This is a genomic window from Limosilactobacillus panis (assembly GCF_019797825.1).
GTDB classification, from domain to species: Bacteria; Bacillota; Bacilli; order Lactobacillales; family Lactobacillaceae; genus Limosilactobacillus; species Limosilactobacillus panis_A.
Genome location: NZ_CP081855.1, coordinates 229,520 through 287,190, shown reverse-complemented (window position 1 = coordinate 287,190; position 57,671 = coordinate 229,520). Strand labels below are relative to the sequence as shown.

The window sequence follows — 57,671 nt, the reverse complement described above, 5'->3', positions numbered from 1 at the left end:
GTAACCAAAAGAACATCAGCCGGAATGACGTTGCCAACGTCTACTCCTGGATTGCCAATGCTAACCAATCTGGTTTCAGCGTTGATATTCCGGTTCAAGCTAACATGCAACATAAGGAAATCCGGATCCTGCACCGTTACTCCAGTTCTGCTGACGGAAATAGCCAATACGTTGACTTCACTTCTGGTAACTACTCCATCAACAGTGGTTGGCAAGGCGACTACTACTACGACCCCGTTACCGGCCAAAAGGCAACTGGTCAGAAGGTAATCAATGGTGTTACTTACCAATTTGACGCTAATGGTAAGCTGCAAAGTAAGCAGCAAAACGCCGTTAACCGAGCTCTATCCATGCGAGGCGTCCCTTACGTTTGGGGTGGTAATACACCAGCCGGTTTCGACTGCTCTGGTTTAGTCCAATGGGCATACGGCCTTGGTGCCCGGACTACTTACCAACAACAAGCCTTGGGTGCCCACCACTACGACGTTGCCAACGCCCCACTTGGTGCCCTTCTCTTCTTCGGTTCTGACACCACCCCTGGTCACGTGGCCATCTCATTAGGAAATGGGACTTACGTTCACGCTCCGCAACCAGGTCAAACCGTTACCGTTGCTAGTCAACGTTGGTACGCACCAAGCTTCTACGTTGTTCTGTAATTAAAAAATTTAAGAAAAAGCTGGGAGAAAACGATGTTTTTCTCGCCAGCTTTTTTACTTTCTGAATGTTACAACGATTGCCCTATTGTTTTCCCCAGTTTCGCTTTTATTTATCTTCCATTGATAGCGGTTACAGTACACGCTATGTTAGAATTTAAACGTAGTGCTTTTCATTTTGGAGGTTTTATTGTGGAAGATAAACGACGTTATAAACTTTACAAGCATGGCAAGCTATGGTGCTGTACAGCAGTTACCATTGCCTCTCTAACAATTGGAATGGCAGCCTTGCATGCGGATGCTTATGCAGATAACAATCAAATTACAACTAGCCTGGTTACCGATTCCAGTACTTCAAGGCCTGCACCAGCCCAGGCGGTTGCCACTACTACGGAAAATGAGGTTCCAGTCGACCAGGCAACTTTCAACAACCCATCTGCCAACAATGGCTGGCTTGACCATTACCAGGTCACTACTGATGAAAATGGTCAAAATATTTTCCGGGCGAGCGGCTGGCATGCCTGCGGTCAAAGCAATGGTGAACGTTACCGTTACGCCATCCTGTATGACAATACCGCCAAAGGAGAAATCTCACGACAAAGGGTGGCACCGGTAGACCGGCCAGATGTCCAGGCTACCTATCCCAACACTGCCAATAGCCGTTTTAGTGGGTTCAACGTTAGCTTTGTCCTCCCAAGTAACATTAACGGGCATTCCATCAGCCTAGTTGCCCGGTACAGTAATGACGCAATTAATGGTGAAGGTCAACGAACCGATTTCTGGTTTGCTCCCGTCATTATTGATAACACGAACCGCGCCAACCTCGACCAAATAGCATCTGACCAAAGTGCTGTCCTTCATTTGCGTGGCTGGCACGCCAGCAACCAGGCATCCGGCAAAAAATACCATTACATTATCATTTATGATCAGACAAGTAACCAGGAAATCGCTCGTCAGTTAGTAACACCCATTCAACGTCCTGATGTTGCCCAGACATTTCCGACAATCGGTAATGCGGCCGGATCAGGCTTTGACGTTACGTTCAAATTAACACCCCAATATAGCCAGGGCGCCGTCACAGTTGTTAGCAGGTGGACCAATGACCCAGTTGGCAACGGAACTGATACAACCGACTTTTGGTTTACTCCGGTTCGAAAAATTAACCGGGGCTGGCTGGGCCCTTACAAACTAAGCACGGGACGATTAACAGTTAGTGGTTGGCACGCCAATGATGCAGCAATTTATCAACCATATCATTTTCTTATTCTCTTTGATAATACCGCTAAAATGCAAGTAGCCAGTGCCCTTGTCCCTACTAACCCATCCCTTGACGTTGCTAAAGCTTATCCAGACACATGTTCAGCTGGTAATGCCCGTTTTAACTACGACTTCGCACGAATTCGCTTAACACCAGGGCATGACTACTCTTTGGTAAGTCGTTATTCAGTTATTGACCAGGGTAACGGTGATGATGGTGTTGCCGCTAACCATACTGGCTTTTGGTTCCCTATAAAAACTCTTAACCAGCAGGCATTCTCCATTGATAGCTACCAGATTGATGCTCAAAATAAACTGACCGTCAGTGGTTGGTTTGCCAACGACAATGCCATTGGTAAGAAATACGCATATGTGATTGTCCTGCAAGATGGTCAAGAAATTGGTCGCCAACGGGTCACCATGACACCTCGTGAAGATGTCGCTTCAGTTTACCCAATAATCTATAACAGTGAAATGAGTGGCTTTAACGCCGCTATCCAACTACCAACAACGGTCAACGGGAACTTAAATTTTGTCCTCCGCTTCAGCAACCAGGCTGATGGAGAAGGCAACTATGCCGATATTTATACCCAGCCAATTCAAAACGGTTTTTTGCGTAACCGGGTAATCTTCACTAAAGATAACCGCGCCTTTTACTACAATGACCGGGGGCAGGCGGTTAAAAACTTTGTTGCCAATGGTATCCTTTACCGAACCGATACTAACGGCAATATTCTTAATACCATCACAAAGAATACTGATACTCAAATCGGCCGAATTAACTTTACTGGCAACTTATCGGGAATAAAATAACCAAGGATAACCGTAAGCCGGTTCAAATTAGCATTAAATTAACCAATGGCGTCATTATTGATGGTTGGGCCACAATCAAATGGCAAGGAAACAGTAGCCTGGCTTGGCCAAAGAAGGGCTACCGCCTTAAGCTTTTTAAAGATCAAGCAATGACTAAAAAACTTAAGGTCGAGCTTCAAAATAGCGGCTTCAAAACTAACTCTTTCAACCTTAAAGCTTGCTATACCGACCCGACCGCGGGACTCAATATCGTCAATGCTGAGTTATTCAAGCAGATTACGGCTTCCCGACCCAATTTAGCTAATTCGATCGTTAACGATATGCCGAACTATGGTCAGGTTGCCGGCATCCCATTAGAACTGGGTATCAATAATCTTGACCAGGGTCTATACGTTTTAGAAACCTACCAGGAAGACAAGCTATATAACCTTGATGATAAGTTGTCAGACAACATTGCCTTAAGTGATAACCAATCTGACTTGTCAACATTCACCCAACCATTTACCACTGACGACCTTGTTGACACTGCATTTAACAACCGCTCACCAAAGAAGGTTGATCAATCGGTTGTCGACCGGTTTAATGAGCTCTACCAGCTAGCGAATGCGAGCGATGCCGACTATTACAAGCTAGAAGAGCAGTACCTCGACGTTTTCGCCGCAATTGACTACCTCACCTTCATTTCAGCAATTAATGACGTCGACGGAATCACGAAAAACATTACTTACATTAGCAAGGCGGGCAGCAAGTGGGTACTAATGCCTTACGACTTGGACATGACTTGGAATACCCTTTATAATGGCGCGATTATGTCGATAGATACCAATATAGAAGACCTGCTTAACAGCTACCAGCAGCGACTCGCCAATGTCGACCATTTTCTTGGCTTAATTTAATAACACAAAGCCCTAGTCGCGGACAAATCCGTACGCTAGGGCTTTTTAAACGAAAAAATCTTCCCAAATTAGTAGCTTGGGAAGATTTCGAAATTTAGCATATATGGTAATGAATGATTAAACATCTAAGGTCTTGCCATACTCATTGTTGATAGTGTCAACAACATCCTTGGCCTTCATGTTGTCTTCAACAATGGCTTTGCCATCACGAAGTGTGTAGGTGGTGTCATCACTCAAATTGTTAAAGTCAACATCGTTACCTTTAGCATCAACAAAATCAAACTTCGAGTTTTGGAAGTTCTTAAGAGCATCTTCATTAATTTCCATGATTATGCTTCCTTTCTTATTACATTATAATGCTTTTTCGTAAAATGTGTTAATTTTTCTGGTAAATTTAGCATTTCTTAAGTGCCCCGAAAACTTACCCTTGTCTTGACCGGTTTAATCGCCGTTCTCCATAATTAAGTAACCGGGTTAAGGAGAAGGTCAGAATAAAGTAAATCATCATCGCAATAAACAACGGAAAGGCACCCTTGTAAGTAGCGGACTGGACAAGCTGGGTTTGGTACATCAGTTCCGTGACCCCGATAACGGAAACAATCGAACTGTCCTTTAATAGGGTGATGAATTCATTACCTAGTGCGGGCCAAATGTTACGCAGCGCCTGGGGCATAATCACATACCGCATTGCCAATTTCTTGCTCATTCCTAAGCTTCGGGATGCTTCGACTTGTCCGTAATCAATGGCCTGAATTCCAGACCGGATAATTTCGGCCACGTAAGCCCCAGAATTAATGGAAACGGCAATAATTCCGGCAACTAGGGCGGGGATGTTTTGAATAATTTCACCGATTCCGAAGTAGACAAACATTACCTGGACCATCATTGGGGTCCCCCGGATAAATTCAATGTAGGCAATCGCTAAGCTATGCAAGATCCTATTCTTGGACCGCCGGAACATTGCAAAGATAAAGCCCAGGATGAAACCAAAGAAGACGGAGAAAACCGTAATGACCAGGGTGTAAACAATCCCCCGTACAAAGTAATTCCAGTAATTCAAAACGGTATTTTGCTTGGTCCCCTGACTCATGTACTTACCAGCCCGGGGAACGTATACTTTGTCAAAAGTATTGTGCTTTTGCAACTTGGTAATCGTCTTATTGGTAGCTGCAACAAGTCCTGGCGAGTCCTTAGCAACTGCCACAGCTGTCCCCTATTGTCCACTTACTTTGAAGTGGGGGTTAATGGCTTTCAACTTATCATTATTAGCAACGAAGGCCTTTGCCCGGGTCGAGTCCATTACAACCCCATCGACTTTGTGTGACTGGAGGGCAATGATTAAGTTGTTTACCCGGTCAAGGCCTTTAAGCTTGGCCCCCTTCATCTGTTGCTTGGCTAGGTCGTATTGCTCAGAGCCGTTCTGGGCCCCAATTACTTTCCCGTTAAAGTCTTTCAAGTTCTTGTACTTGGACTCTTCGGCCTTGTTGATGACGATATCTTGGTTGTCACCATAATAAACCTTGGAAAAGTCCACACTCTTGGCCCGTTCAGGAGTCGGACTCATGGCCGCAATCACAACATCAACCTTGTGCGTCTCTAAGGCCACTAATAGGGAATCAAAATTCATTACCTTAAACTCGGCTTTGACGCCCAAGTCCTTTGCTAGTTGTTTACCAAGATCAATGTCGATCCCGACCCGCTTGCTAACCCCGTTTTCCTTAACGGAGAATTCATACGGTGGATAATCGGCTGCCGTCCCAATTACAATCTTTCCCCGCTTTTTAATTGCCGCAACACTACTTTGCTTATCAGCAGCCTGATTCGATGAACTGCTGGCAGAGTTGGTATCCGCAAGTACCCCTGCTGGTGCAAACAGGAAAGGAAGGAGGATTGCAATCAGCAGTAATAATTGCTTGATTTTCTTCATATCAACACCTTCTTCAAAATTAATTGGTTTAAATATACATCTTCAGTAGTCATTATTCAGTATATTTTGTAAGAATAGTATTTTTATTCATTAGTTAGGTGAATCAATGTATAAAAAAGACCGGTACTCGTGTACCAGTCTCAGTAATTACTAAATCATATCAAATGACTACTTACCTGCTTGCCCTTGGGCTACTAAATAATGACGAATATTCCGCAGGCACTTATTAAATTCGACCCACTCATCAAAGGTCATATCGACTGCTGAAACCTGATAACGGTCTGGTGGCGTTACTTTAGCCATTTCCTTTGTTCCTCGTTTTAAAACTAATTTTTGACCATCAAGTTCGACGTCATAATGACGGCCACGCAGCCAATCTTGCAGGCTTTGAAACGTATCCGGATTCATTTTTCCACCTCCATTTGGGAATTGATTTAACTTAATTACAAATTAACTCTACAATAAAGGTAAGTATTATGAAAGGGGAATCACTTTAATGAAAACAATGACGAATGAAGATCTGTTATCAGTAATGAAAAATAATGATGTTGAGATCGACCCGGTAAGTAAGGGTGAAGATGTCTATTCATTTAAAATCGACCATCATCAGTTTGGCCACCTCGACAAGTACGGTAACCTGTATATGGATACTTTTGAAGAAGTAATTTCCCGTCCCCTCAGACTCGGCAAGAAAACCATTACCCGGTGGATCAAGTGGGCTGTTAAAGGGTTCAGAATCAACCGGCGAAGAATCGAAAAGTGGCAGTAAACTCTAAATTTTAAACAGTAAAAAATTGGTAATTTTTCCTGGGCCAACCTCTTTTTAACCCCCAGTTATTGAAATGTTTTTATAAAAGTAAGTATAATAGAAAAAGGAGGGGATTAGAATGTCATTAATGCAAAACGCTTCGGAAATCACCAAGACTGATAAACAGGTTTACCTAATCACATTTGTTCGACAGAGTACTGATCGGCCAATGTATCTAGACAATATGATCTACGAAACACCAGCAGCCGGGCACAAGTTTATGGCCAAGTTAGTTGACGCTTTCACCCAAGCTGGCTATCGGGAAAAGCAAGTCAATGATGACCACTATGAGCTTAATAATGGTCTGGATAAAATCTCATTAACTGGTAAAACACAAGACGTATACAAAGATTAATAAAACAAGTGCCAGTCTAAAAATATAAGTTCCGTTCGCAAACTAGATGGATTTGCGAACGGAACTTATATTTTTCTACGAATAGTCAAGTATATTAGGGTGTTTCTTTGAATTTAATTTAAGGCAGATTGCAAGAAATAACTTGAACGAATTTAGTGACGTAGATTAAGCAGGAAGATCTCGATTGGTGTATGCCAATTAAGACATTTAAGTGGCCGGGAATTCAAATACCAATTAATTTGAATCAGCTTGTGATCGCTTAACTCTTCAATGGCTTGGCCTTTGGGAATAAAGCGTCGTAAAACTCGGTTACGGTTTTCATTACTGCCTTGTTCATGTGGTGAATAAGCATGAGCAAAATAAACCGGAGTACCAGTTCGCTGCTCAATTGCCTGGTAGTTAGCGAACTCTTTACCATGATCTACGGTAAGCGTCTTGAGCTTGTCTTGAAGTTGACTAGCTAGTTCAAGTACGGCTTGAGTCATGGACTGACTGTCGCGACCATGGAGCCGTTTAACAATTGTCAGGCGACTCTTACGCTCCACAAAAGTAGCCACAGCTTGGCCTTTACGTTTGCCAGAAAGTACGGTATCAGCTTCAAAGTGGCCGAATTCCTGGCGAGTTTCGACTTTATGAGGCCGCTCCTCAATGGAGCGGCCGTGACTGAACGTACCACGCTTTTCTTTAGCACGATGACGACGCATTCCATGATCAGGCAAATCGGGCAACTGTACATCAAGCCATCCTTAATCAATCCAGTTATAGACCGTCTTGTAGGCAATTCCAACTACATGGGCAACTTGTTCAGGGGACCACTTCTGGACTTGAATCTTTTCCTCGATCAAGTGTTTAAGGTTTTTAGTGAGCGAAGACTTCCGCCCCCGTTGACTAACCTTGCGTTCAAAGTCAGTTTGCGCTAGCTCAGCCCGGTACTCACTATTTAGCCGGTGAAGTTCGTTAAAGATGGTGGTCTTACTAAAGCCTAAGTAGTTAGCGATGTATCGCAAGGAACGTCCTTCATTATGAAGCGTTTCAATGACAACACGGTTCTGGAATGATAAAATAGTGGTGCTCATCAAGGTCCTTCTTTCTAATGGATTGTGTGGTAACACCATTAAAGACCTTGATGGTTTTTTCTGTCCACTTAAATGTTCAACTTAAATTTTACAATCTACCATACATTAAAGTATACTATTTTAATCCAGCATCAACAATTTGCTAAAGTGTCATTAATAACATTTTAAATTCGCCGCACACAAAAAAATGGGCACAAAGCCGATTAAATCAGTGTATACAGCCTTTTTCCGCTGCAAGATCATGCACACAGCTTTTCTGTGTGCACAGCCGTGTGCATTACATTCTTAAATAAACAAAAACAATCTTTGATATACCTTTGCAAAACGTTGATATATCAAGGATTGATAAACTTTGTAAGTTTTATTTATGCTGACTAGAGGATTCGAACCTCCGACCTCATCATTACTAATGACGTGCTCTGCCAACTGAGCTAAGTCAGCATTTAACCAACGAATAATAGTATAACAGATATTAGCAAAGATGCAAAGGAAATTTTCAAATTACCAAATTATCACCATTTTTCCATAAAAAAAGGGGCTGTGACATAAGTCCCAAATAATTAATGGAGTTAGATGAAATTTTCGGATTTCATTTAACTCCATTTTCCTTTAAAATATTAGTAAAAGAAAAGACATCGACCTGACCGTCGATGCCTCCAAAATACCCTCGAAAGGATACAAAAACATTGGAACCTGATTATAACATGAATCAACTTAGTTTGAACATACCTACTGCTTATGAACCTGAGTTAAATCATCCAGCACGTTATATTAATCGGCTGGTTGAAAGCTTAGCGCTGCGGCGACCCAATATTATGGGTCGACCAAGAGAGTATGATCCACGAATGCTGTTAAAGTTAGTTTTACTGGCTTACAGCTATGGTATCATTTTCTCTAGGAAAATTGAACGCTTTGCTCGTGAAAACATTGTTGCGATGTGGTTGACTCAAGAACAGCGCCCAACCTACCGCACCATTGCTCGCTTCATTGTCTCCCAAGAATTGGAAGATATGATTCAGAGTAGTTTCAAGGAATTTCATGACTATTTAAAGGCTCAGGGAATGATCGATGAGGCTTCATTCATTGATGGCACTAAGATTTTAGCTAACGCAAATAAGTATTCCTTTGTTTGGAAGAAACGCACCATTAAGTATCGCGAATTAAACGTTGAAAAGGCTCAAAAACTAATTCGTGAAATTAAGCAAGCAGAAGTTAAGATTGATGTTGATGAAGATAGCTTTGACATTGATCAACTTGATACGATTATTGCCTTACTTGAACAACGGATTGAAGAGTTAAACCAACGGGTGGCCGAAACCGCAAAGGTTTCGCCCAATCCGGTCAAGCAGGAACGACGTCATGCCAAAAAGTATCTCCATGCTTTAGACCATTGTCGTCAAAAGCATCTTGAATACCAAGCCCAATCGCAGATTGCTGGCCAACGTAATAGCTATTCCAAAACCGATCATGACGCTACTTTTATGCGTTTAAAGGAAGATCCGATGCGTAATGGTCAAACAAAGCCAGCGTATAATCTTCAAATTATGACTAGCTCACAGTACGTGCTGGGTTATGAACTCATGCAGAACCCAACCGATACTAGAACATTAATCCCATTCTTATCTCATCTCGCCCAGAACGAAGTTTTGGGGCGAGAAATTGTTGCCGATGCTGGTTACGGATCAGAACGCAATTATAAGTATATCGAAGATGAGCTATCTGATTGTACAGCTTTAATTCCTTACAGCACCATGATTAAAGAGAATAGCCGTAAGTGGCGTTCTGATGATCGAAAAGTAATGAACTGGGAATATCATGAGGCTGATGACTTTTATGTAAACCCACAGGGCGTCCGATTCAACTTTAAACGATACGCATACCGAAATGATAAATACAAATTCCGTCGTGATTTCAAAGTATATCAAGCAGAGAAGTATGATGAGAATCATCAAATTATTTCTCAGGCATTAACACCACATGGGAACACTAAGTACCTTATGGTGAACCCACAGTGGGAATATTTTAAGTCGAAAGCTCGCGAGTCGCTTTCAAATTCCAACACTTACTCCCGTCGTAAGTACGATGTAGAGACTGTTTTTGGTAACTTGAAGGCTTATTTGGGTTTTAAAAGATTCACAGTACGTGGTCTTAAGAAAGCCAAAAGACAAATTGGGATTGCTTTAATGGCATTAAACATGAAGAAAATGGCCGGGAGGCCGCTCATTTTCTCAAAATATTCAGATAATCAAAAAGCTCCATTCAGAATTTTTGTTAAATTCCGAATGGAGCTTCTGATTCAGAGGCTTTTGTCACAACCCCCTGACAAGAAAATGCCATTACCGTTACTGTCCGCACCTCCTTTTGGCAATGCGAACAGCACTAAATTATCCGCACCACCTATTCAATGATCCGAATAATAATAATTTTAACTTGTGCATTGGCAGTTAAAAGCATTCTCTTGTCCTCTCTTTCGTTAATTGATGTTTTATATATTATCATGGCTAAAATTAAAATACAATAATTTTTCACATTTATTTTTAATTTTGGTGTCAACCATGGTCAAAACCTAGGCACGAATGCCCTCAAGTCCCTCTTTTACAATCAAGATAACTAATAGGAGGGAGAAGATACTGTCTGACCACCACCAGCCCTGCCAGATGGTTAGCAGGTTGCCAACCAAGACTGCTCCAGCGGTATAGGCACAGGTTAAATTACACATGGCATCCTCTTTGAGAGCTGCTGAGTCAATCTGCTCAGCGATCCGGAGCTTGATAACCATCAAGATTGGCATGCAAATCAGCGATGCCAAGGCCATTAGGGTACCTAATAAACTTCTTTCAGCACCTTGGTGAGTCAACAGGTTATATCCAGACGTTACGATAATGTAAACAGCCAGGGCCATCAAACACCAACCAACGATCCGACTGGCCTGCCTTTCCACTTTTGCAATTGCACCAGCTGACAGGCGGGTACTAACCAGTAACCGCCATAATAGTGCACCTCCGGAGATAATTTCCAGTAAACTGTCAAGGCCAAAGGCAATTAGCAAAAGAGAATGGGCCTGAATTCCTGACCAGCAGCCAATTAAAAATTCAAGCACCATCCAGGCCAGGGAAAAGATTTCCACCATAATACCTTGAAAATAAGGCTTTGGAGTTACCATCTCATTTCACCTCCCATTTCTTTATTCAATATACCAGGTCAATTATAACGAGGTTGGTAGAAATGTTAAATTACCACTCAGATTTTCCCAATCATTGTCTGGATGAAAGAGTTATTTGACAAAGCGTCCCTATTGATACGGGTTAAAGTGATCAAAGTGACTTAGCCTTGAATCGGGCTTAAATGGTCGTTGGTAAATGTACTCAAACAACTTCTGGTATTGGTAGTACAACCGTTGCTCGTTCTCATTTGGCGCCGGCTCATAGTAGTGGCGGCCGATTAAATCAGCTGGTAGATATGGTTGCTTAGCGACTTTCTTCGGTTCTTCAAACATGTTTTTCATTAATCCGGCACCACGCAACTTGTCCGCTCCCTTATAATGAACATCCAGCAGGTACGGTGGCATCGGGTGCTGACTAGCATTTTGGGCGTCCTTTGCTGCCCGCCGGTAAGCTTGCATTGCCGAGTCGGACCGCGGACTGATTGCCAACAACATTGTCGCCATGGCCACGTGGGTACTAGCTCGTGGCAAGCCAATCTCTAAGGCCGTATTGGCAAGCGTGATTACCTGGACGGCCCGCGCCGGGTCAGCCATGCCCATATCAAGAGCACTCATGTCTTTCAAACTGCGCACGACCGATTCAAGATCCCCAGCCTCCAGTAAAACCGCTAAATAGTAAAGGGCGGCATCGGCATCAGAACCCTCAACAGAGTCACGCCATGCTGAAAGGTAGTCATAATGCTGGGTGGCATCCTTATCGTATGTCAGGTGCTGCTGGCGGCTAAAATTTCTTACCTGGCTAACCGTCAGTTTTTCCTGGTACATGGCGTAAAGGGTATCAAGAACATTCAATGCCGTCCGCACATCACCATTGCCGGTGTTGGCAATCATGTGAGCAATTTCGGCAGGAATTTGGTAATCAAAAACCCGGTGGGCGGCCCGGACGACCATTTGTTGGATATCCGCCGTCTTTAAAGGATGAAACTCAAAGATCTGACAGCGGGACCGAATTGCGGGAACAAGTGATAAAATCGGGTTCTCCGTGGTCGCTCCGACCAAAAGAACATGACCATTTTCCAGGTAGGGTAATAGGTAGTCCTGGATTGGTTTAGTCAAGCGGTGAATTTCATCCAGGAGCAAGACGAATGACTCAGTCGGGTGGCGATTAATCAACTTAGTTAACTGACCCTTGTTTTCAATGCTGGCGTTGAACTGTTCAAAGGGGTAGTGGAGTTCGTTAGCAACCACGTGGGCAAGGGTCGTCTTCCCCGTTCCTGGTGGCCCCCACAAAATCAAGGGGATGGGGATGTGTTGATCAATGATTTGACGAAGTGGCTTCCCGGCCGCCAACAAGTGCTCCTGACCCACCATCTCAGTTAGTTTATGCGGGCGCATCCGGTTAGCCAGTGGCTGCTTAAAGTGTCCACCCGCCGGACTGCCAAATAATGATATATCTTCAGCCATTACCAGTTCTCCTTTCATCTAACAATCAGTTCTTCTACGAGAATAAGACACCATCAAGGACAAAGCTACTAAAGTAACTTGACTGTAACGTTGCGTCCTAGTTTATGCTGAACAACAAAACAGAAGGGAGTTTTTCTAATGATCAAACTATTTGTATCACCGCAAAGTAGTTCATCGCGCAAGGCCCGGGCGTAGTTAGAAGATCACCACCTCGCCTTTAGTGAACGCAACGTCGCAAATAGTCGCCTCACCTTTACGGAGTTTAAACAAATCCTTTACCTAACCGAAAATGGTACAAAAGATATTATCTGTACCCGCTCTAAGGCTTACAAGCGGTTAAAGGTACGGGTGCTTAATGACGACCTATCGCTAAAAGAGCTGCTAGGGCTGATCAACCAGAATCCGTCTCTTCTACGATACCCGCTAATCGTTGATGAGCAACGGCTCCAGATTGGTTATAATGCCGACGATATCCGCCAGTTTATTCCCCGCGAAGTCCGCATTCTTGAATTGCAGGCTGCTCAATGCCGGGCGAACGTTGCCTAGTTAAAAACGTTAAGCGTTTACACTAGTATTTCCTGTTGAGCTAGTTTAAAATTTATTTACGAAGACGCACTCTGGCTTTGTAAAGGTAGGCTAGTTTAATGATCCATAACATCCAAACCGTTTCTAACTATATCCAAGAAATTGAAAAGTTGATTAACAATAAGGAACATAATTATTACTTCCGTGGGCAAGATGATGCCTTTTCTAATACCTTGCCAGCAATTTTTCGGAGTCGGAAACTGCTCGATAACGAAGACAACCTGTTTAATGACTTCCTCATGACGGACCCCCAGCTCTTCGAAAAGTGTCGGACAAACTTTGAACGGATGGCACTTATGGAACACTACCACCTGCCGACCCGGCTACTGGATGTTAGTTCTAACCCCCTGATTGCCCTCTTCTTCGCGGTCAAGGGCGGTCAGGGAAATGGTGAAGTTTATGTTTATAAGGACCAACCGAATCCCGATAAACTAGCGAAAATGTTGAACCAGCGCGGTTGGCACAACCTAATCAACGAATATAATTTTAAAAGCGGCCTTACCAACCATAACTACTTCAAAAAGAATGCTTTCAGCAATGAGATGCAACTAGAGTCATCGCTTGCCCGCCAATCAATGGCGGACAAAAGCTCGTTTTTCCAGACTGTCAAAAACTTCTATCAATTAGATAATAGCTACATTGCTCAGCAGCATCGCCTATGGAGTGATGACTACTTGAACTATTTCGAAGATGAAGATTCAAATTACTTTGCCGAGTTCAAGCACGACCTTCAAACCCTGCCTTTCCTCCGGCTGTTTGAAGAGGCCAAGCGCGATATCCCAAGTTTCGCCAATAAGCTAAACCCGCTTGAACTAATCGTGCCCAAGATCGTCACAAGTAAGCGGATGAGCCGACGGATGGAAAACCAGCAGGGGCTTTTCCTTTTTGTGCCCTTCATTGGTGACGAATATGACCAATCATTGGAAATCGATTATGAAGAGGTTGAAAAGCGGGCCCAGCTGGCAATCGATATTCTCAGTCTCTATAATTCGGAAAACCCAGATGAAAAGGAAAAGTACATCATCCCCGCCCAGTACAAGCGACCGATCCTGGACGAACTGGCCAAGCTTGGGATTGATTACAGTTTCATCTATCCTGAAGATCACGCCAAAAAGGCGGAGATGATCAAGGACAAGTACCTAGGTCTTTAACTAAAGCTAGTAAAGCCTTGCACGGTAAATTGGCGTGCAAGGCTTTTGTTTGTCTTATGCGGTGACGGTTCCCTTCTGGTCTTGCGAAAGGTCACGAGCATATGGGGTGATGGTATCCCAAGTCGAATGAACCACCTTCCATTCACCGGTGGTGTTCTTCTGGAAAACCTCGACCACATTGTATTTCATATTAATAAAATTCGTATCAGCAAACAGCTGGTAGGTCAAGATGGCAGTGTCGCCATGCAGCTGAACCCGGGGTGCCACAAACTGGTAAGTGTCGGCGTGCATCTTTCCCGCCAGGTTCTTATCCATAAAATCCTTAATCGCAGCAAAGCTATCCACCCGTTTGGCATGGTCAAGTATCAAAGTAAGAAAAATCATCGTGCGACCAAATATCATAGTAACCGGTCATGTCACCAGCATAGTACTTATCAAGGGCTCCTTCTTCCATTTCAATAACGTGTTTAGCAACTGTCTTCGCACTTTTCATTTTCGTTCTCCTTTTTCTTTTAACGGTATTATTCACCGTAACGTTGGGAAACAGTCAAATTCCTTTGCTAAATAATTTGGTAAGCAAGAATACTATTTTCCGTCAGGCCGAGGCGTTTGATGTCCACCCCGAGATTAAATTGCCAGAGGTCATTACCAATTTTGAGACCTTCTTGGGCCACAAAGTCACTAAGTGCAGCAAGGCCCTTCTCAATCCCTGCACCGTCATTTTTGACCTTAACCACCACGTACTCACCATTGGCCTGGTTCATCACTGGCATGTTTACCTGGCTGGCAAAGGACTTTTCCTTAATAATTCGGAAGCCGGCATCGGCATAACGATTTGCTTGGGCCTGAGGTAAGTCGGTCAAGAAACCAGATAGCATGTTATTGGCCATAATTCCCGCGCCAAGCCGCTGGTAGAAATTGCTGTATGCCTGGGCGATTTCTTTTTCTGAGCAGTCCACTTTAAAGTCCGAGCACCAAAACTCACGAAGCGGGAAGAAAATTTTCTTGACGACATAAAAGCCAACATTCGTCAGTTGGGTGTTATCTTCTTCCTTCTGGTCTAGGATTGCTAGTACCTGCTGGAGATTCTTAATTCGTGTCTGAACCTTTTCTTTCAGTTCGCCAAGTTTCCTGTTAAGCGTCTCTGAACTATTATCGTTGAGGTAATCTTTAATATTTCCCACTGAGAGTCCGAGGTCGCGGAGCCCCAGAATAAAATTCATCTTGTAGATCTGCTCATAGCCGTAGTAACGGTAGCCATTAGCCATGGCCTTTTTGGGCTTGAAGATTCCCTTTTGGTCATAAAAAAGAAGCGTTCGCCGGGTTGTGCCGACTGCCTTAGCAAATTGTGAAATGGTCATTAGCTGCTTATCATCCATTTTTTCATTCCTCTTTTAGGATAGGTTTCTTTTAAAGGACTACTACGTGCTTACCGCTAAACTTGCCCGACTCCAAGTTAGCTTGCGCCTCACCGACCTCACTCAGGCCGTGGTAAACTTTGGCAAGCGGTACGGTAAGTTGACGGTCTTCAATCAATTTGAGGATGTGGTTAAAGTACTTTGCCGGCAAGTCCTTAGCCTCGCCAGCGTAGCTCGTCAGGAAAACACCGGTTGGAATCATGAATGGCGAAAAGTTGTTCAGTGTCCACTTCCCACCGAGGGCCCCGGTAAAGCAAGTATAACCATCTTCCTTAACTAAGCCCATATCCTGGAAGAGAGTTGAAAAGCCAACTAGTTCCAGTACCTTGTCGACCTTGTCTGGTGCAATCTTCTTGACCCGGTCAGCAAAGTCCCGGTCATCCAAAACTGGGTAATCATTTCCCAACTTCGCCATTGTAGCCAGCTTGTTTTCGTTTCGCGTGCTAGCAATCACTTTGGCACCCATGTGATACGCCAGGACAGCCGCCATCAGGCCAACCGTCGAGCTGCCACCCCAAACTAAGAGAAGGTCACCCGTTTGCACGCGAAGGCCCTGGGTAATTGAACCATAGGCGGTCTGGAGCATTTCTGGTAAAGCACCGATGATTGACCAGTCAAGGCCACTTTCAAATGGAATCAGGTTCTTCTCCTTAATCAACATGTATTCAGCATAGGAACCATCAATGGCGCGACCCATGCCGCCCATCATTGTGACCACCTTTTGGCCCGGCTTAAAATTGGAGCCCGCGTTGACCCGGTCAATGATTCCTACCCCTTCGATACCAAGGATCCGGGGAAATTTAAAGTCTGGTGAAGATTTACCCTTCCGGCTCGTTACCTCGGATTCGTTAACGCCAAAGGCCTTGACCTTGACCAAGGCGTAACCAGGCTTTAGCTGGGGAACCGGCACCGTCGTCGGGTGTAATTCATCAGCAGCACATGGCTGGGTGAGTTGAATAGCTTGCATTGTATCCTTTGACATAATTAAAGCCTCTTTTTGTTTCTTTATCATTAAATGTATCCTGTAACGTTGCGTAACAGTCAATTGGTATTTCGAATAATGTTAAAAAAGGCGCTAGTATCCGAAAAAACCGAATACTAGCGTCCTCTTAGTACTTTCCTAAAGACCAGCTTCACGTGAAGACAAGCCATCAATCGTCAATCACCGTAATCCGTTGCTGGTGGTGAGGGGCGCAAACCTCGTTGATAACCAACTTGGCCATCGTCCCCGCGGTGACTTGTGATTGACCATCCCCGTTAACCAGTAAGTCGTCACCCCCGATAACGTATTTACTAGCCGGGCCCGGCACAAACATGGCCGACGGCGAAATACCCAGCCAATCAACGTCGTTAACCGTCATCAGGTATTGATACTCCTTAAGCTGTTGACGAGGCGTATTGATCCATTTATCCGCCCCAGGGGTTTTGGCGATGTCTTCCACGAAGTAATGGCGGTTACTGCCCGTCCGCAGGCTGCCGGCACCCAGAATAAAGATCAGTCGTGCCGGGTGCTGCTGGGCGACCTGGACCAGTTTCTTCGCCAGGTCAAGCTGCTGGTCAGCGTGGGCCGGGCCCGGATTAAAGGCGTCCACAATAATGTCAAATTCCCCCAGCGTAGCGGAACTCAACGTCAAGACATCCCCCATCAGCAGGTTGGCGTTAGCGCCCAGAACCTGGCGGGCCTTGGCTTCATCACGGATAATTCCCGTCACTGCTAATCTATCCTTCCCTACTGCCTGCTGGTAAATCGCACTACCGGCCATCCCGGAAGCACCAATGACCGCCACTTTTGTCATAGTCGTCACTCCTTACTATTTTATAGTTACCTTACCATAAAACAGTACTCGCCAGTAAACATTACGACTCCCACTCGCCATCATTTTTAGTTCGGCTTTGAAATATATAATATAGCTTCTCTTTCGTACCAAGATATTTCGGCACTAGAATGTCTTCAATAAGAAGCGCTGTGGAGTGCCCAGTAATCTTATCTCGTCAACGCCTATAGCCAACGAACAGGTCTAGCGAATCCTTAACTTGTACTGATTCGAATCATTAGCCCGGCCAACAAGAACCGGATTATAATAAAAAAGTTAGGAGGCCCACCATGACAATCGAAGAAGAGACTTTCCAAAAGCAGCGCCCGGATTTCACTAAATTCCTCGCTGCCGGTTTTACTAAGCGCAAACATTACTACTAGTTCAAGCAAGACTTTATGGATGGACAGTTCCGGGCAATCATCCGGGTCAGTCGTGATGGTCAAATCAGTGGTAACGTCATCGACAACGGTACCGGCGAAGAATATCTCCCCCTGCGAGCAATTCACTGTGGTCCCTTTGCCGCCCAAGTTCGTACCTCCTACATTGACCTCCTCCACGAAATTGCCCGGAAATGTTTTATTACTGAACCTTTCCATAGTGACCAGGCCAACCGGCTCGCCGCCTGGATTAACCAGGAATTTCACGATCAGCCAGAATTTGTCTTCAAAAAACTACCCGACTATGCGGCCTTTCGTGAACCCCAGTCGCAAAAGTGGTACGGGTTAGTAATGAACATCCCCCGGGCCCGATTAACTGATAAAGGGGCACCCGACCAAGCCAAGATCGAAGTTATCGATCTCCGCTGTACCACTCAACAACGTTCTGCGCTCCTCAAACGAAAGGGAATTTATCCCGGTTACCACCTCAGCAAGAAAAACTGGGTTTGCGTGACCCTTGACGACCACCTAGGTGACGAGAAACTTCAAAAGCTTGTCCAGGACAGTCGGCAAATTCTTACCAAGCCCCGGGCCTGGTTGATTCCTGCTAATCCGAAGTACTACGACATCATGCACGCCTTCATTAACAACAACACCATTACCTGGAAGCAGTCGACTAAGGTCCGGGTTGGTGACACAGCATTTCTCTACGTTTCCGCACCGATCAAGGCAATCATTTATCGCTGTCGGGTGGTTGAAACTGATATCCCCTATGATTACCAGAGTCCCCAGTTAAAAATCAACCGGGTCATGAAGCTCCAGTTCGAAAAGGAGTACGCTCACAATCAGTTTTCCCTTTCCTACATCAAGCAACACGGGGTGACCTCTGTCCAAGGGCCGCGCCACGTCCCGGCAGATTTGCTTAAGCAGCTTGAGAAGTAAGAAGTGGCACTGGAAAAAGGACTCGTCACTCTCTAGCTGGCGGGCCGCTTTATTTACTCGCAGACTCACCTGGTAACTTTAACGATTATCCTTCGGCAACGTCCAATAAACCAGCGCCAATTCCAGCAGTAAAGCAACTAGTAAGACTAGCAAGGCGTGTTGGGTACCCATAGCAGTCGCCTGGTCCAGGGGCCGGTCATGATTTGCTTGGCTGGCCGCAACGATTGTCGACGCAATAGACGTCCCCACAGCCCCGGCAAACTGCTGAAGGGTATTCAAAATGGCATTGCCATCCCCATTACTTTGGTCCGGCAAACTTGCTAAAGCGCTCGTCATAATATTACCAAAGGACAAACCTGCGCCGACCATAAAGGCAATGTACAAAAAGATAATCGTTGAGTTAGTTAACCGACCAGTGGCCAGGCAGGTCAGGCCAATCACCGCAATAAGGTTGAGCACCACTCCACTGAGGACGGGTTTGCGGGCACCAAACTGGTCAAGAAGGCGTCCACCAAAGGGTCCCGTCACTGCACCAAGGGCAGCTCCGGGTAAAACAATTAGCCCCGCTAACATTGCACTGCCATGGTTAACCAGTTGAATGTAGTTAGGCACGAGAAAGGAAAGGCCTAAGGCGGTTAGTTGAAAGAGGAGAAAAGCAAATGCCAGTCGGGCAAAGCGGTGGCGGGCAAAAAGGGTTAGATTTACAATTGGACTTGTAATTTTCAGCGAACGGGTGATGAAGGCAATGGTACCGATCAGTCCTATCGCAAAGCTGCCTAATACCAACCAGGAAAGCAGTGGTTGGCTACCCATATTGGCAAAACCGGTGGTCAACCCGGCAAACATTAAAATCAATGTCACCAAACTCAGCCAGTCAAATTCCGTCTTCATTAGCCGCCCCTTTTGCCGAATGGTCACCATTCCCGTAATTAATGAAAGGACCAACAGCGGTAGCAGGAAGATAAAAATCCACCGCCAACCAAGGCTATTAACCAAAAGGCCACCATAGGTTGGACCAACTGCCGGGGCAATCCCAGTAATCATTGTCCCTAGTCCCATCATCATGCCAACCCGTCGCTGCGGTACCCAATCAAGGATGATGTTAAACATTAACGGTAGGGCCACGCCGGTCCCAATTCCCTGAACCAAGCGGCCAACAAGCAGAAGCCAAAAGTTAGGGGCCAAAATATCAATCAAAAGGCCTACCGTAAAAGTAAGGTTGGCGAAAACAAAGAGATGCTTAGTCTTAAACCGCCGTTTCAGGTAGGCAGATAAGGGGACCGTCAGGGAAACGGTCAGCAGACAAATCGTTGTCATCCACTGAACCAGGTCAGTAGAAATTTTAAACTCACGCATCAGGGTCGGAAATGAGATATTCACGGCCGTCTCAACTACCACTCCAGCAAAGGACATCACTCCGGCAGCAATGACGGCTAACACCATCCAGCCCTGAATTTTTTCACTTTGCTTTTCCATTTGGCAACTCAACTCCTTTTTTACTAGAGGCGACAACAAAAAAGGCACCTACCTATTCAATAGATAGATGCCCCCATACTCCCCGTGCTATTGCGGGCAATTCCGCAATGGACGTCATTAATTATCATATTTGCATTATTAATCATAGCATGAAATATTTTGCAATACTAGTAACGGAGAAAAAGCATCAAGGTGCCTTCAGCTGGTATTGTTTATACCTCCTACACTAGCCAAAGGCGCGCTTTAATGCTTTCCCAGTTTCTTTTCATTATTCAACTGCCTAGCCTGACCTAGCAATCGTGGGTTCCACTGTACTCCTTTTGCAGTGGTTCATCGATATCAACCACTTCAATGTTGTCAGTCAGGATCTTGGTTGGGCTAACCAATGGCATGGTGAAGTGTTTCGGGTCAAAGCGAATTTCCATTTGGTCTTCAAACTGAATATTTGCATACAGCTCGCTCTTAATGTGAATATCGCCAATATTGGAACTGACTTTTTCGTCAAAGTCCGGCAAGTCAACGTCCTTATTAACAAAAATCAGCCGGTAGTTTGCCTCGAGGTTACAGTTACCGATTGCCGAAAACGGCCCGACCCCATCATCAAAGTCCAACACAATCTGCTTATCGGGACGAAGGTGCCGCTTAATCCGCTCCAGTGCTTCATCCGTAACGACTAGATTTTTCATCATCCATTCCCTCCTTAACCATATTTAATAATTTTAATTTTATGCACTTTTAGTAAGAAATAAAGGAATCTGCTCAGTAGGTTTCTTTCAAGATTTTTATTTGCCGTAAGTGACGGTTAATCACCCCATCTTTTTGTAATTGAGTCAGTTTACGAGATAAGGTTTCAGGAGTCGTCCCTAAATAAGAGGAAAGGTCCTTTAACTTCAGAGGGAGGGTAACCGTCGAACTTCCCTGCTTAGCAGCTAACCACCTAAGGTAAGTGTTCAACCGTTCATTAATATTCGGTATTCTTAGCAACTGGGTTTGCCAACGTAGGTTGTTGATCAGCATTGCCTGACCGGTCAAAAGTTTTAGGGCGATGTCTTGGTAATCTTGAATCAAGCGAATAAAGTCTGCCCGGTATAACACGCAAATTTCACTATCAGTCATTACGTCAACGTAACTACTGGTATTGGCAACCCCCAGCAGCCAGGTTTCACCGACGTAATCACCAGTGGTCAGGATTCGCTGGACCTGTTCTTCACCATTGATACTCAGTTGGTACATACGGGCACGTCCGCGCCTAATAATCACCAAACGGTTACTAGTCGCTGGACTGACAATAATCGTTCCCCGGGTAACATGTTCGTGGTGAACCAGCTGTTCGACCTGCCGTTGGTTTTTAACATTCAATTGGTTAAACAACGTTACCAGCCGTACACATAGTTCTTCGGCCATTAAAATCTACCCCCACTGGCTAATTATTAAAAGTCATCGTCATCTTCTTCAGTATACAACCCTGTTTTTAGGTCGTGTCCTAAGAAACGCTGGGCAAGGGCAATTTGGTCCTTAATCCATGTCAACAAGCCCGTTAAAATATCCACTAGTTCCGGCCAATCTGACTGCCGACCTAGATTAATTGCCTTAGTAATAAACAATGTCTGAGTATCAAAGTCTTTGATAAGGTCAAATAACTGGTCATTACCTGCCTCATATTTATTAGCGCCATTCTCTTCGAGCATCGTGAACTGCTCAAGTTGGTCCGTTGTCGTGGGAATACTTTCACCATTGTTAACTAACAAGCGGTTAAGTGTCGCAAACATGACCTGTTCGTGGGCAATCCACCGGTCCCCGTACTGGGCCATAAACAAGGCGGCCGGTCCCTGAGCGTATAACTTAGCCTGACTGATTTTTAGTGAATGGATCAACAGGTTAGCAATAACGTGACCGGTCATTGCCCCAGCGGTCGGGGTGTGGTGGTCAATCTCACTCTGCTTCAGTTCTTGTTCGTATTGTTCTGCACTTGTCATACTAGGCCTCCCTAGTCTTGATTCCTTGAACTGTGTAACCCATTTTTTCAATCTTTTGCTGCACAACGTTGGGTGCGGTAACAGTCACGTCAAGATTAAACTTAACCTTCCCCGCGTTAAAGAGTACCTTTACGTCCGCGGTACCATTGACCGCCTCAACGCTTTTCTGAATCTTGGTTAAGCACGATGGGCAAGTCAATCCGCCGAGTTTCATCATTACCTTTTCCATCTCTAACACTTCCTTACAGTGCTCATTCTACTTTGCTTTTCCTCACAAGAAATTGATCTCTATCAGTTTTTAGGTGAATATTTAATGAGCCGCATGCTATTGATGATCACCACCATGATACTGAGTTCGTGAATCAGCATCCCCGACGCCATCTCTACATAACCCGCAAAAAGTCCGATGAACAATAGTAAAACGGTTAATAGTGCGATGGTGATGTTCTCATTCATATTCTTCACCGTCTGTTTAGCTAACCGGAAACCACCGACGAGGCTGGCAGGGTCTGACCTCACGAGGACCAGGTCAGAAGCATCCATTGCTACATCCGTTCCCGAGCCCATTGCAACGGCTACATCAGCGACGGCAAGGGCGGGGCTATCATTAATTCCGTCACCAACAAAGGCAACTTTGTGTCCCCGCGCACGTTCACCTTTAATAAAGGTGGCCTTATCTGCAGGCAGCATCCCGGCATGAATTTCGTCAATGGGTAGTGCTGCAGCAATCTCACGTGCCGTTTTATCATTATCCCCGGTCAGCATTATTAACCGTTGGGCCCCTAATTGTTTTAACTGCTGGAGGGCCCCCGCCGCTCGGGGACGAAGCTGGTCCTTAATTCCCCAAATGGCAAGCTCAGCCTGGTCTGCACTAGCAAAAATCACTAGTGAAGCCCCTGCCTTGGTCAAACGCCCTATCTCACGGTCAAGATGGCTACCCTTAGCAACTACTTCACTAACAAGTTGCTGATTCCCCAACAAGTATTCACGACCCGCGATTGTCGCCCGGACACCCTGGCCTTTAATCGTCTGAATAGCAGTTGGATGCAAATCTTTCTGCGGGTGGTAGGCACTAATCGCCTTAGCTAGGGGGTGGTCTGATTGCCGCTCGATGGCAACGGATTTATTGATAATTGCTTGCCGATCACCTTTTAGCACCAGGAATGTCTTGACCGCCGGCTCGCCCTCAGTCAAAGTTCCAGTCTTATCAAAGGCCACCGTATCGACATGGCGTAAACGGTCCATTACATCAGCACCCTTAAATAAGATACCCCGTCGCGCACCATTGCCGATTCCGGCAACTGTAGAGGCTGGCACACCAATTACCAGGGCCCCAGGGCACCCCAAGACCATCACCGTAATTGCCAGGCGGAAGTCCTGGGTAAGAATTCCGACCATGATTGCCACTAGCAGGACAACGGGGGTGTAATGTTTAGCAAACTTATCAATAAAGTGCTGGGTTTGCGTCTGTGAGTCCTGAGCGGTTTCCACCATTTCAATGATTTGACCAAAGGTGGTATCCTCTCCCGCGGCGGTCGTCTTAACCGTGACGGTCCCGTCTTCCAGAATTGTTCCCGCAAACACCTCATCGCCAACCTGTTTATCCACCAGTCGGGATTCACCGGTAATACTAGCTTCGTTCACCAGGGCAGTTCCTGTTATGACCACCCCATCAACAGGTACTTTGGCACCTGTCTTAACTAAAACATGGGTACCGGGGTCCAGAAAATCGACGTCGACCTGGTGGGTCATTCCATTCTTATCAATGATCGTAGCTGTTTGCGGGGCCAAATCGGCAAGCTGCTTGACCGCTGACCGCGTTTTTTGCAGGGTGACGTCTTCTAGAACCTCACCGAACATGAATAACCAGGTGACAATGGCTGCTTCGTTGTACTCGCCAATAATAAAAGCACCGATTACGGCAATACTGACCAGGACATCGATGGAAATCAGTCGTACCTGTAATGACGAAATTGCCGTTAGTAAGATTGGCAGCAAGCCAATGACGCCAGCCACAGCCATAGTAATTTGGTAGGCCACTGCTAGTTGCCCGCTCCAGCGCACTACTTCCGCAAGCACCAGCAGAGCAGTTATCAGGACAACGATTACACGTCGTTGCCGGGTGAAAAACAGTTGAATCTTAACCATAGCTTTCCCTCCTTCACTTTTAAAGTGTAAGGATAATGGCATAGAATTAAATTGATGAACGTCAAGTTATCTGAATAAGCTGCGGCATTTATTATATTAGAAAGCAATGATAAAGTAGACAGCAAACTAATATTTTTGCACTCATATTGGCTGTCCAGCAGGGTTAATGGCAACCAAGTTTTTATTGATTTATAATCATTTTCTAATAAAACTATTGACAACCGATTACAATCGTCTTATATTATTTTCAACATCAAAACCAGTTGAAAACGCAAAGAATAGGAGAGTAGTTTTCCTCATCATTGCACAGCGAACCTATGTTAGTGAGATTTAGGTGAATGAGCGGATAATGAAAGTAGCCTATGAGTGACTGAGGCGATATTTGTGAGTTTTAGTCGGGTGCGCCCGTTACAGCGCCATCGTATCTGATTTTTCACGTACGGGGTGAGGTGCCACTAATGATAGTGACACGAATAAAGGTGGTAGCACGCGCAAGCGTCCTTTTTAAGCACATGCTTAAAAAGGACGCTTTTTTTTACTGGTTTTGGGTTAAATTATCGTAAAGGAATGATCACTATGAATGATAGTAAGTTAAGTTTTAAACGTACCATTATTGCTGCTTCACTAATTTTTGGAATGCTTTTTGGCGCCGGAAATCTAATTTTCCCAGTTCACCTAGGTCAAATGGCCGGGGCGCATTGGTTAAGTGCGAGTAGTGGCTTTCTGATTTTGGGAGTCCTGATCCCACTCATGGCCTTGCTAGCAATTAGCATCACCCGCGCTAACGGAATTTATGACTTGGCACAGCCAATTGATCGCCGCTATGCATTAATTTTCTTAATTCTTATCCATGCAACATTGGGGCCACTATTTGCAACTCCCCGAACAGCAACGGTTCCTTACACTATTGGAATTGCCCCGCATCTGTCAGCAGGTAGTAATGCTGTGGGGCTGCTAATTTATTCGGCCGCATTCTTTGGGCTGACTTACTACTTCTCAACCCGGCAGGGCCGGATCACGACACTAACTGAAACTTGAAAGTATGAAGACAGACTGATCCCTTGGTATCACAGGGCATATTTTAATTAATTTAACCATTTAGCTTGCTGTTAACAGCGAAACTAACCGTTTCGGCAAAAATGTGAAGAACTGATTCATCATCTGAATAATTTGGGCTCTTCTTGCATAAACTTCATGATTAATAATCGTTTTTAACGAATTTAGAAGCCATACCAGTGCTTGAGACAACTCAATATCTGGCATGGCTTCGTTCATTATAAAGAATAAATCCCCAATGGTGCGATCATCCTGATTTTGCCGTTCCTGCCAAGCTAATAGGTCATAAGTCATCATGACAATTGCTAAATGGCCACAAAGCCCGTCATAATTTTGAACTTGTGATTTGTCGAGCCGCAAGTATTGCTTGGCAACTTTAAAGTAATTCTCAATTTGCCATCTTCGGGCGTATAGTTGAATGATCGCTTGTGGCTGAAGGCCTAACTGAGTCGTTGCCAGTACTAGGTAGTCATCTTGACGGGCCCGATTAGCCACAAATACCAAGCGAAGCTTGAATTTTTGGTTCCCGACGTGCGCTTCGACAAAGCAGCTGTATTGATAAGCTTGCTTGGGTTGATATTTTGAGGCCTGCAGTCGCTTGTATAATGCTTTAACTGAATATTGCCGTCCGCGATATTGATAGTAAATTTTGCTGGACCGTTTAAGCATGCCCACGCCGTTTAATCCCAACTTGGTTAATTCATAGAACATTTTTGGTGAGCTATACCAGCTATCAAATAACACATAGTCAGCTAGAACGCCATTTGCGAGGGCTTGCTTGACAAGCTGCAATGAAACGAGGTTCATTTTTTGCTGTGCTTGGCGACGTCTCCGGCCAGCAATTGTTCGTTGATCGGTTGTTTTAGCTGATTTTCCAAGGACGTTTTGTGGCTTCTTGGAAGACATTAATGCAAAGTTGATCGGTAAGAATGTATTGGCGTCACTCCAACCCAAAGTTAAAGCCCGGTATCCCTTAATATATAACTGTTTGTCATGGTCAAAGACTCGCGCTAGTAATTCGGTTTGGGTGGCGTACTCACGGGAAAAGAGTGTATCGTCAATGATCAATGCTAACCGCCGCCGGCGGTCAATAAACGGTCGTAAATGCTTGATTAAATGACTCCCAACTTGACAAATCAAGCGTTGCCAATTGATCCGGCCATCGTTCAAATTATTTCTGACGGTGCGACTGGTAAAGTTAGGTGTTTCATGGGCTCGATAAAGCGAGCGCCCCAGGAACTTTGTCGTGAGCAGCCATTCAATGACCTTCATCAAGCTGATTTCTGAATTCCGGCGATAATTCACCAACTTGGTGAGTTTAGATAGACCAATGAGGGAAGTAAATTGATGAACAATATTGTGAAGCTCGTTTTCTGTATTTTTTTGTCTTATAATATTCATGACGTAAGTCTCCTTTGTATCTTGGCTTTGGTCGACTAAAGTATACAACGCAGGAGAGCTTGCGTTTATTTTTTTGCCAAAAAAGCCAATAACCACACGCCTTTGGCGTGATTATTAGCTTTCAAGTTTCAGACACTAATTGGTAAGTTGCTTAATCCCCTGTTTCTTCTCCTATTGTTTACCATTTTTCTCCTTGCTTTTCTGAAGCCACTGGGGAATACGGCGGGCACCGCCATTACAACACCTTACATGCACGCCGCCTTTACAAATGGCTTCTTGCAGGGCTATAACACCATGGATGGCCTCGCTTCATTGGCCTTCGGGATTACCGTTATTACTGCGATAAAATCCTTTGGAATCAAACAGCAGCGTACTATTTCAATTGCCACTGCTAAGAGTGGCCTGCTTGGCCTAGCAGGGATTGGCCTAATCTACCTCAGCTTGACCTGGTTGGGTGCTACTAGCTTGCACCACTTCTCAATGGCCGCTAACGGGGGAACCACTTTAGTCCAGATTGCTCACTATTACCTAGGAGCTAGCGGGGACGCCTTGCTTGCTACTTTAGCAACGATTACCTGTATGACCAGCACCATGGGGTTAGTAATTGCCTTTGCTCAGGACTTCCATCGGCGCTTCCCGCGGATCTCTTACAAGTCCTTCCTCCGTTTTAACTGTTTGCTTTCCTTCACCATCGCCAACCTGGGGCTTAACCAAATTATCGCTTGGTCAACACCCGTTTTAATGTTCCTCTATCCCCTAGCTATTACCTTAATTATTCTGGGAATGACATCACCATTCTTTAATAACGATCCACTGGTTTATCGGTTCACCACTGACTTTACACTAATCCCTGCCTTCTTTGATATGCTTAACGCCTTTCCTGCACCAATCCATAACTGGTCCCTCACCCAAGACCTTTTAGCCTTTGCCCAACACTACTTCCCATTTTTTGCCAACGGATTTGGCTGGCTTAGTTTTGGCATCATTGGTCTCCTATTCGGATTAGCCAGTCACTTTTCATCCAGCATAAAACCGATGATAGTTCACAAGAGGAGGTGGAAAAGTAATTAATCAGACTAGGATGAATTAAGAAGCTGGGAAACATTAGAGTGCGCCTTTGGCTAGTATAGGACAATTGTTGGTACGAATAATCAATGGACTTACTTCGCAGCGCTAGACACTAGGAACATGCTTCGACGCGGAGCTAACCTCTTTGTTTTTTACGCGATTACTTGTAATATTCGGAGAACTAAAAGAGGCGGGTGAAAAAAGCTTTCTCCCAGCCTCGCTATCTTTTTTCAAATATTAGGAAAAATAAGCCTGTCTACGCGTTTTAGGTCCCCAGTATTTCCCGCAGGGTTTGCGCCGGAAACACCTTACCACCCTTAAACTCCTGGCAGACGTTCACCGCCTTTTGGCTCTGGGACTGAAACTTGATTGCCTGATGAAGGGCAAATTTCAACAGTGAATCATTATTTACGTGTGCAGCCAACTGGCCCGCAACGGTCTGTCGGGGATCGTCAACCATGGTCCTTAGACGGTCCAATAAATCGTGAGCCCCTTGTCCGGCCTGGATTACTATCGCAAAGTCACCCAATTGATTTAAGAATGTACTTATCTCTTCTTCAAACTGGCAGTGGTCAAATGGCTGCTCTAACGCTACCCGTTCATTTCGATCATTGCTCTTTGATAACGAAAACACCCCTTCTTCCATCATCAGAAAATAAGCCATCATTAAGTAAAGAAGGTCAACAGCATCATTATCAATTCCCGTACTGGACCACGGGTTTAGATCCAGCATCCGCAACTCGATATACTGGGTTCCTTTTGTCGGTAATTGGGCCACACTGGCTGGGCCTTTTAGACGAACCGGGGAATGAAAATCGTGTTCCGCCAGTAACTCCCCAGTGGTAAGGCCATGTTTTATCCGCCGGGCGTAACAGTCGGTATCAGTGAAGTCACCATCATATTTGGTTCCAAAGCCATACTTGCTCTGCCGAATACTGCGCACCAGGTGATGTGGTCTTTGGTTGGGCAAAAAGTAGTTACCCTCGGTAAGTGGACTAGCACCGTACAAATACGTTAATAAAAACCGGTACTTCAAGAAACCCTGGGCAACTTTAATGTACAGTTGGTTTCTTTCTCCGACACCCGACGTCAACTTATCCAGAAGTAAAGGATTAATACTAATGTTAACGTGGACCCCACATGGCGTTGCTTCCTGGAGGCGGTGGCGTTTTAGCCACTCATCAGAATACTTTTTCTTCTCCAGCGTTGTCCGGGCAATATTAATATTACTGTGGTCAGTTGGTAGTTTAGGCGGCATTGACAACGGCCATAAATATTCACCTTCCGCGAGCCCCTTGCGTAAGATATTACTGATCTGCTCAAGAAAACGCAGGGCTTGTTCCGGTGATTGGGCTACCGGCGTCGCAATCTCCGTCATCGTTTCCATGAAGTCTGTGGTGATCCACTTATTGGTTCGGGGGTCACCAATATTATGCGGATACGGGAATTTACTAAGGCCGCCATCCGCATTCACTCGCTGGCGTTCAACCTCTATTCCAATCGGAAAGTTAAAAAGTAAATGTTCCATCTTTTTCGCCAGAACCTGCTCGCCAAATGTACTGAGTGCCATAATAAATAACCTCCTTTAAAGGGGATTAAGTGGTTAACGTAGCGTCTTTAGTGCAACCATTTTATCATGACCAGTTGCAGGAAAGTGGAACGACGACATCGACTTATTGGTATTTTTAGTGTTTCTTCTTAAAAAGTTAATAAATTAGAAAGGACTGTTAACGACGCTGGGAATTGCGCACCATTAACAGTCCTTTATAGTAATGCTGGTTAACGAATGAGAAAACTAGAGCAAGGCGTCAATTAACTTTAACCACAATCTTGCCGACCACCCGGTGGTTCTTGATTACCTGCAGGCCTTCCTTAATTTGGTCAAACGGCAATACCTTCTCAATTAGCGGTTTGACTTTCCCACTAGCAACTAGTTTCAGCATTTCTGCATTCATCCTCCCTAGGTCCGCCTGTTGGTTAGGGTTGTGGCTAAGGTGGGCCCACCGAGGTTAACAACGTCTACGCTTAACCCCCGGTCAAACAGCGGGGCAACAGCGGGGCACTAGTAATATCTGGAACGTCCACGATCGTTACGAGAGTCCCATTGTAGGCAAGGCGACGAAGGTCCTTTTCGGCCTCACTCTTTCCCACCGCATCGATGATTAGATCAACCCCGCGGCCCGCGGTCAGCTGGTTAAGGCGCTCATCAACATCTTCTTGGCGGTAATCAATGATTGCATCAGGGTGGAGCTGCTGGACATACTTGATCTTTCCAGTGGAAACCGTTGTGAAGACCCTGAAGCCATGCAACTTGGCTAATTGAATGGCAATACTGCCGACACCGCCAGCACCAGCATGAACCAGCACCGTATGCACATTTGTCAGGTTAGGTTTGCGTTCTACTGCCGTATACGCGGTCAAAGCGCCACAAAGAAGACTAGCAGCCGTTTCATAATCGACCTTATCTGGAATCCGGGCCAGCTGGTAGGTCGGTACGGCAACGAATTCAGCAAAGCAACCATTTTTCGTTAGGTCACCATGACCAGAGACCCGGTCGCCAACCTGCCAGTCGGTGACGGCATCCCCAACCGCGACGATTTCCCCGGCAACGTCTAAGCCAAGGGTGTGGGGGAAACTCCAGGCGGGTACACCACCCTCAACAACCTTATAGTCAACCGGGTTGAGCCCGACCGCGTGATCCTTGACCAGGACCTCATTGGCCGCAGGGGTAGGCTTTTCAACATCGGTAATTTGTAAGCTATTAATTGTTTGATCACTTTGACTAGTAACAACAAGGGCTTTCATATGGGGTCTCTCCTTACTTATTATTAGCCCTAGTATACCAGTCCTGCTTGATAAAAGCACTCGTGGTGGTTGAATCTATGGTATATTAGCCTGGTACCAAATCCTATTCCAAAGGAGGATCAGCTTGAACTTTCTCGTCGTCAATATGGAGGCCTTAACCCTCGGCAGTATCGTCCTCCCTAACATCTTCTTCATGTTTTACTTCATTCAAAGTGGGCGGACGACCGCGGCGGCCCTGCCCGTTATCTTCTTTTATGTCATGGCCAAGACCGTCCCCTTTGCAATTCGTTCGTTTGGTAAGGTCCAGAACCCGTATAAGATTTTGGCCGCCAGTATCGGTTTAACCCTCCTCGGCACCGGTCTGGCCCTCTACCAACCAATAATTTCCGAAGCCGCTACCATCATTGGGATTGGAAGTGGCTGCCTCAAACCTGCTTACCAACAGCTAAAGGATGAGTACCGTGCCCAGGGAGAGTGGCATTACCCCAAAGCCGCCCTTTACGGCATCCTCTACCTGTTGTTTGCTCTCGTCCTAGGGGTGGCCCTCACAAAAATCTCCCTGCTGGCCTTCCTGGGTGAAATAATCCTGATGGTCCTGCTTGGGGGGCCCTCACTAGCAAACTGCCGAACCCCTGGCCAAGTACCCCAACCTTTACCGGACTCCTTAGTTGGCGGCCGTTAATCGCCACCTTACTGGTATTTAGCATGGGACTGGGCGCCCGCGGCTTAAAGCAAATGGGGAGTACATTTTTGCTTTTCCTTACCCTGAGGATGTGGCTAGTAATGCTGGTCGACTTTAGCCGGCTCCAACACCTGGTCAAGTCATCTCGCCTCTGGACCTTTTGGACCGGCGCCACGACTAACTTTCTGTTAATCTACAGTTTGTTTTACTTTGATACCCTAGATAAGATGCCCCTGCTGTTTACCACCTACGGACTATTTATCCTGGCAACAATCGGTGGCCTTCTCTTGAGTCCGCGGTTAAAAAAGACGTCCTACTGGTGGTTTGCCTTTCCAGGGGCCACACTGGGCCTGATCCTGTCACTGCTGCCCACCGACTGGTACTACCTAGCCGGTTTATTCATTGCTTGTTTGTTCTGCAGCACAATCAACGCCTTCATCTGGCCCTTTTACAAGCAAGATGCTACAATCCCACCGCTTAATACCCGCTTTGTGCGGCAGAACTTCAATATCTTAGGCACGGTTGCTTCCCAGGTGACCCTGATTAGTCTCCTAATTATTACCAACTTCCTTTTCAAAACCTTCACGGTCGGCAGATTCTCCATGCCTACTACGCCCACGTCCCCGACCAGGGACTTGGCCAGCCACTCTGGATAACCAGGTTAGTTTGCGTAATTTTGCTGGTAATTGTCGCGGCCATCTTGATTAAGCGCAAGCTACCCCGCATTTTTAATAAAAGTGAATAGCGAAAAAGCGTCGCTCAAGACTTACAGTCCTGAGCGACACTTCGCTATTATTTAATTCTATAGGGAATTATGACTGAAGAATTTCGACATCCCAGCCCTTTAAGGTTGGTTGGGCGACTCGTCCAGTCAAAAGGTCATGGTAGCCCCGGAACTTCATCGGTAACTCCTGGGAGCCATTACTCATGTTCAAAACAAAGTAGAGCTCCTGATCATCCGTGGTTACTCGCTTTGTGACTTCTAACGGGGTGACCTGATCGACCAATGGCTTAACTCCACTGAACTTGATTACCCGGTCAATGACCTTCTTAAGGCCGTCGTGTTCCAGACGGCTGCCAACGTACCAGGCATTCCCCTTACCATACTTATTTTCAGTAACGGCAGGGACTCCAGCATAAAACTCGTTGGCGTAGGTAGCAATTGCCTGGGCACCCTCCAGGTGAATCAAATCACACATTAGGTGAGTAGCATACTCTTGGTCACCAATACTGATATTAGTGCGGTGCCCTGGAACAACGGCATCGCTTTCTTCAACCCAGATTCCGGTAACATCCTTCAGCGGTCCAGGATAACCACCAGTGTATACATTATCGGAGGGCCCAACTATCCCTGACATGAAGCTGGTTACGAAGTTGCCACCAGCCTTAACGTAACGGTCAATCTTTTCGCCTAGTCCTGGTTTGACCATGTACAAAACGGGGGCAACAATCAGGTCATATTGGCTGAAGTCGTCATCAACACTGATTACGTCCGTCGGGATGTTTTGCTCATAGAATTGCCGGTAATAATCCAAGATAATTGGCACATAACGGAGGTCCTGGGTAATCCCGTCGACGTATTCAAGCGCCCAGAAGTTACTCCAGTCAAAGACAATGCCGACTTTGGCCGTCGTCTTAGCACCCTTGATAACCGGGCCCACCTTATTCAGGTCATGGCCCAGCCGGGCAACTTCCTTAAATGCCCGGGTGTCAGTTCGGCCGGAATGGGCAATCACGGCACTGTGGAACTTTTCCGAACCGCCGACTGCCTGCTTCAACTGGAAGTACTGGACCGTATCAGCACCGTGGGCCACAGCCTGCAGTTCCGTTGCCCGGACCTGGCCCGGCCGCTTTAAGGGACTATATGGTTGCCAGTTAACCTGGGCCGGCGTTGATTCCATCAGCATAAACGGCTGGTGTTTTAGCGTTCGCATCAGGTCATAAAGAAATGCCGGGTGGTAAATTGGCATGTCATAGGCGGGATAACTGTCGTAGGAAATAATGTCTTGGTCCTTTGCCCATTTCTGGTAGTCAACCATCTTGTTCGGCAGACTATGGAAGTTAGTCGTGACTGGAACATCTGGTGAGTACTTCTCGATGACCCGCTTTTCTAGCTTAAACAGGTTAAGCATGGCGTCCGATTGGAAGCGAAGGTAGTCGATTGAAAGCCCAGCCACAATTGTCTCTGTGCCTTCTGGGCCCCAGGCATCACCAAGTTCATTGGGGACAACAATTTCGTCCCAGTCATAGATGGTGTGGCTCCACACGTTCATGTTCCAGGCCTTGTTGAGCTTATCAGGGGTCTGGTAGCGGTCCTTTAGCCATTTACGGAAGGCCGCTGCACAGTTGTCACAGTAGCAATTACCGCCATACTCATTGTTGACGTGCCAGGCAACGATGTGGGGGTTGTCATGGTAACGTTCAGCTAGGTGCGCAACCAGGTCGCTAGCGAGGCGCTGGTAGTCTTTGCTGCTTGGACAGAAGTTGTGGCGTTGCCCAAAGACATGCCGTCGTCCTTGGTAATCGACCCGGGCGACTTCTGGATACTTCTTAAACATCCATGCCGGCATGGCCGCCGTCGACGTGGCCATTACAATATTAAAGTTGGCCCTGGATAAGTTATCGACAATCTTATCAAGCATTGTAAAGTTGTACTGTCCTTCTTGAGGTTCCAAGAGGGTCCAGGAAAAGACGTTAACCGTTGCTGAGTTGATATCGGCCTGCTTAAAGACCTGGATATCCTTTGACCAGGTTTCTGCTGGCCATTGTTCTGGGTTGTAGTCACCACCGTAGAGGAAACGTGGTAGTTCTTTTTTCTTCATAAATAAGTACCTTTCTACTTGAACTTAACCGTGGCTACTTGGTCACCATGCTTAACGTCATTGCCGTAGTCAATTTTCGTGAATTCAATAACCCTTTGTGGCTGGGTAAAGAAGTTAACTACCGTATCTTGGTAACCAGCCTCGGTGATTAGTTGCCGGTCAAAGTCGAACAACAAGTCACCCTTCTTGACCCTTTGCCCATCATTATAGTGGGTAACGAATCCTTCACCACGCATGTTGACGGTCCCGACACCAATATGGACAAGTAATTCTAGTCCATCGTCAGATACGATTCCAAAGGCGTGCTTAGTCCCAAAGGTGAAGATAATTTTCCCATCAAATGGCGCATAGACGTGGTTACTGCTTGGCTTGATGGCAAATCCTTTGCCAGGGAATGCCTTACCGTCCTGGTCGATGACGTCCTTCATTGGAACAAGTTGCCCATCAACCGGGGCGTAAACCGTGGTTTCCTTGGTTTCATCAGCAGCCTCACGTGGAGCTTGGCCAGTAACGTTGCCTTCAGCGAGCTTGTCCTTTAATTCTTCAACGACTAACGCGTGTTTCTTCTCACTCAGGGTAACCTTGGTCAAGAAGACCAGGATAGCGAGGATGGCGAATGCCAGCGGAATATAGAAGGCGAAACTATCGAAGGTGTGAATATCGTGGGCAGTCATATCGGCAGCCGTGGCCGTTCCGGTCATCCCGGCGGCGATGGCAATGTAACCAACCAGCCCGTTGGAAATAGCACCGGTCAACTTATCAATCATTGGCCGCACGGCAAGCACAACGGCTTCGTTCCGCTGGCCGTTCTTTAATTGACCGTACTCGATAGCATCAGTCAAGGTCAGAACAGTTACCAGTTGGGCAAAGTTAATATTAAAGAAGACTAGTCCAAGGTCCATCATGAAGACGTTCGAACGGAAGAAGATGAAGATGACATAAGCCAGGATCATTGAAACTTGACCGGCCGTGAACAACCACTTCCGCGGGATGAACTTGTTCAAAATTGGGAACAGTGGACTGGTGCAGAAACCAATGATGGTAGCAATAACACCAACGATCCAGAATTCGCCTGGCTTGCCAATGACGAACTTGTAGAGGTAGAAAAGAACCCCGTTAGTAATAACGTATGCACATGAGTAGAGCAGGTATGCCAAACTTGGCCACAAGATTTGGTCGTTGTGGAAAATGGCGGAGAAGACCTCCCGAATGGTCGTCTTGTCTTGAGCAGAGTTCCGAATGATGTTGTGCTTTTCCTTAGTCCCGAAGCAGACTGCCAGGGCACTGAGCAGGGCAACTAATGATACGATGGCAGCAAAGGCAAACCAACCGATGGGTCCTTCCTTATGCTGCCCCGTTGCCAAGTAGGTAAAGTAGGTAACAACTGGCACAACGATGATGGTTAGCCCATTCCAACCAATCGTTCCGGCAAAGGCACCCAGCGAAGTGTAAATTCCCCGCTCTGCGGAGTCTTCACTCAATGCTGGAACCATGCCCCAGTAGGAAACGTCAGAGAAAGAATAGAAGATATCAAAGGAAATAAAGATAATAACAAAAAGAATTGCAAAGAGAACCCAGTTAAACTTTGCCAGGCCAAAAATCCCGGTAAAGAGGATCAGCAACAGGATGACACTGATAATGTTACCCGCTAGAATCCAGGGTTTAAATTTTCCCCACCTCGTCTTGGTATTGTCAACGATGTTACCCAAAAGTGGGTCAACTACTAATTCAATGATCCGCACTGCAACAATTAACCCGGTGATCAAACCGATTAACTTATTTGCCACCGACTTCTCCAAGCCGTTAAACATGCCACCGGTAACGAAGATAATGAAGTAGGTACTCATTACCCCGTAAAAAGCCGAGTGACCAACGTTACCAAAGCAGAAAGATGCGCGTGAGATCCACTGCTTGGCCGTTATCTTATGACCCTGTGCCATAATAAACAGACCCCCTGTAATTAAATCAAAAATTCTGTAACCGTTTACAAGGCATAGTATAATCCTTTGCTTAAATTTAGTAAAGGATTTATTAATATTATAAAATTATTACCAAAGGGGCATAAAAAAACGGCTAAGAATAAGCCGTCATTTTTTCGTTGTGAAACTTTTCCGCTCCACCAGGCTAGTGTTTACCGTTAAATGAATATGGGGCCGGTCCGGGTGGATAATCAGGTCCTGGAGCAACTTAATTGCCATCCGACTCAGGGTCTCCTGGTTAATGTTGTATGAGGTCAACGGCGGAGAAACATAGCGGGCCACCTCGCTATTGTTAATGCTGATCACGGACGTATCACGGGGAACGATAACACCATTTTCATTAAATGCCTGCAAGACACCAACGCTCAGGGTATCCGAAGCAACAATAAAAGCTGCCGGCAAGTGGTCCCCACATTCATCCAGTGCCCTTTTCCCCAGTACATAGCCATTTTCAATGTTGAAGGGCCCGTCGACAAACATCGGGGCCTCCTTGATATTATTATCAATTGACGTAAACTCGCGAAAGGCCATTTCACGAATATCTGGTTGCTGAACATGGTCCATATTTAGGCCAGTTCCCCCAATGAAGCCAATTCGCTGGTAACCGGCAGCGGTCAAGCAACAAAGGGCATCCCGAATCGTCAATGATAAGTTGGGACGCACGGAATCAAACATGTCGGGAGCGGGGTTGATATCAACAAATACCCCGTTTGATAACGCATTGTGAAGTAACACCAGCTTTTCCTTAGTCAGACGGTTGGACCCCACCCCGATAAAGCCTTGAAATGAAGCAGCTTTTGCTACCAGGTCCTCAATTCTTTCAAATACTTGCACTTGGAAACCATTTTGTTTGATCACCTTCAGGATGGCATCCTTTAAGGAAGCAAAGTATTCATCCTGAAGCTGCTCTTTACCGCTGACCCGGTAAAGGAGGGCAATTACCGGTCGAATCGAATCCTGCTTTTGGTGGTCTGCCCAGTAGCCAAGGTCGTTAGCCACTTTTAAGATTTTACTCCGTGTGCTAGCGGTGATTGATAGGTTGGGGTCATTATTCAGCAAGCGCGAGACCGTTGCTGGAGAAAAACCAGACTTTTCCGCAATTTCTTTTATCGTCGCCATTGTGCATCTCTTTTCCGTTCTTAATCTTTACTTTTATTTTAGCACTTGTTAGTAAATTATTGCTTTACGAACATTTCTTTTCGGCGGGCCACAGCGCAATTAGCTGCTTAAAAACCGGCTGCAGACGTTTTCGCTGTGTTTTTAAATATGAAACGTAGAAGACATTGTCGCCGCCGCGTCGGTGATTGGGATGAAAACCCGGTCGCATTATACCGTTCGATATATGATTGAGAAATGATATCACATCATTACAGCACAAAAGGTAAATGCTAAAATAGAAGTAGCTAATTATCTGGAAAGGAGGAGTCAAGATTGGATAATAAGATTGTTGCCCGTCCCTTAGTAACCATCACGAATGTTATTTGGAGCTTTAATACGGAACTGCACCGGCCACAGTTATTATTAATTAAACGGGCCGACGAACCATTAAGGGGAAGGTGGGCCTTGCCAGAAACCTTGTTACGTAGTCATGAAAGTGCTGATGTAGCGTGCATTCGCTTGATTGAGGATAAGATCGGTCTCCAGGTGCCGATAAGTTCAACTGAACAACTGGCTACTTTTACTGATCCCAACCGGGTTGCTGGTAACCGGGTCTTATCATTAGCCTACATGACTTATCTGCCCTCGACGCCCAAGCTGCATCCAGGCTACGGGGCAACTGACGCCCAATGGTTTATCCTGAGTGCTGATCAGCACCAGTATGTGATCAGTCACGATCGGCAGCAATTCGTTTTAACAACGCCTTCTGATCTTGCGTTTGACCATGTTCAAATTATCAGCACCGCAATCAACCGGATTAAAAATAAGCTCGATTACCAACCGGGCATCCTCCACATTCTCGGTGATTCCTTCACCCTGCGCCAGGCCCGGGAAGTCTTTGCGGCATTCTTAGGAACCACCCCCGATAAAATTGATAATTCCAATTTTAAGAAAACTCATAATCACCTGTTTAAGGAAGTCGGCACCGCCTCATTACAACACTCAGGTCGGCCACCAAGGTTGTTTAAGCTAAATTGTTAATTTTATAAACTTGCATTTTCAAAAAGAGTATTTATACTAGACGTAAATAAAAGTCAAAGATGCTTTTATTCTTGCGATAATTAAAGTACTTTTTACTTAAAAGAAAGTGTGGATAATATGGATTTACAAATGTTAACCGACCTTTATGAATTCTCAATGGCAAACGGCTATTACGCCACCCTGCCTCATGATCGCCAGGCCCGGTTCGACGTTTTCTACCGGCGGGTTCCTGATAATGGCAGCTTTGTCATTGCGGCCGGTCTCCAGCAAGTAGTTGAGCAAGTTGCTAATTGGCATTTTTCTAAGGAAAACATTGAATACCTGAAATTATTAAAAGAGTTTAGCCCTGATTTCCTTGACTACCTTAGCAAAATTAAAAACAGCTGTACCATCCAAGCTCTTCCCGAAGGCACCCCAGTGTTTCCACGAGAACCAATTATCTCCATCAGTGGTCCCTTAATTGAGGCACAACTCTTAGAAACTTTCGTCCTCAACATTATTAACCACCAATCACTAATTGCCACTAAGTCATGGCAGATTAACCATGCTGCTCAAGGACGGCCAATTATGGAATTTGGTGCCCGTCGTGCGCAAGGACCAGACGCGGCCACTTATGGTGCACGGGCAGCCGTGATTGGCGGTTGCACCAGTACTTCAAACTTGCAAGCAGCTAGTCAATTCCACATTCCAGCAGCGGGAACAATGGCGCACGCCTGGGTGGAAAGCTTTCCTGACGAACTAAGCGCCTTTCAAGCATGGGCAAAAGTTTACCCGAATAAGATTTCCCTACTGGTTGATACATATGATGTCCTTAAGTCAGGGGTTCCAAACGCTATTCGCGTCTTCAAGCAAGCCCGCGCCAATGGCCATGAACCAGTTGGCATTCGGATCGATTCCGGGGATATTTCCCAGCTTGCCATCAAAGCGCGGCAGATGCTCGATGAAGCGGGCTTCCCACAGGCTAAAATCACTGCTTCCAATGCTCTTGACGCCCACGTTGTAAAATCACTGTTGGACGAAGGAGCACCAATTGATAACTTTGGGATTGGTGAACGCTTGATTACCAGTTCTTCTAGTCCGGTCTTAAGCGGCGTCTACAAATTAGCGGAAGAAAGCGTCAATGGTAAATGGATCCCAACGATTAAGGTCAGTGATAGCGGGGAAAAGGTTACGATTCCGGGCAATAAGCAGGTTTACCGGATTTATAGTAATGATCAGCCAAATAAGGCGATTGCCGATGTCATCGCCCTGGCTGATGAATCCATCACGACACCGCTCAAAGTTGTTAACTCCGATCCTACTGCAACTAATGCCAGTCAGGTCTTAGCCAACTTTACTGCCAAGCCACTATTAAAAACTTACTTAACCGCGGGCCAGCCAGCAAAGGTGGAAACGGATGTCTTTAAGATTCAACAAACTTCTCGGCAATTGCGCGCTCAATTACCAGAAGCAAGTAAACGGCTAGTCAACCCTGACCGGTACCCTGTTTACTTAACCACTAAGTTAGCTGATCTCCAAGAACAATTGATTACCAAAGCCCAATTTGCTGAGGAAAATTAAAATGACAAAAGCATTGTTAATTATTGACTACACAAATGACTTTGTTGCTGATAATGGATCTTTAACCGTTGGTAAACCGGCTCAGGCGTTAGAGCAACCAATCATCAGTTTAGCTAACCAGTTTCTTAAAAATAAGGATTACGTGATTCTGCCGACTGATGGTCACTTGAAAGATGACCATTTCAACCCAGAGCATCGCTTATACCCACCTCACAACATTATTGGAACTAAGGGACAAGAATTGTATGGCAAAGTTGGCCAATGGTTCCAACGAAATCAGACTGATTCCCATGTCTATAAATTTAATAAAAACCGCTATTCTGCTTTCCAAAACACTAATCTGGATAATTATTTACGGGAACGGCGGATTAATGAAGTCTGGATCTGCGGAGTATGTACCGATATCTGTGTATTGCACACGGCAATTAGTGCATACAACCGTGATTATCAAATTGTCATCCCCCAAAAGGCAGTCGCTACTTTCTCCACTCTGGGGGCAAAGTGGGCAATGGGACACTTCAAAAATGTCCTTGGAGCAACGGTTCGTTAACGTAAGAGGAAGTGTACATCAATGAGTTTTTACGGCAACCAAGCTGAAAGGATGGTTGAATCAGCCACTTCGGGTATTCATTTGCACACAATCACCAACCTGGCTGAAGCTCCACAAGCAGACGTGATTATCGTTCATGGATTATCATCATATGCGAAAAGTTATGACCCCTTCGCTAGTTTTCTTGTTAAGCATGATTGCAACGTTTTTCGCTATGACCAGCCGGGCTATGGAAAGTCAGAAGGACCCCGGGGATATATGGATTCTTTAGCTGACCTTTATGAAAATTTACATGTAATGGTTAAAAGAACCAAAAGGGCTGATCCAAATCTCCCTTTATTTGTCATTGGTCATAGCATGGGTGGCGAAACAGTCCTTTTATACGGCATAAAGTACCCGCAAACGGTCGATGGATTCGTAGTGGCTGATCCGGTTTCTATTGTTAAAGCACCAAATGCGTGGAGTAAAGGTTTAACAGGCGATCCCAAGAAGCAGTTACCTAACGTGTTAAGCACAGGACTTAATAGTGACCCTCGAGTAGTTCATAGAATTCAAAATGATCCTGCTAATCTTCATCACTTGACTGTCGGAATTTTGCAAAATGAAATTAAGGGAGCTTACTTTCTCCGGGAACACTTAACTGAATTTAAGGATCCACTATTATTTTTACAGGACAAAAAGACGGTTTGATTGATTATCATGATTCATTAGAAGTTTACGCCATGATTGCTTCCAATGATAAAGAGCTTCATGTCTACTCTTCTTTAATGCACAATATTTTCGACGAGCCTCAACGAAAATGGGATATCTACTCAGAAGTCGTCCAGTGGATTAATTGTCATCGATATTAAAAGAAAAGTATCTTGATACTAATTTGCAGGTATTAACTTGCTTGGGTGCTATAAAAGAGACGCAACGAGTGGCAAAGTGCCTCGTAATTATTAGAATTTTGTCTAACAATTACGAGGCACTTTTGTATGACACCGTTCATATAAATCTGGTAGAGTCTTTTAAAATATTTAATAACTAATTCAAAAAATAAAACGATTATTAAATATATCCCGAGTATCGTCATTGCAACAACAGCTAGCAATTGTAAGAAACGGCTAAATTTATCAGTAAATTGGTTAAATCTTTTCATAAGTTTCACCTATTATCGTTACTCTAAAGTTTCCAAACAGAGATGAAGTCTATTCGATATCTACAACTTATAATCAAATAATTACGTATTTTACAGGATCTCAAATGAAATTACATCTATTCAGCACCTACTTTGCTAAAATTTTAATTTTTAGAATCCAGTAGATAAAGCAATAGGTAGATAATCAATTTTACCCTTATTTCTCATATTTTCACACGCCAAAATTGCTAAAGTACTTGGCGCTGTACAGATACAGCGATTCACCGAGGATCAAAACAACACGATAAAAGACTACGTGAGAAAAAAGTGAGAAGTCGATAACGTCTTTTAACGTAAAATAGCCTATTCTAACGACTGAAAATACCGTTAGAATAGGCTATTAGACTCTTTATAGTGCTGACTAGAGGATTCGAACCTCCGACCTCATCATTACTAATGACGTGCTCTGCCAACTGAGCTAAGTCAGCATTTCACCAGCGAATATTAGTATAGCATATCCCCGCCTAAACGCAAGGAAAAAATTAAAAAAGTGAAGCAAAAGTCACCTTGGGACTCATACTTCACTTCTTTGTTTTCTCATACCGTCCGTCACTCATCCGGACCACGCACCGCTTCATCTCATCAATATCCAAAATACTCTGGGCAAATTCCTTACGCACCAGGTCATCCGGTAGGTACTCGTCATACTTATCAAAGACCGGCACTTCCTTGGGGTACAGCAGCTCCAGTGGGTCAAAGTCCTTTGCCGCTTCCTCCTTCAGGACCTGGAAGAACTCCTTGTCGTTGGCGTCCATGGCAAATTCCATGAAGTAGGGTCGGGCCGAGTTAAAGCCGCGCAGGTTCAACCGCTTGGCACACTTAATCCGCAGCAACCGCTCCAGCGCCAGGAAGGCATAGCTCCCGGTCCACGGGAAGAGGCACCACATCTTGCCACCGAGGTTAATCAATTGCTTTTTCGGCAGGCCCGCAATATTAGCGGTATCCCGGGCCTGGGTCAGTCGTGCTCGGGCGTTCTTCATCAGGTACGGGTACATCTGGCTTTCCGCTAGGACCTGACGCATCCGTTCCAAGATCTTGGGGTGAATGTCACCCGGGACATCCCCGAAGTATGCCGGAATCCTACCCTTGACACCGTGGCAGTACACTTGGTGACGTTGGCGGTCAATATCTTCAACCACCCATACCCGGCCGGCAATTGCAATCTTGTCACCAACCGGTGGCGGCTTAACAATCGTTCCTAGTTCTTCGGATCCGGCATGGACGCTGAATTCCTCATTTTCCTGGAAGACCGCGTAGAATTTGAAGTTGTTGACAACCCGCTCACCAGCCATGCCGACAATCAGATCACCACGTTCCGTCTGTTGAATCTGGTCCGTCTTCACCAGGTGCCGCAAGAGGACCCGGTAGTCGTCCTGACTAACGTTATGGAAGTAGTTCAACGGCAAAACTCGACCAGCCAACTCTGCCGGACTCATCTCCCCGCCGGATGCCAGGGTGCTCATTGTCTGGTGGTAGAGCAGACTATACGGCAGGCGGTTGGGTTCTGGTGGTTCCACCCACCGTTCTTCCAGGTAGAGCTGGACGAGGGCAATCCCCTGCAGCAGTGGCCAGGGAATCAGGTCCGGCAGCATCGCCCGTGACTCCGGGTGTTCTTCCCGCATCACAAAGTGCATCTCGGGCAGGTTCCCCCGCCGGCCGGTCCGCCCCATCCGTTGGAGAAATCCAGAAACAGTGAAAGGAGCATCAATCTGAAAGGCCTGCTCTAACTTTCCAATGTCAATCCCCAGCTCCAAGGTCGCTGTCGCACAGGTCGTCATGTAGGAGTCGTCATCCTTCATCGCGTCCTCTGCCGTGGCCCGAAATGCCGGTGACAGGTTCCCATGGTGGATTAAGAAACGGTCCGGCTCGTGCCTGGCTGCACTATAGGAACGGAGCATCTGGCAAACCGCCTCACACTCCTCCCGGCTATTGTTAAAGACCAGGCTCTTCTTCCCGCGGGTGTGCTCAAAAATATAGCCGATTCCCGGGTCAGCTAGTTCCGGCGCCGTATCCGTCTTTGGTTCAACCGGGGCCGCCGGATCAAAGTCCTTACTAGCAGCCTGGGGATCAGTCTGGTAAAAATGTTCCATCGACAGTCGCCAAACTTGCCGGGTGTTTTTGACCTTGGGTGCCACGGTCCGGTGACCACTCCCGGCACCCAGGAATTTTGCTGCCTCCCGGAGGTTGCCAATCGTCGCCGATAGACCAATTCGCCGCGGTTTAACCCCGGCTAACCGACTCAGGCGCTCAATCAAACAGAAGGTCTGCCCTCCACGGTCACTGCGCAAAAAAGAGTGAAGTTCGTCAATCACTACGAAGCGGAGGCCATGGAAAAGGTGGGGAATGTCCATGTGCTTGTTAATCATGAAAGATTCCAGTGACTCCGGCGTGATCTGTAAGACACCAGACGGGTGCTTCAGCATCTTCCGTTTTTGGGTTGCCGCCACATCACCATGCCAGCGCCAGACGGGGATATCCGAATCTTCCGTCAGTTCGGTTAGTCGACTGTACTGGTCGTTGATCAGGGCCTTGAGTGGCGCAATGTAAAGGCAGTTGACGGAGTCTTTTGCCCCCGATTCACTCAGCTCGGTCAGAATCGGGAAAAAGGCCGCCTCGGTCTTCCCCGCAGCCGTGGACGCCGACAGTAAGACATTGTGATCCGTCCCGAAGATTTCCTCGGCCGCGGCAACCTGGATGGGCCGGAGCTGTTGCCAGCCCTGGCGGTAGATGTAGTCCTGGATGAAAGGCGCATAATGTGCGAAGACGTCCATCACAATTCCCCCATTCTAAATCGTAAACTCCGTGTAGTTTTTCTCTTGCTTACCACCGCCATCGTCAGTTGAATCATCATCCATGCCGGTGAACTGTTCAGAGTCAAGAAGGTCACTGACCGTTGTCTTAGGGTTCTGGTAAACGATGTCCAGTAGTTCGATAAAGTCCCGGATGACCTCCCGGGGTGTAATCTTGGTATCGGCACCGATCCGCCCATACTCAATCTTGATAAACTTGGCCAATTCTTCTTCGGTAATCTGCCGGTCGTAGCCGTAAAGACGGGCGTGCATGTCGGCCAGCTTTTCAGTTAAGACCAACATCTCTTCAGCCGTCAGTGGCTCCAGCTTAATCACCGGTGCGTACATGTCCTGGGCACCGACGTGGGCAAACTTTCCTTCCGTCAGCCGTGAACGCAGCGCCTCGTAACTGTAAACACCCCGGCGGTGGTCCTCAACGGCCTGCGGGGTCCCGCACATCAGGATACCAAGGTACTTGGCCTTCCCCTGGAGAGTGTCGTTATACATGGTCAAAATCTTTTCGTAGTTATACTGGCGACTGATGCTGTTCGGGATCTTGTAAATGTTGACCAGCTCATCAATCATGATCACCAGCCCCGCATAGCCGGCCTGGCGGAAGAAACGGGCGAAGAGCTTCAGGTATTCGTACCAGTCACTGTCGTCAATGATAATGCTAACGCCAAGTTCTTGCTTGGCCTCGGTCTTATGGGTGTACTCGCCGCGGAACCACTTGACTACCTTCGCCTTCGTTTCATCATCGTCATCAACATAGGCGTGGTAGTACATGTTCAGGAGCTTGGCAAAGTCGAACCCGTGGACAAGCTCGCTGAGGGAGGCAATTACCGCATCAATCTTCTCATCAACGGCCGCGGTGAATTGCGGGTCATCCTCATCCAAGCTCGTCTCACTGGCCACTTCCTGAAGGACAGTATCAATCCAGCGATCGAGGATTAAAGTCAGTGCGCCCCCTTCTGGTCGGGTCTTGGTTGCGAGGTTCTGGATTAATTCCCGGTAGGTTGCCAGGCCCTGACCCTTGGTTCCCTGTAGCCGTCGTTCAGGCGACAAGTCGCCATCCACGACCACGAAGTTCTTATCCATCACGTAGTTGCGGACCGCCTGAAGGAGAAAACTCTTCCCCGCACCATAGCGACCGACAATAAAGTGGAAGGAAGCCCCACCCTCGGCAACGACTCCGAAGTCATGCAGGAGGGCCGCAATTTCATCCCTCCGCCCGACTGTAATGTAAGGGAGGCCAATTCGGGGAACCACTCCGGCCTTAAGGGAATGTAGGACTGTCTGCGCAATCCGCTTGGGCACCCGTTGTCTTGTCCGTTCTGCCATTTAAAATCACTCCTTATCTGAAAACATTTTTTCCAGGTCCGTCCGGTAGTCTTCAATAATTGCTGGTTGGTCGTCCTGGTTAAATTCAATCACGTCATCACCAATTTCGTCAAAAAGGGCTTCGTTAATCTGGTCGGCAACGATTGAGACCATCAGGTGGTGTTTTTTCAAGTAGTCCTTCCATGGTTCCCCCATCAAGAGAGCCCGTAATAAGAAGGCCTGGTCAGCGTCAAGGTTCATCGAAACTGGCTCCGCAGCTGGAGCTGTCGGTTGTGGCTGGGAAGGAGCCGGTGCCGGCGTCGTTTTCTGCGCTGCCACTAATTCTTCCCGGTCCTCTTTAATCGCTTGCCGTTCCTCATCGGTCAGCAGGCTCTCCTGGGTGACCGCCGCATCCTGACGAATCTGGTTAATCCCGCCCAGGTCGATGTGGGCCTTGGGCCGCTGAGCTTCTTTGAGCTGGCGTTGATAGGTACGAATTCCCTGGTCAATGGCATTTAGAATTACGGCCGGCAGCCAGCGGGCCTTCAGAGGGCGACCAAGGTTAAACCGTAGCCGGACGAGCCGATCGACCTCGTGAAGTAAGGCGTTGAGGTTTTGCTTCTCATTCGGTTGGGCCCGCATGGAAAGGCAGTAGTATTGGCGACCCTTAAAGCGGTAACGCCGGACCGAATCAAGCGGGTACTCTGCCATCTGCTGCTGGGGGTGGAAGTAAAAAACTGCGTTGCCAAAGAAGTAGTTGGTCGTCAGCTGCTGACTGGCAACGTGGTGGTCAAAGTACTTTTGCCCCTCCTTGTCTGGTAAATTGAGAATCTCCTGCCAGATCACCTTTAACAGGGCCGTAAAGTGGTCGGCTGATTTTTGGTATAACCGACTGTGGTCCAGGTAGGTCGCGTGCCGCTTGAAGACGGCAACCAGGTCCGTTGCATCGTACTCATCCGGGTGGAGCAAAACATGGTAGTCACGGTCCGCCGCAATCTCAGCCGCAAAGGCCTTGTTTGCTAGCGCATGGTCAAGTCGGTAGTAAAGAACGTAGTCGCGCAGCCAGCGGTCTAAGTAATCCCCCATTTTACCGTCAAAATGGCCAGCGTATTCATTCCGGAATTCGGTCAACTGCTTAAAGCCCGCCATTGGGGAAGCCACACCAATGTTGTTGAGGAGCTCGTAGATGTAAATATAAGCGTACGAGGTCGAAACCGGGGTAAAGGTTCCCTGCCGAAGCTTGGTCCGCCAGGTAAAGTACGTCCGCAGCTGGTCGACACTTAACATGTGGTAGGTCGGAAAGTAGCGTTTTAAGGGTACCGGCTGATCAAAATCGTCCTGGTAGTCGGCGAGGATTTGCCCCTGGTCATAGAAGTTCTTGTCCCGTCGCAATCCTGGCAAGAGGCTGTAATCATAGGCCACCAGGGCCTCCTCAATTTTCTTGGGAACGGCCGGTTTAGCGGGCTGGGAACGGCGCTTGGTTGGTTGCGGAATCGACTGGGCCTGGTACTTTCCCTCGGCGTCATTTTCCGGTAAGACCACGTACTGTTGCTGGTGCACGACTTCTTTACCAGCATTCACTGCTGCTTTAAAGGAGTAGTCAATAATGTTTTCACTGGCCTGGTCGCTCACCTTTTCCAGGGTAAAACCAACCCATTGTTCATTACGGTGAAAGAAGGCAGGGCCAAATCCAGGAAGGTCACGAATCGCATCAGCAAAGCTAAAGCACTGAGCGTCGATACGGACCGGTTTAGCCGGGTCGAGGACGATGAAGGGCGCCAAACCGGGTTTTAGTGAAAGGCCCTGTTTAGCACTACCGTTAGTCGGCAGCGCGGTGAACCGCAAACCATACTTGTTACTGATTAGTTTGGTCAGTGACTGGTAATCCATTTCTCTCCCCTCCCGTACATACGTTCAGATTATATCAAGAATTAGATTTCTTGTGAAATGTTACGTGCAAAACTTTGACCAACACGAAAAGGGCCGCTGATGCTCAACAGCTTGAGCGCCAACGGTCCTTTTAGTGATTACTTGTACTAGGGGAATAGTGAATCTATTGTGAATTGTTCTTCCGGTAACCAAAGTAGAACTGGATGATGGCAATTACCACGTTGACCCAGTTCATCGTGATGAACCACGGAGCAATCCCTCCGGCATCGTGGGTCACGCCATAGTAAACCCAGAAGCCTATGATTATGGCGACAACATTAATCCAAGCAAACCGCTTTTGTAATATCTGGTCATTGAGCTTAAACCACATCCAAATGACATTAATAATGAACCAAATCGCTAAAATCCAAAAGAAAGTCTGAAACATAACGAATCCCTCCTTTAATCAGTCACATGAAAGTTAGAAGTTCGAATCACTGAAATAATTGCAGTTCTTTTGGCTTCTCTTCACTTTCTATACTAGACCGGTTAAATAGAGAAACAATCGTTGATAATTCAATAAATGTCGCTTATTAAACACTATCAAACAATCAGTCATCAATTAGGACACAATAACGAAAAGTGTCGAAGTTTATTACTGAATAAGAAGAGTCAGGGCTTTTCGTAAGTTAGCTAGTTCCTGATCAGTTAACTTGACGTTATTCTTAACAATAAAAGTAACCATGTCGATGTAAAAGCTACCAATAATCGTAATATCGATGTCGGAAAGCTCGACCGGCAACTCCTTTTGAATCATTTTAATAAATAGTTTCTGAAGGCGGGCGCTGAAACTCTTCTGATCATACTGGATAGACAACAAGGCTAAAAGAATTTCGCGAGAATCCCACAAGACACTAAACTCGTCACTTTGGTACAAATCACTCAGCAGTGGTAGCCGATGATTTTCGGGCTGGATATTTACTAGCCGTTTTGCAATAATTCGCTTAAATACGGCCAGGTATTCATCATTAAGTTGCTCGGTCAAATCATACTTATCCTGATAATAGTTATAGAATGTCTGCCGGTTAATAATCGCCCGTTCCGCAATTTCCTTGACAGTAACGTTAGCAAAGCCCTTTTCATTAACCAACTTAGCAAAGGCAACCTTAATTGACCGTTTGGTCCTCATCACTCGTAAATCTTCAGTCATTTGAACATTCCCTTCTTCAAATGAGTCTTACAAGTAATAATTATAATATAAGCGCCTAACCAATCAAAAAGAAACCACCTTAACAAGGTAAGACGCTGTTCTTACTAATAACTACTATTAAATCAATGTCGTCTGTTAAAATCAATATCCTATGCTCTGCGAATGAATAAGCAGGCGAGCACTGCCAGGACCGCACTGAACACTAGCCCTAAGAAGGCGGCTGAATATGAGGAAGTCATCTGCACAATTCCCCCAATTAGTAGTGGGCCAATAAAACCGCCAAGCTGGCCACCGAAGTTCACAATTCCAATCGATGATCCATAGCTCTTTTCCGATAAGATTTGCGCCGTGAAACTGAAAATTCCGGTAAAGGCGAGGGATTTTACAAAGTAAATAAGGACCTCAAAGATAACGATCCAAACTAGTGAAGATGATTTAAACAGGCCAAACATAAAGACCAATGTAAGGAAAGAAGCAATGATTATTAACCACCGTTCACGATGCTTGAATAAGTGAACCATGATAAAACCGGCACTAAAGGCCGCAATTCCACCAGAGATAACTGGCAGCGGAACGAGCCAGGCCAGGCTCTTTAAGTTAATCCCCTGCTCACGTAAGAAGTAAACGGGCATCCAGGCTTCCAACCCCTTCGTAATAACATTTAAGGCTAAGCCGATAATTACGAATACCCACACGCGATAATCAATATTCTGCCACTTAATTTGCGGGCGCGCCGCGACTTCTTTGCGGATGCTCTTGAGAGGCCGTTCTAACAGGTAATATACCAAGGTAATTACAATTCCCCCGATTCCTAGCCAAATAAAGGCCTGCCGCCAGCTGCTGTTAGCAATAATTGGGACGATAATCAACGGCGCGACTGCTGCTCCCGCATAATTTGACGAAATCAAGGCCGATGTTGCCTGCGACTTCACCTTCTTATCGTAATTTTCAGAAATTTGCTTTAACGCGGCCGATGGGTAAGGTCCCTCCGCAATTCCAAACAGGAAACGAATAGCAATCAATGCCGCCAGTGACCAGGCAAGTCCTGTCACCATCGTCATCGCTGACCAGGCAATTAGGGCAATAATGACCATGCGCTTGCTTCCCAATAAGTCCGTTAGGTAGCCACCCGGAATTTGCATCAAAGTGTAGCCTAAAAAGAAGGCACTGGCGGTCGCACCAAGAGCGGCAGCACCGACGTGGAAGTCTTTTCCAATATAGGCAAGCGAAATGTTCATTACCGTCCGGTCCGCAAATAAAAGCATGTAGCCCAAGTACAGAACAATAAACGACCAGAAACGTTTTATCCCTACTTGATTGTCACGATTAATCATTGTATAGATTCACACCTTAAAATTATGATAACTGTTGTCGTAATAAGAAACGTTGCACCTTACCGCTAGCATTCGTTGGTAATGAGGAAACCTTAATATATTGATGAGGAACCTTGTAATGTGCCAAGTGCTGGTAACCGAAGTGAATTAGCTTCTGGGGATCTAACTGCCGTTGACTGACCACAAAGGCCACTGGCACTTGTCCCCATTCAGGATTAGTTTTCCCGACCACTGCAATTGCGTCAATTCCTGGGTACTGTTGATAGACTTGTTCAACTTCTTCAGGAAAGATATTCTCGCCGCCAGAGATTAACATTTCGTCCCGACGACCATCAATGTAGAGGTAACCATCACTATCAAGGTGGCCAATATCTCCGGTTTGGTACCAGCCATTCACCATCTTAGCAGGCAACTTTTCTGGTAGGTTAAGATAACCGGGGGTTAAGGCCGGCGTTTTCAAAAGGACTTCCCCACTTTTACTCAGCTTTAACTGAGTCGTAAAGAGCGGCTGCCCAACGGATCCCAGCTTTTTTAGGATGTCTTGCGCGCGCAGGGCAACTATTTGTGAACAGGTTTCCGTCATTCCGTAACACTGAACGACCGGGATCGATAGTTTCTGACACTTAACAAGCGTCGGTCGATCAACCGTCCCCCCGCCCAGTAGCATACAACGAAAAGCATGGTTATAGTGACGGTGGCTTTCTGTTAAGCGCGCCAATAGCTTTTTCAACATGAAAGGAACAACCGACATTATTGTAACTGGCTCATTCACTAAGATGTTTTCAACTTTAAGGGCCCGAAATTTATCAACGATGCGAACGGTCATTCCGTAAATTAGGCCCCGCATAATGATTGAGAAACCACTAATATGGAAAATAGGGGCCACACAAAGCCATTCGTCGTCGCTTGTTAGGTCTAGGTTAAGAGCCGATGAAACAGCGGAGTAAAAGTGGTTGCCAAAGGTCTGTAAGACGCCCTTAGGTGCCCCCGTCGTTCCGGAAGTATACATAATACTAGCAACCCGGTCATAGTCAAAGGATGGAATCAGTGCGGTCCGCCTTGCTGTTGAATTAGACAAACCTTGATAGCTCACGAAGCGTTCGTCCATTGTTGACTGCCACAAAGAATCAGCCACCAGGCAGACGGCAAGGCTACTGTCGCTGATCTGCCGCTGAAGCTCCTCATCAGCAAGCCGCCAGTTAAGCCAGACAATTGTCCGTCCACTACATAAGATGGCAAGGGCAATTTTGTAACTTTCAATACTATTGTCGGCAAGCATGCCCACCCGTGGACCAGGGTGCAGCTGTTTTAATTTCCCTGCAATCTGTTCCACCTGGTCCTTTACCTGGCGAAAGGTCAGGGTACTGGTCCCGTCAGTAACGGCGACCTTATCAGGTTGGGTACTTGCTTGTTTTAACAACCAATTTTGTGTTTCCATTGCTTATAACCTATGGAAACTTAGGGAACTGGTCGAAATTTGGCTGCCGTTTTTCATTGAAGGCGTCCCGGCCCTCTTTACCCTCATCAGTGGTGTAAAATAGCATTGTGGCATCTCCACCAAGCTGTTGCAGACCGGCAAGCCCATCGGTATCGGCATTCATTGCCGCCTTGATAAAACGCAGTGCGGTCGGTGACTTCTTGAGAATCTCATTACACCAGTCCAGGGTTACAGATTCTACCTGGTCTAGTGGGACAACTTTATTGATCCAGTTCATCTGGTAGGCCTCTTCGGCGCTGTAGAAGTGGTTCAGGAACCATACTTCCTTTGCCCGCTTATGACCAATTACCCGGGCAAGATACCCAGAACCATAACCGGCGTCAAAGCTACCGACTTTAGGACCTGTTTGGCCAAACTTAGCGTTATCTGCCGCAATGGTAAGATCACAGACAAGCTGCAAGATATTTCCACCGCCAACGGACCAGCCTTTAACCATTGCGATTACTGGTTTAGGGATAATCCGAATGAGGTGCTGGAGGTCCAAAACGTTTAAGCGGGCAATTTTGTCAGGGCCCACGTAACCACCATTACCCCGAACACCTTGGTCACCACCAGAGGAAAAAGCCTTGTCGCCAGCACCGGTCAAAATAATTACCCCAATTGTACTGTCATCCCGGCAAATGGTGAAAGCGTCAATCATTTCTTGAATTGTGACCGGCGTAAAGGCGTTCATCTTCTTAGGCCGGTTCATCGTAATTTTAGCAATCTTTCCTGCGCGTTCAAAAATAATCTCTGAGTACTCTTTAACCGGTTGCCAATCAACTGTTGTCATGTTAAATCTTCTCCTTTAAGTGAGGTCTTTTTATGAACTTATTAGAAAACCTTGGAATCCATCCCCAATCTGTCACTGCTGACCAAGCGATAATCACTATTGACGTCAGTGATAGGTTAATGCAGCCATACGGAATCGTCCACGGCGGAATCAACGCCGTCCTTGCCGAAACCGCTGCATCATTAGCCGCAAACGCTTGGCTGAACCGGCAGAATCGTGAACAGGTTGCCATCGGTGTCAATATTACCACAGAGCATTTACTACCGGTAGCATCAGGAGAAATAATTGTTAAGGCCCAGCCATTAAAGCGTGGTCGTACGATTCAAACGTGGTTCGTTAAAGAGTTTAACGGCACCCACCTGACAAGCACGAGTACCGTTACTCTTGCCAACCGGCCAAAGCCACAAATTTAAATCAGGCTAATTTCAATTGGGACTTCATATATACTTAAAACGTTCACCTTCATTAGTTAAAGATTTCACAATAATTGTTGGACGCATTTTATGTAACTGAATATGCTAGGCCACCATCAAATTTATAAAGAATCGAAGATCAATCCAACACTTAAAAATGAAATGCCCTAACTATCCAAAATATATTCTCTAGGGAGATATATTCACTTTTGAAACAGGGGTATTTATTATCGACATATGTCTCACAAACGATAATAAAAAAGGCCGTGCAATTAAGCACGGTCATCTTGGCGTGGCAACGTCCTATCCTCGCAGGGAGCGATCCCCCAACTACTTTCGGCGTGTTGAAGCTTAACTTCTGTGTTCGGCATGGGAACAGGTGTATCCTTCAAGCCATCATCACCACACTTCGTCTCTTCTGAGACGAGAGCTTGCGCTCTCAAAACTAAACAATATCTAACCTCACCAACAAACCTAACCGCTCTTCCTTGGTTAAGTCCTCGACCGATTAGTAATGGTCCGCTCCATGCATCACTGCACTTCCACTTCCATCCTATCTACCACATCATCTTTGTGGGGTCTTACTTCCCCGAAGGGAATGGGAAATCTCATCTCGAGGCGAGTTTCACACTTAGATGCTTTCAGCGTTTATCTCGTCCATACATAGCTACCCAGCGGTGCTCCTGGCGGAACAACTGGTACACCAGCGGTATGTCCATCCCGGTCCTCTCGTACTAAGGACAGGTCCTCTCAAATTTCCTACGCCCGCGACGGATAGGGACCGAACTGTCTCACGACGTTCTGAACCCAGCTCGCGTACCGCTTTAATGGGCGAACAGCCCAACCCTTGGGACCGACTACAGCCCCAGGATGCGATGAGCCGACATCGAGGTGCCAAACCTCCCCGTCGATGTGGACTCTTGGGGGAGATAAGCCTGTTATCCCCAGGGTAGCTTTTATCCGTTGAGCGATGGCCCTTCCATACGGAACCACCGGATCACTAAGCCCGACTTTCGTCCCTGCTCGACCTGTCTGTCTCGCAGTCAAGCTCGCTTGTGCCTTTACACTCTGCGAATGATTTCCAACCATTCTGAGCGAACCTTTGGGCGCCTCCGTTACCTTTTGGGAGGCGACCGCCCCAGTCAAACTGCCCACCTGACACTGTCTCCCAGCACGTTCAGTGCTGCGGGTTAGAGTGGTCATAATGCAAGGGTAGTATCCCACCAGCGCCTCCAGCGAAACTAGCGTTCCGCTTTCTATGGCTCCTACCTATCCTGTACAAGCAGTACAAACACTCAATATCAAGCTACAGTAAAGCTCCATGGGGTCTTTCCGTCCTGTCGCGGGTACCCTGCATCTTCACAGGGATTTCAATTTCACCGAGTCTCTCGTTGAGACAGTGCCCAGATCGTTACGCCTTTCGTGCGGGTCGGAACTTACCCGACAAGGAATTTCGCTACCTTAGGACCGTTATAGTTACGGCCGCCGTTTACTGGGGCTTCAATTCTGAGCTTCGCTTACGCTAACCCATCCTTTTAACCTTCCAGCACCGGGCAGGCGTCAGCCCCTATACTTCATCTTACGATTTTGCAGAAACCTGTGTTTTTGATAAACAGTCGCCTGGGCCTTTTCACTGCGGCTGGCCTTGCGGCCAGCACCCCTTCTTCCGAAGTTACGGGGTCATTTTGCCGAGTTCCTTAACGAGAGTTCTCTCGCTCACCTTAGGATTCTCTCCTCGACTACCTGTGTCGGTTTGCGGTACGGGCAGTTGAATACTCACTAGAAGTTTTTCTCGGCAGTGTGACATCAGCGACTTCGTTACTATAATTTCACTCCCCATCACAACTCGTCAACCCGCAACTAAGCATTTGACTCAGTTACTGACTCGTTGCTTGGCCGCACTCTTCCAATCATGCGGTTCGCTTAGCCTCCTGCGTCCCTCCATCATTCAAACGCATTCAACTGGTACAGGAATCTCAACCTGTTATCCATCGCCTACGCCTCTCGGCCTCAGCTTAGGTCCCGACTTACCCTGGGAGGACGAGCCTTCCCCAGGAAACCTTAGTCATTCGGTGGACAGGATTCTCACCTGTCTTTCGCTACTCATACCGGCATTCTCACTTCTAAGCGCTCCACCAGTCCTCACGGTCTGACTTCGCCGCCCTTAGAACGCTCTCCTACCACGTGCACGTAGTGCACATCCACAGTTTCGGTAATATGCTTAGCCCCGGTACATTTTCGGCGCAGAATCACTCGACTAGTGAGCTATTACGCACTCTTTAAATGGTGGCTGCTTCTGAGCCAACATCCTAGTTGTCTATGCAACTCCACATCCTTTTCCACTTAGCATATATTTAGGGACCTTAACTGGTGATCTGGGCTGTTCCCCTTTCGACGGTGGATCTTATCACTCATCGTCTGACTCCTGAGGATAAATCGATGGCATTCGGAGTTTATCTGAAGTTGGTAACCCATGACGGGCCCCTTGTCCAAACAGTAGCTCTACCTCCACGATTCTTTTCCTCAAGGCTCCCCCTAAAGAGATTTCGGAGAGAACCAGCTATCTCCAAGTTCGTTTGGAATTTCACCGCTACCCACACCTCATCCCAGCCATTTTCAACTGACACGGGTTCGGTCCTCCAGTGCGCTTTACCGCACCTTCAACCTGGACATGGGTAGGTCACCTGGTTTCGGGTCTATAACTACATACTTCATACGCCCATTTAAGACTCGCTTTCGCTACGGCTCCGGTTTTCCTACCTTAACCTTGCATGCAATCATAACTCGCCGGTTCATTCTGCAAGAGGCACGCCGTCACCCATTAACGGGCTCCGACTGCTTGTAGGCACATGGTTTCAGGAACTATTTCACTCCCCTTCCGGGGTGCTTTTCACCTTTCCCTCACGGTACTGGTTCACTATCGGTCACTAGGTAGTATTTAGCCTTGCGAGATGGTTCTCGCAGCTTCCGACGGGGTTTCACGTGTCCCGCCGTACTCAGGATCCTGAACGGAGAATGTGACGTTTCGTCTACGGGGCTATCACCCTCTCTGGCACAGCTTCCCAGCTGTTGCGACTACGTCGCATTTTGGTAACTCCATTGTTCAGTCCTACAACCCCAGTAAGCAAGCTCACTGGTTTGGGCTCTTCCCCTTTCGCTCGCCGCTACTCAGGGAATCGATTTTTCTTTCTCTTCCTGCAGCTACTGAGATGTTTCAGTTCACTGCGTCTTCCCTCTGCTAGCTATGAATTCACTAGTCAGATAACCAACGACTAAGTTGGTTGGGTTTCCCCATTCGGAAATCTCCGGATCAAAGTGTACTTACCACTCCCCGAAGCATATCGGTGTTTGTCCCGTCCTTCATCGGCTCCTAGTACCAAGGCATTCACCATGCGCCCTTCATAACTTAACCTTGATGATCACTTCGTGATCACCTTGATTAATTGAGTTAGCGATTATTTCGTTAATAAAACTCAAATAACGCGGTGTTCTCGGTTTATTGTTTTGATTAATAAAGAAATTAGATATTATTTAGTTTTCAAAGTACAAGCTCTGCTAGCCTTACGACTAGCAATGGAGAATAACGGAATCGAACCGATGACCTCCTGCTTGCAAAGCAGGTGCTCTCCCAGCTGAGCTAATTCCCCAAAATATGATGGGCCTAAATGGACTTGAACCATCGACCTCACGCTTATCAGGCGTGCGCTCTAAACCAACTGAGCTATAGGCCCAAATAAGCGTCATGTGTTTTGAAAGGTAAACCTCTCAAAACTAAACAAAGTTTCAACTAATGTATAGGTTCCGTTTTATTCCTTAGAAAGGAGGTGATCCAGCCGCAGGTTCTCCTACGGCTACCTTGTTACGACTTCACCCCAGTCATCTGCCCTGCCTTAGGCAGCTCCCTCCAAAATGGTTAGGCCACTGACTTTGGGCATTGCAAACTTCCATGGTGTGACGGGCGGTGTGTACAAGGCCCGGGAACGTATTCACCGCGGCATGCTGATCCGCGATTACTAGCGATTCCGACTTCGTGCAGTCGAGTTGCAGACTGCAGTCCGAACTGAGACCGGCTTTAAGAGATTTGCACACCCTCGCGGGTTAGCTGCTCGTTGTACCGGCCATTGTAGCACGTGTGTAGCCCAGGTCATAAGGGGCATGATGATCTGACGTCGTCCCCACCTTCCTCCGGTTTGTCACCGGCAGTCTCACTAGAGTGCCCAACTGAATGCTGGCAACTAGTAACAAGGGTTGCGCTCGTTGCGGGACTTAACCCAACATCTCACGACACGAGCTGACGACGACCATGCACCACCTGTCATTGCGTCCCCGAAGGGAACGCCTAATCTCTTAGGTTAGCGCAAGATGTCAAGACCTGGTAAGGTTCTTCGCGTAGCTTCGAATTAAACCACATGCTCCACCGCTTGTGCGGGCCCCCGTCAATTCCTTTGAGTTTCAACCTTGCGGTCGTACTCCCCAGGCGGAGTGCTTAATGCGTTAGCTGCGGCACTGAAGGGCGGAAACCCTCCAACACCTAGCACTCATCGTTTACGGCATGGACTACCAGGGTATCTAATCCTGTTCGCTACCCATGCTTTCGAGCCTCAGCGTCAGTTGCAGACCAGACAGCCGCCTTCGCCACTGGTGTTCTTCCATATATCTACGCATTCCACCGCTACACATGGAGTTCCACTGTCCTCTTCTGCACTCAAGTCGCCCGGTTTCCGATGCACTTCTTCGGTTAAGCCGAAGGCTTTCACATCAGACCTAAGCAACCGCCTGCGCTCGCTTTACGCCCAATAAATCCGGATAACGCTTGCCACCTACGTATTACCGCGGCTGCTGGCACGTAGTTAGCCGTGACTTTCTGGTTGAATACCGTCACTGCATGAACAGTTACTCTCATGCACGTTCTTCTTCAACAA

General features: G+C 46.5%; 42 protein-coding genes, 4 tRNA genes, 3 rRNA genes and 7 pseudogenes (2 of these 56 running past the window's edge). 18 read left to right on the top strand and 38 right to left on the bottom strand.

Features of this window, described 5'->3' with window-relative positions:
• From KZE55_RS01355 to KZE55_RS01345, 3 genes are all read left to right on the top strand, one after another.
• Positions 1-656 carry the 3' end of an NlpC/P60 family protein gene (locus KZE55_RS01355; RefSeq protein ID WP_222258659.1) on the top strand. The gene continues 1,150 nt to the left of window position 1, outside the view, so only the last 656 of its 1,806 coding nucleotides appear in the window; the start codon falls outside the window, past its left edge; it ends in the stop codon at positions 654-656.
• 189 nt (positions 657-845) lie between these two features.
• Complete coding sequence (locus KZE55_RS01350; protein WP_222258657.1) at positions 846-2,723, top strand: KxYKxGKxW signal peptide domain-containing protein; 1,878 nt, start codon at positions 846-848, stop codon at positions 2,721-2,723.
• The gene (locus tag KZE55_RS01345; RefSeq protein ID WP_222259836.1) at positions 2,708-3,619 is read left to right on the top strand and encodes a CotH kinase family protein; all 912 of its coding nucleotides are present in this window, start codon (positions 2,708-2,710) and stop codon (positions 3,617-3,619) included. Before KZE55_RS01350 ends, KZE55_RS01345 begins: the two co-directional genes overlap by 16 nt.
• 117 nt (positions 3,620-3,736) lie before the next feature.
• On the opposite strand, the gene KZE55_RS01340 is transcribed toward KZE55_RS01345, so the two are convergent.
• From KZE55_RS01340 to KZE55_RS01330, 3 genes and pseudogenes are all read right to left on the bottom strand, one after another.
• Entirely contained in the window at positions 3,737-3,946 is a 210-nt protein-coding gene (locus tag KZE55_RS01340) for a hypothetical protein (RefSeq protein WP_222258655.1), read from the bottom strand.
• A gap of 94 nt (positions 3,947-4,040) precedes the next feature.
• Positions 4,041-5,546: pseudogene (locus tag KZE55_RS01335) on the bottom strand (ABC transporter substrate-binding protein/permease).
• A 168-nt stretch (positions 5,547-5,714) separates the two neighbouring features.
• Positions 5,715-5,954: a hypothetical protein gene (locus tag KZE55_RS01330; RefSeq protein WP_222258653.1), complete on the bottom strand. Its 240-nt coding sequence runs from the start codon at positions 5,952-5,954 to the stop codon at positions 5,715-5,717.
• 88 nt (positions 5,955-6,042) lie between these two features.
• On the opposite strand from KZE55_RS01330, the gene KZE55_RS01325 reads away from it, so the two are divergent.
• Entirely contained in the window at positions 6,043-6,315 is a 273-nt protein-coding gene (locus KZE55_RS01325; RefSeq protein WP_222258651.1) for a hypothetical protein, read from the top strand.
• A 118-nt stretch (positions 6,316-6,433) separates the two neighbouring features.
• Positions 6,434-6,709, top strand: a complete 276-nt coding sequence (locus KZE55_RS01320; protein WP_047767846.1) for a hypothetical protein — start codon at positions 6,434-6,436, stop codon at positions 6,707-6,709.
• A gap of 152 nt (positions 6,710-6,861) precedes the next feature.
• Here KZE55_RS01320 and KZE55_RS01315 read toward each other — a convergent pair.
• A pseudogene (locus KZE55_RS01315) lies at positions 6,862-7,785 on the bottom strand (IS30 family transposase).
• A 368-nt stretch (positions 7,786-8,153) separates the two neighbouring features.
• Positions 8,154-8,226, bottom strand: a tRNA-Thr gene (locus tag KZE55_RS01310).
• A 245-nt stretch (positions 8,227-8,471) separates the two neighbouring features.
• On the opposite strand from KZE55_RS01310, the gene KZE55_RS01305 reads away from it, so the two are divergent.
• Entirely contained in the window at positions 8,472-10,193 is a 1,722-nt protein-coding gene (locus KZE55_RS01305) for an IS1182 family transposase (protein ID WP_463674775.1), read from the top strand.
• Positions 10,194-10,351: 158 nt separating this feature from the next.
• Here the strand turns inward: KZE55_RS01305 and KZE55_RS01300 are convergent, their stop codons facing one another.
• Both KZE55_RS01300 and KZE55_RS01295 read right to left on the bottom strand, forming a co-directional pair.
• Positions 10,352-10,948, bottom strand: coding sequence for a cation efflux transmembrane domain-containing protein (locus KZE55_RS01300; protein ID WP_222258649.1), 597 nt, complete (start codon positions 10,946-10,948; stop codon positions 10,352-10,354).
• A 129-nt stretch (positions 10,949-11,077) separates the two neighbouring features.
• Entirely contained in the window at positions 11,078-12,412 is a 1,335-nt protein-coding gene (locus tag KZE55_RS01295) for a replication-associated recombination protein A (protein WP_222258647.1), read from the bottom strand.
• A gap of 207 nt (positions 12,413-12,619) precedes the next feature.
• Between KZE55_RS01295 and spx the strand changes: the two are divergent.
• Together spx and KZE55_RS01285 are read left to right on the top strand one after the other, a co-directional pair.
• A pseudogene (gene spx, locus KZE55_RS01290) lies at positions 12,620-12,958 on the top strand (transcriptional regulator Spx); the annotation flags it as partial.
• A 98-nt stretch (positions 12,959-13,056) separates the two neighbouring features.
• Positions 13,057-14,148 (top strand): FRG domain-containing protein, encoded by a 1,092-nt coding sequence (locus KZE55_RS01285; protein WP_222258646.1) that lies wholly within the window; start codon positions 13,057-13,059, stop codon positions 14,146-14,148.
• 54 nt (positions 14,149-14,202) lie between these two features.
• On the opposite strand, the gene KZE55_RS01280 is transcribed toward KZE55_RS01285, so the two are convergent.
• The 5 genes from KZE55_RS01280 to KZE55_RS01265 all read right to left on the bottom strand — a co-directional run bounded on the left by KZE55_RS01280 (position 14,203) and on the right by KZE55_RS01265 (position 17,362).
• Positions 14,203-14,532 carry a Cif family virulence factor gene (locus KZE55_RS01280; RefSeq protein ID WP_202812208.1) on the bottom strand — a complete coding sequence of 110 codons (330 nt, stop codon included), beginning with the start codon at positions 14,530-14,532 and terminating at the stop codon, positions 14,203-14,205.
• The gene (locus tag KZE55_RS10175) at positions 14,507-14,641 is read right to left on the bottom strand and encodes a hypothetical protein (RefSeq protein ID WP_261313269.1); all 135 of its coding nucleotides are present in this window, start codon (positions 14,639-14,641) and stop codon (positions 14,507-14,509) included. Before KZE55_RS10175 ends, KZE55_RS01280 begins: the two co-directional genes overlap by 26 nt.
• Before the next feature lie 67 nt (positions 14,642-14,708).
• Entirely contained in the window at positions 14,709-15,527 is an 819-nt protein-coding gene (locus KZE55_RS01275) for a MerR family transcriptional regulator (RefSeq protein ID WP_222258644.1), read from the bottom strand.
• A 31-nt stretch (positions 15,528-15,558) separates the two neighbouring features.
• Positions 15,559-16,548, bottom strand: coding sequence for a zinc-binding dehydrogenase (locus KZE55_RS01270; protein ID WP_261313268.1), 990 nt, complete (start codon positions 16,546-16,548; stop codon positions 15,559-15,561).
• A gap of 169 nt (positions 16,549-16,717) precedes the next feature.
• The gene (locus KZE55_RS01265) at positions 16,718-17,362 is read right to left on the bottom strand and encodes an NAD(P)-dependent oxidoreductase (RefSeq protein ID WP_222258642.1); all 645 of its coding nucleotides are present in this window, start codon (positions 17,360-17,362) and stop codon (positions 16,718-16,720) included.
• A 416-nt stretch (positions 17,363-17,778) separates the two neighbouring features.
• Here KZE55_RS01265 and KZE55_RS01260 point away from each other — a divergent pair, with 416 nt between their 5' ends.
• Positions 17,779-18,702 (top strand): MmcQ/YjbR family DNA-binding protein, encoded by a 924-nt coding sequence (locus tag KZE55_RS01260; protein WP_261313267.1) that lies wholly within the window; start codon positions 17,779-17,781, stop codon positions 18,700-18,702.
• Positions 18,703-18,780: 78 nt separating this feature from the next.
• Here KZE55_RS01260 and KZE55_RS01255 read toward each other — a convergent pair whose 3' ends face one another.
• The 6 genes from KZE55_RS01255 to KZE55_RS01230 all read right to left on the bottom strand — a co-directional run bounded on the left by KZE55_RS01255 (position 18,781) and on the right by KZE55_RS01230 (position 24,302).
• A complete protein-coding gene (locus KZE55_RS01255) occupies positions 18,781-20,178 on the bottom strand; it encodes an MFS transporter (protein WP_222258640.1) in 1,398 nt (465 codons plus the stop codon).
• Positions 20,179-20,468: 290 nt separating this feature from the next.
• Positions 20,469-20,867: an iron-sulfur cluster biosynthesis family protein gene (locus KZE55_RS01250; protein ID WP_222258638.1), complete on the bottom strand. Its 399-nt coding sequence runs from the start codon at positions 20,865-20,867 to the stop codon at positions 20,469-20,471.
• Positions 20,868-20,937: 70 nt separating this feature from the next.
• Positions 20,938-21,582 carry a Crp/Fnr family transcriptional regulator gene (locus KZE55_RS01245; protein WP_222258636.1) on the bottom strand — a complete coding sequence of 215 codons (645 nt, stop codon included), beginning with the start codon at positions 21,580-21,582 and terminating at the stop codon, positions 20,938-20,940.
• Between the two features lie 26 nt (positions 21,583-21,608).
• Entirely contained in the window at positions 21,609-22,154 is a 546-nt protein-coding gene (locus KZE55_RS01240) for a DNA-binding protein (RefSeq protein ID WP_222258634.1), read from the bottom strand.
• Position 22,155: 1 nt separating this feature from the next.
• Positions 22,156-22,383 carry a heavy-metal-associated domain-containing protein gene (locus KZE55_RS01235; protein WP_222258632.1) on the bottom strand — a complete coding sequence of 76 codons (228 nt, stop codon included), beginning with the start codon at positions 22,381-22,383 and terminating at the stop codon, positions 22,156-22,158.
• A gap of 62 nt (positions 22,384-22,445) precedes the next feature.
• The gene (locus KZE55_RS01230; protein ID WP_222258630.1) at positions 22,446-24,302 is read right to left on the bottom strand and encodes a heavy metal translocating P-type ATPase; all 1,857 of its coding nucleotides are present in this window, start codon (positions 24,300-24,302) and stop codon (positions 22,446-22,448) included.
• A 576-nt stretch (positions 24,303-24,878) separates the two neighbouring features.
• Between KZE55_RS01230 and KZE55_RS01225 the strand changes: the two are divergent.
• A pseudogene (locus KZE55_RS01225) lies at positions 24,879-25,328 on the top strand (branched-chain amino acid transport system II carrier protein); the annotation flags it as partial.
• A 72-nt stretch (positions 25,329-25,400) separates the two neighbouring features.
• Here the strand turns inward: KZE55_RS01225 and KZE55_RS01220 are convergent.
• Positions 25,401-26,759 carry an IS4 family transposase gene (locus KZE55_RS01220; RefSeq protein ID WP_042513950.1) on the bottom strand — a complete coding sequence of 453 codons (1,359 nt, stop codon included), beginning with the start codon at positions 26,757-26,759 and terminating at the stop codon, positions 25,401-25,403.
• A gap of 123 nt (positions 26,760-26,882) precedes the next feature.
• Here KZE55_RS01220 and KZE55_RS01215 point away from each other — a divergent pair.
• Positions 26,883-27,830, top strand: a pseudogene (locus tag KZE55_RS01215) (branched-chain amino acid transport system II carrier protein); the annotation flags it as partial.
• 262 nt (positions 27,831-28,092) lie between these two features.
• Here KZE55_RS01215 and KZE55_RS01210 read toward each other — a convergent pair.
• Positions 28,093-29,397, bottom strand: a complete 1,305-nt coding sequence (locus KZE55_RS01210) for a glutamate--cysteine ligase (protein ID WP_222258626.1) — start codon at positions 29,395-29,397, stop codon at positions 28,093-28,095.
• Between the two features lie 238 nt (positions 29,398-29,635).
• Positions 29,636-30,632: pseudogene (locus KZE55_RS01205) on the bottom strand (zinc-binding dehydrogenase).
• A 124-nt stretch (positions 30,633-30,756) separates the two neighbouring features.
• On the opposite strand from KZE55_RS01205, the gene KZE55_RS01200 reads away from it, so the two are divergent.
• On the top strand, positions 30,757-31,314 hold the full coding sequence (locus KZE55_RS01200) for a hypothetical protein (RefSeq protein ID WP_222258624.1): 558 nt from the start codon (positions 30,757-30,759) through the stop codon (positions 31,312-31,314).
• Between the two features lie 101 nt (positions 31,315-31,415).
• Entirely contained in the window at positions 31,416-31,970 is a 555-nt protein-coding gene (locus tag KZE55_RS01195) for a hypothetical protein (protein WP_222258622.1), read from the top strand.
• A 156-nt stretch (positions 31,971-32,126) separates the two neighbouring features.
• On the opposite strand, the gene KZE55_RS01190 is transcribed toward KZE55_RS01195, so the two are convergent.
• The 3 genes from KZE55_RS01190 to KZE55_RS01180 all read right to left on the bottom strand — a co-directional run bounded on the left by KZE55_RS01190 (position 32,127) and on the right by KZE55_RS01180 (position 37,234).
• Positions 32,127-34,136 (bottom strand): beta-galactosidase, encoded by a 2,010-nt coding sequence (locus tag KZE55_RS01190; RefSeq protein ID WP_222258620.1) that lies wholly within the window; start codon positions 34,134-34,136, stop codon positions 32,127-32,129.
• 14 nt (positions 34,137-34,150) lie between these two features.
• Positions 34,151-36,076, bottom strand: coding sequence for a PTS sugar transporter subunit IIA (locus KZE55_RS01185; protein ID WP_222258618.1), 1,926 nt, complete (start codon positions 36,074-36,076; stop codon positions 34,151-34,153).
• 147 nt (positions 36,077-36,223) lie between these two features.
• Positions 36,224-37,234 carry a LacI family DNA-binding transcriptional regulator gene (locus tag KZE55_RS01180; protein ID WP_222258617.1) on the bottom strand — a complete coding sequence of 337 codons (1,011 nt, stop codon included), beginning with the start codon at positions 37,232-37,234 and terminating at the stop codon, positions 36,224-36,226.
• 312 nt (positions 37,235-37,546) lie between these two features.
• On the opposite strand from KZE55_RS01180, the gene KZE55_RS01175 reads away from it, so the two are divergent.
• The 4 genes and pseudogenes from KZE55_RS01175 (at position 37,547) to KZE55_RS10170 (ending at position 41,215) form a co-directional block, all read left to right on the top strand.
• Complete coding sequence (locus tag KZE55_RS01175; protein ID WP_222258615.1) at positions 37,547-38,254, top strand: NUDIX hydrolase; 708 nt, start codon at positions 37,547-37,549, stop codon at positions 38,252-38,254.
• 117 nt (positions 38,255-38,371) lie between these two features.
• Complete coding sequence (locus KZE55_RS01170; RefSeq protein WP_222258613.1) at positions 38,372-39,814, top strand: nicotinate phosphoribosyltransferase; 1,443 nt, start codon at positions 38,372-38,374, stop codon at positions 39,812-39,814.
• A gap of 1 nt (position 39,815) precedes the next feature.
• The gene (locus KZE55_RS01165; protein ID WP_222258611.1) at positions 39,816-40,364 is read left to right on the top strand and encodes a cysteine hydrolase family protein; all 549 of its coding nucleotides are present in this window, start codon (positions 39,816-39,818) and stop codon (positions 40,362-40,364) included.
• A gap of 21 nt (positions 40,365-40,385) precedes the next feature.
• Positions 40,386-41,215, top strand: a pseudogene (locus KZE55_RS10170) (alpha/beta fold hydrolase).
• Positions 41,216-41,899: 684 nt separating this feature from the next.
• Here the strand turns inward: KZE55_RS10170 and KZE55_RS01155 are convergent.
• From KZE55_RS01155 to menB, 9 genes are all read right to left on the bottom strand, one after another.
• Positions 41,900-41,972: transfer RNA gene (locus tag KZE55_RS01155), tRNA-Thr, on the bottom strand.
• 93 nt (positions 41,973-42,065) lie between these two features.
• Positions 42,066-44,315, bottom strand: a complete 2,250-nt coding sequence (locus KZE55_RS01150) for a DEAD/DEAH box helicase (protein ID WP_222258609.1) — start codon at positions 44,313-44,315, stop codon at positions 42,066-42,068.
• A gap of 15 nt (positions 44,316-44,330) precedes the next feature.
• Entirely contained in the window at positions 44,331-45,674 is a 1,344-nt protein-coding gene (locus KZE55_RS01145) for an ATP-binding protein (protein ID WP_222258607.1), read from the bottom strand.
• Between the two features lie 6 nt (positions 45,675-45,680).
• On the bottom strand, positions 45,681-47,543 hold the full coding sequence (locus KZE55_RS01140; protein WP_222258605.1) for a TerB N-terminal domain-containing protein: 1,863 nt from the start codon (positions 47,541-47,543) through the stop codon (positions 45,681-45,683).
• 163 nt (positions 47,544-47,706) lie between these two features.
• Positions 47,707-47,970, bottom strand: a complete 264-nt coding sequence (locus KZE55_RS01135) for a hypothetical protein (protein ID WP_222258603.1) — start codon at positions 47,968-47,970, stop codon at positions 47,707-47,709.
• 207 nt (positions 47,971-48,177) lie between these two features.
• A complete protein-coding gene (locus KZE55_RS01130) occupies positions 48,178-48,732 on the bottom strand; it encodes a TetR/AcrR family transcriptional regulator (RefSeq protein ID WP_222258601.1) in 555 nt (184 codons plus the stop codon).
• Positions 48,733-48,881: 149 nt separating this feature from the next.
• On the bottom strand, positions 48,882-50,066 hold the full coding sequence (locus KZE55_RS01125) for an MFS transporter (protein ID WP_261313264.1): 1,185 nt from the start codon (positions 50,064-50,066) through the stop codon (positions 48,882-48,884).
• 22 nt (positions 50,067-50,088) lie between these two features.
• Complete coding sequence (locus KZE55_RS01120; RefSeq protein WP_222258599.1) at positions 50,089-51,504, bottom strand: o-succinylbenzoate--CoA ligase; 1,416 nt, start codon at positions 51,502-51,504, stop codon at positions 50,089-50,091.
• Positions 51,505-51,514: 10 nt separating this feature from the next.
• On the bottom strand, positions 51,515-52,336 hold the full coding sequence (gene menB, locus KZE55_RS01115; RefSeq protein ID WP_222258598.1) for a 1,4-dihydroxy-2-naphthoyl-CoA synthase: 822 nt from the start codon (positions 52,334-52,336) through the stop codon (positions 51,515-51,517).
• Positions 52,337-52,368: 32 nt separating this feature from the next.
• On the opposite strand from menB, the gene KZE55_RS01110 reads away from it, so the two are divergent.
• Positions 52,369-52,749: a PaaI family thioesterase gene (locus KZE55_RS01110; RefSeq protein WP_047767687.1), complete on the top strand. Its 381-nt coding sequence runs from the start codon at positions 52,369-52,371 to the stop codon at positions 52,747-52,749.
• A 290-nt stretch (positions 52,750-53,039) separates the two neighbouring features.
• On the opposite strand, the gene rrf is transcribed toward KZE55_RS01110, so the two are convergent.
• From rrf to KZE55_RS01085, 5 genes are all read right to left on the bottom strand, one after another.
• Positions 53,040-53,156, bottom strand: a 5S ribosomal RNA gene (rrf, locus tag KZE55_RS01105).
• A gap of 81 nt (positions 53,157-53,237) precedes the next feature.
• Positions 53,238-56,161: ribosomal RNA gene (locus KZE55_RS01100) — 23S ribosomal RNA — on the bottom strand.
• Positions 56,162-56,323: 162 nt separating this feature from the next.
• Positions 56,324-56,396, bottom strand: a tRNA-Ala gene (locus KZE55_RS01095).
• A 9-nt stretch (positions 56,397-56,405) separates the two neighbouring features.
• Positions 56,406-56,480: transfer RNA gene (locus KZE55_RS01090), tRNA-Ile, on the bottom strand.
• Positions 56,481-56,566: 86 nt separating this feature from the next.
• Positions 56,567-57,671: ribosomal RNA gene (locus KZE55_RS01085) — 16S ribosomal RNA — on the bottom strand (it continues 471 nt past the right edge of the window).
• Together the 16S, 23S and 5S rRNA genes with 2 tRNA genes alongside form the textbook arrangement of a ribosomal RNA operon.

Bases quoted from the DNA above. Each gene is read 5' to 3' on its own strand.
- KZE55_RS01340 (WP_222258655.1), bottom strand. From the start codon at position 3,946: ATGGAAATTAATGAAGATGCTCTTAAGAACTTCCAAAACTCGAAGTTT.
- KZE55_RS01330 (WP_222258653.1), bottom strand. From the start codon at position 5,954: ATGAATCCGGATACGTTTCAAAGCCTGCAAGATTGGCTGCGTGGCCGT.
- KZE55_RS01325 (WP_222258651.1), top strand. From the start codon at position 6,043: ATGAAAACAATGACGAATGAAGATCTGTTATCAGTAATGAAAAATAAT.
- KZE55_RS01320 (WP_047767846.1), top strand. From the start codon at position 6,434: ATGTCATTAATGCAAAACGCTTCGGAAATCACCAAGACTGATAAACAG.
- KZE55_RS01300 (WP_222258649.1), bottom strand. From the start codon at position 10,948: ATGGTAACTCCAAAGCCTTATTTTCAAGGTATTATGGTGGAAATCTTT.
- KZE55_RS01295 (WP_222258647.1), bottom strand. From the start codon at position 12,412: ATGGCTGAAGATATATCATTATTTGGCAGTCCGGCGGGTGGACACTTT.
- KZE55_RS01285 (WP_222258646.1), top strand. From the start codon at position 13,057: ATGATCCATAACATCCAAACCGTTTCTAACTATATCCAAGAAATTGAA.
- KZE55_RS01280 (WP_202812208.1), bottom strand. From the start codon at position 14,532: ATGATTTTTCTTACTTTGATACTTGACCATGCCAAACGGGTGGATAGC.
- KZE55_RS10175 (WP_261313269.1), bottom strand. From the start codon at position 14,641: ATGAAAAGTGCGAAGACAGTTGCTAAACACGTTATTGAAATGGAAGAA.
- KZE55_RS01275 (WP_222258644.1), bottom strand. From the start codon at position 15,527: ATGGATGATAAGCAGCTAATGACCATTTCACAATTTGCTAAGGCAGTC.
- KZE55_RS01270 (WP_261313268.1), bottom strand. From the start codon at position 16,548: ATGTCAAAGGATACAATGCAAGCTATTCAACTCACCCAGCCATGTGCT.
- KZE55_RS01265 (WP_222258642.1), bottom strand. From the start codon at position 17,362: ATGACAAAAGTGGCGGTCATTGGTGCTTCCGGGATGGCCGGTAGTGCG.
- KZE55_RS01260 (WP_261313267.1), top strand. From the start codon at position 17,779: ATGGATGGACAGTTCCGGGCAATCATCCGGGTCAGTCGTGATGGTCAA.
- KZE55_RS01255 (WP_222258640.1), bottom strand. From the start codon at position 20,178: ATGGAAAAGCAAAGTGAAAAAATTCAGGGCTGGATGGTGTTAGCCGTC.
- KZE55_RS01250 (WP_222258638.1), bottom strand. From the start codon at position 20,867: ATGATGAAAAATCTAGTCGTTACGGATGAAGCACTGGAGCGGATTAAG.
- KZE55_RS01245 (WP_222258636.1), bottom strand. From the start codon at position 21,582: ATGGCCGAAGAACTATGTGTACGGCTGGTAACGTTGTTTAACCAATTG.
- KZE55_RS01240 (WP_222258634.1), bottom strand. From the start codon at position 22,154: ATGACAAGTGCAGAACAATACGAACAAGAACTGAAGCAGAGTGAGATT.
- KZE55_RS01235 (WP_222258632.1), bottom strand. From the start codon at position 22,383: ATGGAAAAGGTAATGATGAAACTCGGCGGATTGACTTGCCCATCGTGC.
- KZE55_RS01230 (WP_222258630.1), bottom strand. From the start codon at position 24,302: ATGGTTAAGATTCAACTGTTTTTCACCCGGCAACGACGTGTAATCGTT.
- KZE55_RS01220 (WP_042513950.1), bottom strand. From the start codon at position 26,759: ATGAATATTATAAGACAAAAAAATACAGAAAACGAGCTTCACAATATT.
- KZE55_RS01210 (WP_222258626.1), bottom strand. From the start codon at position 29,397: ATGGCACTCAGTACATTTGGCGAGCAGGTTCTGGCGAAAAAGATGGAA.
- KZE55_RS01195 (WP_222258622.1), top strand. From the start codon at position 31,416: ATGCTGGTCGACTTTAGCCGGCTCCAACACCTGGTCAAGTCATCTCGC.
- KZE55_RS01190 (WP_222258620.1), bottom strand. From the start codon at position 34,136: ATGAAGAAAAAAGAACTACCACGTTTCCTCTACGGTGGTGACTACAAC.
- KZE55_RS01185 (WP_222258618.1), bottom strand. From the start codon at position 36,076: ATGGCACAGGGTCATAAGATAACGGCCAAGCAGTGGATCTCACGCGCA.
- KZE55_RS01180 (WP_222258617.1), bottom strand. From the start codon at position 37,234: ATGGCGACGATAAAAGAAATTGCGGAAAAGTCTGGTTTTTCTCCAGCA.
- KZE55_RS01170 (WP_222258613.1), top strand. From the start codon at position 38,372: ATGGATTTACAAATGTTAACCGACCTTTATGAATTCTCAATGGCAAAC.
- KZE55_RS01165 (WP_222258611.1), top strand. From the start codon at position 39,816: ATGACAAAAGCATTGTTAATTATTGACTACACAAATGACTTTGTTGCT.
- KZE55_RS01150 (WP_222258609.1), bottom strand. From the start codon at position 44,315: ATGGACGTCTTCGCACATTATGCGCCTTTCATCCAGGACTACATCTAC.
- KZE55_RS01145 (WP_222258607.1), bottom strand. From the start codon at position 45,674: ATGGCAGAACGGACAAGACAACGGGTGCCCAAGCGGATTGCGCAGACA.
- KZE55_RS01140 (WP_222258605.1), bottom strand. From the start codon at position 47,543: ATGGATTACCAGTCACTGACCAAACTAATCAGTAACAAGTATGGTTTG.
- KZE55_RS01135 (WP_222258603.1), bottom strand. From the start codon at position 47,970: ATGTTTCAGACTTTCTTTTGGATTTTAGCGATTTGGTTCATTATTAAT.
- KZE55_RS01130 (WP_222258601.1), bottom strand. From the start codon at position 48,732: ATGACTGAAGATTTACGAGTGATGAGGACCAAACGGTCAATTAAGGTT.
- KZE55_RS01125 (WP_261313264.1), bottom strand. From the start codon at position 50,066: ATGATTAATCGTGACAATCAAGTAGGGATAAAACGTTTCTGGTCGTTT.
- KZE55_RS01120 (WP_222258599.1), bottom strand. From the start codon at position 51,504: ATGGAAACACAAAATTGGTTGTTAAAACAAGCAAGTACCCAACCTGAT.
- menB (WP_222258598.1), bottom strand. From the start codon at position 52,336: ATGACAACAGTTGATTGGCAACCGGTTAAAGAGTACTCAGAGATTATT.
- KZE55_RS01110 (WP_047767687.1), top strand. From the start codon at position 52,369: ATGAACTTATTAGAAAACCTTGGAATCCATCCCCAATCTGTCACTGCT.